Here is a 55,890-nt window from a genome sequence, read left to right as displayed (position 1 = left end):
GCGGACCGGGAGCTGCGAGCCGAGACCCTGCGTGCCGCCGACGAGCTGGCCGCTCTCGACGTCGCGCGGTGGCGGCCCGAGGTCGCGGACCTGCTCATGGCCCGCAACCGCCCGGACCCGGACGGCCCGCCGGGGGTCCCGGCGCGCTGTGTCGCGCTTGCTTCCCGGGCGGCCTCCGCCCTCCTCGTCGTCGACCTCGGCCTGGACGACGACGGTGGGGCGCTCTCCGTGGACGAGGCGAGCCGTCGCCGGGCGGCGCTGGTCCCCCTGGAGCGGTCCGCGCGCCGGGCGCTGGTCGCCGCGTGCTCGAGCGAGGCCTGGCCCGCCGACTGAGGCGCGGCCGCCCGACCTACGTCTATTTGGGGATTGCCAGCCGCCCCCGAGAGCCTCACCGTGGGAGGAGGCGCACGCCGGTCCGGCAAGAAGGACGGGGGAGGCGGGTCGTGCCACGAGTCGTTCGACGAACCACCCGGTCAGTGGTGACCGGGGCACTGCTCACCCTCGGCGCGGTCGCGGCGACGAGCACGGGTCCGACCTCGGCCCGGGCCGTCGAGGAGGCGCCGAGCACGCAGGACCCACCCAACGTGGTCGTCGTGCTCGTCGACGACGGGCGGCTCGACGACCTGGCCGCAATGCCGCGGACGCAGGCAGGTATCGGGGACGCCGGCGCGACGTTCTCGCGCTTCTACGCGCCGTTCCCGCTCTGCTGCCCGGCTCGCGCCACGCTCCTCACCGGCCAGTACGCGCACAACCACGGCGTGCTGAGCAACAAGGCGCCGACCGGCGGCTTCAGCACGTTCGACGACGACCCGACCCTCGCGACCTGGCTCACCCCCACCCACCGCACCGGGTTCATCGGCAAATACCTGAACGGCAACCCACCGCACTACCGCCCCCCGGGGTGGGACGAGTGGATGGCGCCGCGACAGGTGCACAGCTTCACCAACCCGCGCTGGTTCCTCCACCAGGGCGTTTCCGGGACCAACCTCGACCTCCCGGGCTACCAGACCGACACCATGGCTGCGCTCGCGGCCGACTTCATCGCCCGCAACGCTCCCGGGAGCGAGCCCTTCTTCCTGCTCACCGCGCTCGTCGCCCCACACGACGGGCTGCCGCGCGACCCCGACGACGTGGTGGGCTTCCCGAGCCCCTACGTCAAGCCGGACTACCGGGACCGCTACGCGCACGCCACCAACACCGACCCCTCGTTCGACGAGGCCGACGTCTCGGACAAGCCCATCCGACCACCGCCGCTGACGCCGCAGCAGATCCTCGGCATCACCGAGCACCTCCAGCAACGGCTCGAGGCCAGCCTCTCCGTCGACGACGCGGTGGCGACGGTGCTGACGGCACTGGCGGACTCGGGTGAGCTCGACCAGACCTACGTCGTCTTCACGTCCGACAACGGCCTGATGCTCGGGGAGCACCGGATCCCGGGTGGCAAGACGGCGCCGTACGAGGTCGCCAACCACGTCCCGTTCCTGGTGCGGGGACCCGGGATCAACCCGGGCACCGTCGTGCCCGACGTGGCGGCTCAGGTGGACCTCGTGCCCACGGTGCTGGCCGCCGCGGGACTGCCGGTGCCCGCGAGCGTCGACGGCATCGACCTGCGGCCGCTGATCGACGCTCCGGGGTCCTCGACCCGAGCCGGGGTGCTGCTCGAGGCGACTGCCGTGAAGTCCCAGACCGTCCCGCCCCCGTGGCTCTACCAGGGCGTCGTCGACGGCCGGTGGAAGTACGTCGACCGGACCAAGGCGACGTCGCCGGACGAGCTCTACGACCTCGAGACGGATCCCTACGAGCTGACCAACGTGTGGTCCAGTCCCGAGACCGCGGAGGTCCGCGACCGGCTCGCGTCGCTCCTCGCGTCCTACCGGACGTGCGCCGGCAGCTCCTGCCGTTGACGACGCCCGGCCCGTGGTCGGTCAGCGGGTCGCGGGGGCCCAGGGGTTAGCCTCGACCCGACATGGACGAGGACCTGCCCAGGACGCTGCTGATCACGCTCACCGGCAAGGACCGGCCCGGCGTGACCTCCACCGTCTTCAGGACCCTGCAGGGCGCCGGGGTCGAGGTCCTCGACGTCGAGCAGATCGTCCTCCGGGGACGCCTGATCCTCGGGGTCCTCGTGACCGCCCCCCGCGACTCGACGAAGCTCGGCGCGGCGGTGCAGGAGACCGCTGCGTCCCTCGACATGGCCGTGGAGGTGGAGCGCGGCGTCGGGGACAACAAGCCACGGCAGCAGGGCCGCTCCCACGTCACCGTCCTGGGCACCCCGCTCAAGGCGTCCCACATGGCTGCCGTGGCGGGGCGGATCGCCGACTGCGGCGCCAACATCGACCGGATCGAGCGGATGGCCCGCTACCCGGTGACAGCGATCGACCTCCACGTCTCCGGCGCCGATCCTGAGCGGCTGCGCACCCTGCTCGCCACGGAAGCGGCTGCCCAGGAGATCGACATCGCCGTACAGCCCGCCAACCTGCTGCGCCGGTCGATGCGCCTCGTCGTGCTCGACGTGGACTCCACCCTGGTCCAGGGCGAGGTGATCGAGATGCTCGCGGAGCGTGCCGGCCAGGCGCGAGAGGTCGCCAGGGTCACCGAGTCGGCGATGGCCGGCGAGGTCGACTTCGAGGAGTCGCTGCGCGAACGCGTCGCCCTCCTCAAGGGGCTGCCGGCGTCGGCCCTCGACGATGTCTACGACGCCCTCGTCCTGGCCCCGGGCGCCCGCACGATGGTGCGTACCCTGCGACGTCTCGGCTACCGCTTCGCGCTGGTCTCCGGCGGGTTCAGCCAGATCACCGACCGGCTCGCCGAGAGCCTGGGCGTCCACTACGCCCGCGCCAACGAGCTGGAGGTCGTCGACGGCCGCCTCACGGGCCGGATCGTGGGCGACGTGGTCGACCGGGCCGGCAAGGCGGTCGCGCTGCGCGAGTTCGCCGAGGCGGTCGGCGTCCCGGTGGAGACGGTGATCGCCATCGGCGACGGCGCCAACGACCTCGACATGCTCAACGCCGCCGGTCTCGGCATCGCCTACAACGCCAAGCCGGTGGTCCGCGAGGCAGCCGACACGTCGGTGAACGTCCCCTACCTCGACGCGATCATGTACCTGCTCGGCATCTCCCGCGAGGAGATCGAGGCCGCCGACGCCGAGGCCGGGATCGTCACACCCTCACCGCCGCTGCCGGACGCCCGTCAGGAGCGGTAGGCCACCAGCCGCGCGGACCCGGGCGCGACGTCGGCCCAGGCGCCGTCGTAGGCGAAGACCGCCGCGGCGCCCGGCGGGAAGCCGGCGGCGAGCAGCGCCGCGCCGGCGTCCGGGTCGCCCCTGCCGTCGTCGAGGGTCTGCGCCAGCGAGGCCATGGTGGGGTTGTGGCCGACCACCACCACGGTCGAGGTCTGGGCGGGCAGCTCGCCGAGCAGGTCGAGCGCGGTCTCCGGCTCGGCGGTGTAGAGGCTGCGCGATGTCTCGGCGCCGAGCTCCCACCCGGCGCCGGCCGCGAGTGCCTCCCACGTCTGGACCGCTCGCACGGCTGCGGAGACGAGGGCGTGGTCGGGGACCAGACCCTCGGCGGCCAGCTCGGCCCCTCGCTCGCGGGCAGCGGCGTCCCCCTCCTCGGTCAGGGTCCGCTCGGCATCGGTCCGGCCCGACTGCTCGGCCCTGGCGTGGCGGACGAGGACCAGGTGACGCGGCTGCTGCACCCGCCCACTGTCCCAGCCGCTAGCCTCCCTGTCATGCCGAGCGGACCCCTCATGATCATCGGTGGCGCCGAGGACAAGCTCCGCGGCCGCGGCATCCTGCGCGAGTTCGTCCGGGCCAGTGGCGGCCCGGACGCCCGGATCGCCGTGATCCCCACGGCCTCCTCGCTCGGCGACGAGGTGGTCGAGGTCTACGACGCCGTGTTCCGCACGCTGGGAGCGGCCGAGGTGGTCCCCGTGAGGCCGGAGTCCCGCGACGAGGCCGGTGACCCCGAGCTCGTCGACCGGGTCGCGGACGCCACCGGGATCTTCATGACGGGCGGCAACCAGCTCAAGCTCTCCGCCGTGATCTGCGGCACGCCTGTGGGCGACGCGATCGTCCAGGCGCACCGGCGGGGCGTCGTGGTCGCCGGCACCTCGGCCGGTGCGAGCATCCAGTCCTCCCACATGGTGGCCTTCGGCGGACCCGGCGCGACGCCCAAGCAGCGGATGACCCAGGTCGCCGCCGGTCTCGGCCTGCTCGGGTCGGCCGTGGTCGACCAGCACTTCGAGCAGCGGAACCGCTACGGGCGGCTGCTCATGATCGTGGCCCAGTCCCCGCAGCTGCTGGGCATCGGTGTCGACGAGGACACGGCCGCGGTCGTGACCGAGGAGGAGGGTCGGCAGGTCATGCGGGTCCTCGGCAAGGGCGCCGTGACCGTCCTCGACCCCTCGCGCATCGTCACCAACGCCTACGAGGCGAAGCGGTCGAGCGCGCTGCTCGCGAGCGGGGTGGTGATGCACGTGCTGCCGGCGGGGGCCGTGTTCGACCTCGACGACCGCTCCCTCGTGCCCCGCGAGCCTGCCGTCGACGCCGAGGACGCCGCCGAGCTCGCCGCCGCCCAGCTCGACATGCGGCGGATGGCCCGGGACATCGCCGCCGCCGACGCCTCTCCCGCCACGCTGCGCCGCCGCCTTGCCCGGACGCGCCAGCAGAACGCCCACCACCAGGACGGAGACTCCCGATGAGCGAACGCCCGACTCCCGACCTCACGATCCTCGAGACGCGGGTCTACCGGGGGGCGAACGTCTGGTCGTACGAGAAGGCGATCCACCTGGTGGTCGACCTGGGTGTCCTGGAGAGGTTCCCCACCAACACGCTGCCCGACTTCACCGACCACCTGGTGCAGATGCTCCCCGGCCTGCGCGAGCACTCCTGCTCACGGGGTCGGCGCGGCGGCTTCGTCGAGCGGCTCCACGAGGGGACCTGGCTCGGGCACGTGGCCGAGCACTGTGCCCTGGCCCTGCAGCAGGTCGTGGGCCATGACATCCGGCGCGGCAAGACCCGCTCCGTGAAGGGTCGCGAGGGCGTCTACAACGTCATCTACGGGTACGTCGACGAGCAGGTCGGCCTCGCCGCCGGGCGCCTCGCCGTCCGGCTGGTCAACCACCTCGTGGAGGGCGACCCGGAGTTCGACTGGGACACCGAGCTCGAATCGTTCATCAAGCGTGCCGAGCGCACCGCGTTCGGGCCCTCCACCCAGGCGATCGTCGACGAGGCGGTCTCGCGCGACATCCCGTGGCTCCGGCTCAACCAGCACTCGCTGGTCCAGCTGGGACAGGGCGTGCACGCCAAGCGCATCCGGGCCACGATGACCTCGGCGACCTCGTCGATCGCGGTCGACGTGGCCTCCGACAAGGACCTGACCACCAAGCTGCTCGGTGCCGCCGGCCTCCCCGTCCCCCGGCAGGAGACGGTGACCTCGGCCGACCGGGCCGTGGCCGCGGCGGCCCGTGTCGGCTACCCCGTCGTGGTGAAGCCGCTGGACGGCAACCACGGGCGCGGGGTGTGCCTCGACCTGACCGACGAGGCCGCCGTCCGCGAGGCGTTCCCGGTCGCACACGCGCAGTCGCGCCGGGGCTACGTCATCGTCGAGTCGTTCATCACCGGCAAGGACTACCGCTGCCTCATCATCGACGGCCGGATGGTCGCGATCGCCGAGCGTGTGCCGGCCCACGTCGTGGGCGACGGGACGTCGACCGTGGAGCAGCTCGTCGACCTGACGAACGCCGACCCGCGACGGGGCGTGGGCCACGAGAAGGTCCTCACCCGGATCAAGCTCGACGCGGCGGCCGAGGAGGTGCTGGCCTCGCAGGGTCACAAGCTCGACTCGGTCCCCGACGAGGGGGAGATGGTCAAGCTCGCCCTCACCGGCAACATGTCGACCGGTGGCATCTCCATCGACCGCACCTTCGAGGCCCACCCGGAGAACGTCGAGATCGCCGAGGAGGCGGCCCGCATGATCGGGCTCGACATCGCCGGCATCGACTTCATCTGCCCCGACATCACCGAACCCGTCCGCGAGACCGGCGGCGCGATCTGCGAGGTCAACGCCGCCCCCGGGTTCCGGATGCACACGCACCCGACGATCGGGGAGCCCCAGTTCATCGCGAAGCCGGTCGTCGACATGCTCTTCCCGCCCGGGGCGCCCTCCCGGATCCCGATCGTGGCCGTCACCGGCACCAACGGCAAGACCACGACCTCGCGGATGATCTCCCACATCTTCAAGGGCATGGGCCGCAAGGTCGGCATGACCTCCACCGACGGCGTGGTCATCGACGAGCGGCTGGTCATCCGGGCCGACGCCTCCGGCCCACGCTCGGCCCGGATGGTCCTGCAGAACCCGCGGGTCGACTTCGCGGTCTTCGAGGTCGCGCGGGGCGGCATCCTGCGCGAGGGCATCGGCTACGAGCGCAACGACGTGGCCGTGGTGCTCAACGTGCAGCCCGACCACCTCGGGATGCGCGGGATCGACACGGTGGAGCAGCTGGCCGACGTCAAGGCGGTCATCGTCGAGGCGGTGCCGCGCACCGGCGCGGCCGTGCTCAACGCCGACGACCCGCTGGTGCGGGAGATGCGCCGCCGGTGCAGCGGTGAGGTGGTCTGGTTCTCGATGGAGGAGCCGGGCAGCGAGGCGCGTGACCTGATCGACGCCCACTGCCGTCGCGGGGGCAAGGCCCTCGTGCTCAACCCCTCCGACCGCGGCGAGATGATCGTCGTCAAGCACGGACGTCGCGAGATGCAGCTGGCCTGGACCCACCTGCTCCCGGCGACCTTCGGGGGCCGCGCCCGCATGAACGTGCAGAACACTCTCGCCGCGGCCGCGGCGGCCTTCGCGGCCGGGGCGCCGTTGCACGACATCCGACAGGGGCTGCGCAGCTTCTCCACCAACTACTACCTCTCCCCCGGTCGCCTCAACGAGGTCGAGGTCAACGGCGTCAACGTCATCGTCGACTACTGCCACAACGCGCCGGGGATGCGGATGCTGGGCGACTTCGTCGACCGCGTCGGCGACTCCCTCTCCTCCAGCCACGACCTGGCCCGTCCCTCCCGGATCGGCATCGTCTCCACGGCAGGAGACCGCCGTGACGAGGACATGCGCGAGCTCGGCGAGGTCGCGGCCCAGCACTTCGACGTGGTGATCGTGCGCGAGGACGAGGCGCTGCGCGGGCGGGAGCGCGGCGAGGTCGCCGAGCTGGTCCGCGAGGGAGTGGAGCGGGCAGTGGCCGCCGGCGCCCGCTGCAAGCAGGTCGAGGTCGTCCTCGAGGAGATCGACGCGATCCGGCACGCGATGAACCGTGCCAACAAGGGCGACCTGCTGGTGGTCTGCGTCGACAAGCACGGTGAGGTCATGAGCGAGCTGGAGAACTGGTCCAACCAGGCCTACGCGGGTGCCGGCGCCGGCGCGGAGTACCCCGCCGGCGACCCCGACTACGCGCCCCCCGCCGACGGCTGAGTCCCGAGGACCTCCGCGACGAACTCCCGGACGACGGGGTGTGCGGGGTCGATGAGGTGCCCGCCGGGCACCACCTCGCGCCGTGCGCCGGGCAGGCCTGCCACGAGCCGTGCGTTCACGGCGTGCAGCTCCCGGGCGGAGTCGGCACCCGAGACCACGAGCGCAGGGACGCGCACCGACGCCAGCTGCTCGTCGGTGGGCTGGAAGGGGTCGGCGCTGAGGTCCAGCCCGTGACCGCGGAGCTCCGCCAGGAGGGCGGGGCTGCCCGCGGTGAACAAGTCGCGCGCCTCCTGCGGCAACCCGCGCCACAGCTGGGGGCCCAGCGCGTGGTCGAACATCGCCCGGGCGGCGTCGGACGGGTCGCGGTCGGCCGCAGCCAGCACCGCCCGGCGTACGCCGACGGCCCAGGTCCGAGCGCCGTCGTCCACCGCGAGGACCGCCGGCTCGAGCAGCACGAGTGCGCGCACGAGCTCGGGGTGCTCGATCGCCAGCGCGAGTGCGATCAGCCCTCCCGTGCTGCGGCCGATCACCACGGCCGGTGAGTCCGCCAGGGCAGTCAGCAGGGCCGCCGCGTCGGCGACCTGGTCGGCCAGGTCACAGGGGGGCGGCGCCGGGGTGATCTCGCTGCGCAGGTAGCCGCGGCGGTCGTAGAGGATGACCCGCCCGAGCCGGCCGAGCTCCTGGGCGGCCTCGGACCAGAACACCGCGGCACTGGGGCTCCCGTGGATGCCCAGGATCGGGTCCCCGGTCCCGTGCTCCTCGTGGTGCAGGGCCCAGCCCTCGCCACCGACGACGGCCATCGGGCCAGCCTACGCCCGGGACGGGTCGCGGTGCCCGGCCCGCGCGACCGCGCGTATGCCGCATATGCGGGATGCCCGTCCCCGCGCCGGGCGAGACCCTCGGATGACTGGCGCGCGGGATGCAGCGCGTTCCGCCGTCCGCGCAGCCGCAGCGAGAGGGGGGTCCTCGTGGCAAGTGCCGCCAGCCTGCTCACGGCGGTCATCGTCGTGATCGCCACCCTGGTCCTGGCGCCGCCGGCCCAGACGGCGAGGAAGCGTGTGGTCGGCTGCACGCACGCCTACTGGAAGCACCACCGGGACGCGTGGCAGCAGATCGCACCGCAGCACTCCTTCGGCGCCGTCTTCGACGGCGCCGGGGGCCGCGTCGCGCGCCTGACCATGCTGGAGGCGCTGCGGGCTCGCGGTGGCCGGGGAGTCGAGGGCGCCGAGCGCACGCTGGCCCGGGCAGCGGCGGCCGCCTGGCTCAACGCGGCGCACGACGACGTGGACTACCCGTGGAGCCACACCGGGTTCGGGGAGGGTGGCAGGCCGGGCCTGGTCAACGCCGTGAACGTGGCCTTCACCAACGGCGACCGGGCGACGATGCTGGCCCTCGCCGGGTGGCTCGACCACGACAGCAACCGCACGGAGTGCCCCCTCGACTGACTCCCGGGGCCGTTGGGCCCGGTGCGGTCAGTCCCCCGCCAGGCCCCGCGCCAGCCCCAGCCCGAGCCCGTCGACGGAACGGTCGTCGTCGGCGAGGACGACCACCGCGACGCCGTCCTGCGGCTGCACCCCGACGAACGACCGGTAGCCGGCGGTGCCGCCGTTGTGCCAGAGAAGCGCGCCCCCGCGCCCGTGCAGGCGGAGCCAGCCCAGGCACTGGTCGATGCGGCGGCCGGGCACCCGCACCTGGTGGGTGAGCCGGATCGCTGCACCCAGCCGTCCCGGAGGCGGGTCGAGCTGCGAGGCCGCGAACCGCTGGAGGTCGGCGAGGGTCGACCACAGCGCTCCCGCTCCGGCGAGGGCGTCGAACCGCCAGGCGACCGGGTGAGGTCTCCCCCGGCGCCGCCGGCCGACCGGGCCGCCGGGCGCGCACCCGGTGCTCGTCATCCCGAGCGGCCCGGTGACCCGGGTGCGGAGCAGCGTGTCGAGGTCCGCGCCGGCCCAGGCGGTCAGGGCGTGCCCCAGCAGCCCCACCCCGAGGTTGGAGTAGCGCGGGCGCGACGAGGGCGTGGCGCGGGTGCTCGCCAGCGCCCGGAGCAGCGCGTGGTGGTCGATGTCGGCGTAGGGATCGGGGTGGCGCCGCAGGGCGCGTGACCAGAGGTCCCGGGGGATCCGCGGCAGCCCCGAGGTGTGCGTCGCCAGCTGCTCGAGCGTCGCCAAGGTGACGGGCCCGGTCAGGTCGGGCAGCAGCTGACCGACCGGCTGGTCCAGCCGGAGTGAGCCGTCCTCGACGTACGTCGCGAGGAGCAGGCTGGTGAAGACCTTGGTCACCGAGCCGATCTGGAACGCGTCGTCGGGGTCGCCCGACCAGGTCACGGGCGCGCCGGCCACCACTCCCCCGGCCGCCAGTCGGTGCCGGCGATGCTTCTCGCGCGCGACCAGGACCTCGGGGGTGTCAGCCACGAGCGCGGCGGACCTTCTCGGCCAGCACCTCCGGGGTGTCGGACGTGCCGCCCTGGGCCGCGATCCAGTCGTAGACGGCCTCCCGCTCCGCGTGGCACATCAGGCCCACGACGTCGCCTGCCTCCGCCTGCGCCACGAGGGCAGCCAGCGCCTCGACCTCGGTCGCATGGGCGGGGACGTCGGCGACGCCCACGCGCTCGGCGCCCGCGCGCAGCAGCGCCTCGAGCTCCTCGGTCGTGCGCCCGCGCAGGTAGTGCTGCTTGTGGCCGATCGCCACGATGTCGCTGCCCATCGCGCCGATCTCTCCCAGCCGCTCGATCAGCTCGTCCTGGCGGTCGCCGACCGCCCCCAGCCCGAGCAGCAGCCGCGAGCCCGGGCGGCGTACGCCGGCCATGACCTCGAGCAGCGCCTCCAGCCCGGCCTCGTTGTGGGCGAGGTCGACCACGACGGTCACCGCACCGAGGGAGAAGACGTTCATGCGGCCGGGGTTGTGCTCGGCATCGGTGCGGAAGCTGCGCAGCCCGGCGACGACCTGGTCGCGCGGGATGCCGACGCCGAGGGCGGCCGACGCTGCTGCCAGGGCGTTCTCGACGTTGAAGCGTGACAGGCCCGCGAGGGTCATGGGGACGTCGGCGAGCTCGACGAGCGGGTCGGGGTCGGCGCCCGGCTCGAGCACGGCGATCCAGCCGTCGATCACCGTCGTGGCTCGGCCGCCGGCGGCCAGCGTCTCGCGGATCGCCGGCGCGTCCGGGTCACGCGAGAAGACCCACGGTCGGGCCCGGATCGACGACCGCATGCCGAGCACCCGGGGGTCCTCGGCGTTGAGGACGGCCCATCCGTCCCTGCGGGTGATCCTCGGGACCACGCCCTTGACCTCCGCCAGCTGGTCGAGCGTGTCGATGCCGTGGAGGCCGAGGTGGTCGGCGGAGACGTTGGTGACGACCGAGACGTCGTTGCGCGACACCCCGATGCCCCGGAGCAGGATGCCGCCGCGGGCGGTCTCGGTGACCGCGAGCTGGACCTCCGGATGGGCGAGCACTCGCCCGGCCCCGCTGGGGCCCGAGTAGTCCCCCGCCTCCACGAGCTCGCCGTCGACGTAGATGCCGTCGGTGCTGGACCAGCCGACCACCCGGCCGTCCGTCCGGGCGATGTGGGCCACGAGCCGGCTCGTCGTGGTCTTGCCGTTGGTGCCGGTCACGGCGACCACCGGGACCTGCGGGGTGATCGTGCGTGGCCCCTCGCCCAGGGCCACGCCGGCGACGGCCTCGGCCGCCCGGGCCACGGCCGCGTCGATGTCGTCGTCGGTGACCCGGTCCAGCACCGCGGCGACCGCCCGCCCCATCTCCTGCGCGCGCTCGCGGTGGCGCCACGGGTAGGCGACGACGAGCCGGTGGGGGTCGCTGGTGGGCCGCACCCGGACCGCCAGCCGCGTCGTACCGCTTTCGACGGCGATGGTGCGCACCAGGCGGGCGACCGCCCGCGCCGCGAACCGCTGGCGGAAGCCGGTGTCCGGCTCACCCGGACGCGACTGCGCCAGGCCGATCCGGCGGGCGAAGCGCGCGGCGACCTCGGTCGGCACCGACGCGAGCCCGGTGATGTCGAGCGTCAGCTTGACGGCCGCCCGGGGGAAGTACAGGTTCGGTCCCTCGAGGACGCGGAGCTCGACGAGTGAGGTCACGACCCGACGCTATCGGCTCCGCGGGGTCAGGCCCCCATCGCGTGGAAGCCGCCGTCGACGTGGACGATCTCGCCGGTGGTCGCGGGGAAGAAGTCCGACAGCAGCGCGCAGACCGCCCGCGCTGTGGGCAGGTGGTCGGTCTCGTCCCACCCCAGGGGAGCCCGGTCCTTCCACAACGACTCGAGGCCCTCGAAGCCGGGGATCGCCTTCGCCGCGAGCGTCTTGAGCGGCCCGGCTGAGACGAGGTTGCAGCGGATGCCCTCCGGCCCCAGGTCACGGGCGAGGTAGCGCGAGGTCGACTCGAGCCCGGCCTTCGCCACACCCATCCAGTCGTAGGCGGGCCAGGCCTGGGTGGCGTCGAAGGTCATGCCGACGATCGAGCCGCCGCCGCTCATCAGCGGCCGGCAGGCGACCGCCAGCGCCTTGAGGGAGTACGCCGAGACCTGGACGGCCTGGGCCACGTCGGGCCACGGCCCGTCGAGGAACTTGCCGCCGAGCAGCGTCTCCGGGTTGCCGTAGGCGATCGAGTGGACCACTCCGTCGAGTCCGTCGACGTGCTCCCGCACGGCCGCCTCGAGCCCGGCGAGGTGGTCGTCGTCGGTGACGTCCAGCTCGAGCACCGGCGGTTCGACGGGCAGTCGCTTGGCGATGCGGCGGGTGATGCCGAGGGCACGCCCGAAGTTGGAGATGAGGACCGTCGCCCCCTGCTCCTGGGCGACCCGCGCCACCGCGAAGCCGATCGAGGTGTCCATGGTCACGCCCGCGACCAGGATCTTCTTGCCGTCGAGGATTCCCATCAGTTCAGTGCCCCATTCCGAGTCCGCCGTCGACCGGGATCACGGCTCCGGTCACGTAGCCGCCACCTTCGCCGGTCAGCCACAGCACCGCTGACGCGACCTCCTCCGGGGTGCCGTAGCGCCCCAGCGGGACCTGTCCCTTGATGGTCTCCTTCTGCTCCTCGGTCAGCACCGCGGTCATGTCGGTGTCGACGAACCCGGGCGCGACGACGTTGGCGGTGATCGAGCGGGAACCGAGCTCCCGGCTCAGGGAGCGCGCCATGCCGACCAGCCCCGCCTTGGACGCCGCGTAGTTGACCTGGCCGGCCGAGCCCAGCAGACCCACGACCGAGGAGATGAACACGATCCGGCCGCGCCGCTGCCGCAGCATCCCCTTCGCCGCTCGCTTGGCCAGCCGGAAGGAGGCGGTGAGGTTGGTGTCGATCACGCGCGCCCAGTCGTCCTCGCTCATCCGGAGGAGCAGCGTGTCGGCGGTGACTCCCGCGTTGGCGACCAGCACCTCCACCGGGCCGTGCGCCTCCTCGACCTCGCCGTAGGCCGCGTCGACCGCGGCGGCGTCGGTGATGTCGCAGGTGAGGTCGAGCGCGCCCTCGGGCGCCCCTCCGCTGCGACTGGTCACGGCGACCCGGTCGCCGTTCGCGAGGAACGCCTCGGCGATGGCGCGGCCGATGCCGCGGTTGCCGCCGGTGACGAGGACCGATCTGGGTTCGCTCTGGCTCACGGTCCTAGACGCTAGTGATTACCGGGGGGTATCCCGAACCAGGCGTCGCCGGGCGTCGGGGCGCGTGGCTCAGTCGTCCTCGAGCCGGAAGCCGACCTTCATGCCGACCTGGAAGTGCTCCACCTGGCCGTCCTTGACCTGGCCGCGCACCTGGGTGACCTCGAACCAGTCGAGGTGGCGCAGGGTGCGGCCGGCGCGGTCGATGCCGTTGCGGATCGCCTGGTCCACCCCCTCGGGAGACGTGCCGACGATCTCGGTGACGCGATAGGTGCGGTTCGACATGGTGGCTCCTCCGGCTCCCGCGGCTCTCTGGGGTTGTCGATGGTAGCGACGTACGATCGAGTGCGTGCCCCGTGACCCCGACCCCGTGCGCATCACGACGGCTGCGACCAGCCGGCAGGCCGACATCTCTGCCCGCCAGCGGCGCTACGTGGTGTCGATGGGGATCCGGACCGTGTGCTTCGTCGCGGCGATCGCCGTCGGCCCGGGCTGGCTCCGGTGGGTGCTGGTGGCGGCGGCCGTCCTGCTGCCCTACGTCGCCGTCGTCATGGCCAACGCCGCCTCCAGCCGCAGCGACGACTTCGCGCTGATGGGCGCGGGGCCCGCGCACCCGCAGCTCGACGCTCCGGACGGGTCGGGCAGGACCGGCCGGGACTCCGGTTGACGCAGCCCTCGCCGAGCGTCAGACTCCCCTCCGAACTGTGTCTCCCCCGTCGCAGTTCACCTGTGGTGCCGGCCGCCCGAGGTGGCCGGCACCACGCTCGTCCGGACCCGCGTCCCGGCTCTCGTGCGACCACCGGCCGTGCGACCATGACCCGGTGACCGAGAAGGAGCAGCCCACGTGCAGCGCCCGCGGCTGCGCCACCCCGGCGGTGTGGGCGCTGCGGTGGAACAACCCCCGCCTGCACACCCCCGAACGGCGCAAGACGTGGCTGGCCTGCGACGAGCACCGCGGGTCCTTGTCGGACTTCCTGGGCGCACGGAACTTCCTGCGTGACGTCGTGCCGGTCACCGACGTCACGGCGGGCGACGACGGCTCGGGCTAGCCGCCGATGGCCGACATCGGCCGGTCCGGCTGCAGGAACGACGGGTCGTCGATCCCGTGACCCGGACGCTTGCCCAGCATCGCCACGACCCACCGCTGCGCGATCTCCTCGTCGGTGGCGTCCGATCGCAGCGCGGTGCGCAGGTCGGACTCCTGGCGGGCGAAGAGGCAGTTGCGGACCTGACCGTCGGCCGTGAGCCGTACGCGGTCGCAGTCGCCGCAGAACGGGCGCGTCACCGAGGCGATGATGCCCACCGTCGCGGGACCGCCGTCGACCTCGAACAGCTCGGCCGGAGCGCTTCCGCGCGGCTCGACCGCGGGGGTGAGCGCGAAGCGTGCCTGCAGCATCTCGAGGATCTCCTCGGCCGTGACCATCTGCGCGCGGCTCCAGTCGTGCTGGGCGTCCAGCGGCATCTGCTCGATGAACCGCAGGTGGTAGCCGTGGTCGATGGCCCACGCGAGCAGCTCGGGCGCCTGGTCGTCGTTGATCCCACGGAGCAGCACCGCGTTGATCTTGACGGGCGTCAGCCCCGCGTCGCGGGCGGCCTCGAGCCCGGCGAGCACGTCGGTCAGGCGGTCCCGTCGGGTGATCGTGTTGAAGCTGTCGTCGCGGATCGTGTCGAGGCTGACGTTGACGCGGTCGAGTCCCGCAGCGGCGAGCGCCGGGGCGGTGTGCCTGAGGCCGAGGGCGTTGGTGGTCAGGCTGATCCCGAGTCCGGCGTCGAGCTCCCGCGTCCGTCGGACGATGTCGACCAGGCCGCGGCGTACGAGCGGCTCGCCGCCGGTGAAGCGGACATCCCGGATGCCGAGGCGCTCGACGCCGATCCGGATCAACCGGACCACCTCGTCGTCGGTGAGCACGTCCTCGCCCGGCAGCCAGTCGAGCCCTTCCGCCGGCATGCAGTAGGAGCAGCGCAGGTTGCACCGGTCGGTCAACGACACGCGGAGGTCGGTCGCGACACGGCCGTAGCGGTCAGCCAGCGGGATCTGTCTCACCCCGCCGAGTCTAGGGTGCCGACACCGCCGACCGAAGAGCTGCGGCCCGCCGGATAGCCTCGCGGCGTGCGGTCATGGCGCTTCCTGGTGAGTCGGCGGTGGGTGGGGTTCGCCCTCGTCGTGGCCCTCCTCGCCGCAGGTGCCTGGTGGCTCGGCGAGTGGCAGTTCTCGCGTTTGGAGGAGCGGCAGCTGCGCAACGACGTCATCCAGCGCAACGAGGCCGCGCCGCCTGCCCCCGTCGCCGAGGTCGTGCCTGCCGACGGCGAGCTGGACGCCGAGGACGAGTGGCGGACCGTGACCGCGACCGGTACCTACGCCGCTGAGGAGACCGTCATCGTCCGCTACCGGACCCGGGACGGGGCGTCCGGTGTCGAGGTGGTCGTGCCCCTGGTGCTCGACGACGGCACTGCGGTCCTCGTGGACCGTGGCTGGCTCGCGACCGACAACCGCGCAGCCACTCCCGACATCGCACCGCGGCCCCCCGCCGGCGAGGTCTCGATCACGGGCTGGGCGCGCCGCGACTCCTCCGGTGAGAGCACCGTCGTGTCCGACCGGTCCACCCGGGCCATCTCGAGCGAGGCGATCGGGGAGGCGCTGGATCGCGACGTCCTCGACGGTTTCGTGGCACTCCGCACCGAGGACCCGGCACCCGACGAGGACCTGGCCCGCACCGAGCTGCCGGAGCTCGACGACGGCCCGCACTTCTTCTACGGCCTGCAGTGGTGGTTCTTCGGGCTCCTCGCCCTCTTCGGCTTCGGCTACCTGGCGTGGGACGAGCGCCGAGGTCCCCGGACACGCCGCTCACAGCGCGCGGAGCATGCCCCCGTCGACCGGGAGCATCACGCCGCTCACGAATGAGGCCGCCGGCGAGAGCAGGAACGCCGCCGTGCGCCCGAACTCCTCCGGCTCGCCGTAGCGGCCCAGGGGGATGCCGGCGATCGAGGCCTCGCGGGCCGCGTCGGGGTCGCCCGTGGCCGCATCGAGCTCCGCGACACGCTCGGTGCCGATGCGGCCCGGCAGCAGCCCGTTGACCCGGATCCCCCGCGGTCCGAGCTCGTCGGCCAGCGTCTTGGCGACCATCGCCAGTCCGGGGCGCAGCCCGTTGGAGACGGCCATGTTCGGCAGCGGGGCCCGCACGCTCGACGACAGCACCAGCGCCAGCGAACCCCCGTGCAGCAGCTCCTGACCGACCTCCCGCGCGATCCGCACCGCCCCGAGGAACACCGACGAGAACGCGGAGGTCCACTCGTCGTCCGTGACCCCGGTGACCGGTCCCACGGGCGGGCCACCGACCGACACGAGCGCGCCGTCGACGCGACCCCAGGTGTCCCGCGCGGCGGAGATGAGGCGTCGCGGTGTGTCCGGATCGGCGTTGTCGGCGACCAGGCTCACGGCGTTCTCCTCGCCGAGCTCGGCGACGGCCGCAGTCAGGGTCTCGTCGGTGCGTCCGGAGATCACCACCCGCGCCCCCTCGGCGACCAGGGCGTCGGCTGTCGCCCGGCCGAGCCCGCGGGCGGCGCCCGTGAGGATGAACACGCGGTCCGAGAGATCGAGGTCCATGGGCGAGGACTCTAGGCGACCGGGGCGTCCTCGAAGAACTGCGTCCGGTGCAGGTCCGCGTAGAGACCCGGCTGCGCCAACAGCTCGGCGTGCGTGCCCGACTGCACGATCCGGCCACCGTCGAGCACCAGGATCCGGTCGGCGTTGCGCACCGTGGAGAGGCGATGGGCGATCACCAGCGACGTGCGGCCTGCCAGCGCGGCGTCGAGGGCCTCCTTGACGGCGGCCTCGGACTCGGAGTCGAGGTGGGCAGTGGCCTCGTCGAGCACGACGATCGACGGCGCCTTGAGCAGGAGCCGGGCGATGGCCAGGCGTTGCCGCTCGCCGCCGGAGAGCCGGTATCCGCGGTCCCCCACCACCGTGTCGAGCCCGTCGGGAAGGGCGCCCACGAGGTCGGCGATCTGCGCCGCACGCAGGGCCTGCCAGAGGTCGTCCTCGGTGGCGCCGGGGCGGGCGTACTGCAGGTTGGCACGGATGGTGTCGTGGAACATGTGCGCGTCCTGGGTGACGTACCCGACGACCGCCTCCAGCGACTCCAGGGTCACCTCGCGCACGTCGCGGTCACCGACGCGCACGGTCCCGGAGGTGGCGTCGTAGAGCCGGGCGACGAGGTGGGTCACGGTGGTCTTGCCGGCGCCCGAGGGCCCGACGAGGGCCACCATCTCCCCCGGCGCGGCGCGGAAGCTGATGTCGTGGAGCACCTGGCCGGAGTCGCGGGACTCGGCGCGCGCCACCGCCTCCAGGGACGCCAGCGAGACGTCGTCGGCACGGGGGTAGCTGAAGCCGACGTGGTCGAACTCCAACGACGACGCGCTGGCCGGCAGCGGTGTCGCGTCGGACGCCTCGGCGACCATCGCCGGCAGGTCGAGCACCTCGAAGACCCGCTCGAAGCTGACCAGCGCGGTCATCACGTCGATCCGCACGTTGGAGAGGCTCTGCAGCGGTCCGAGCAACCGGACCAGCAGCGTGCCCAGGGCCAGCAGCGTCCCCACGGTCAGGTCACCGTCGATGACCAGGTGGCCGCCGACGCCGTAGACCACCGCGAGGGCCAGCGCGGGAACCGTCAGCACGGCCGCCACGAAAATCCGGGTCAGCAGCGCGATCCGCACGCCCACGTCGCGCACCTGGCCGGCCTTGTCGGCGAAGAGCGCGTCCTCGGTCTCGCGTCGGCCGAAGAGCTTGAGCAGCATCGCGCCGCCCACGTTGAACCGCTCGGTCATGGCGTTGCCCATGTCGGCGTTGCCGTCCATCTGCTCGCGCGTCAGCGCGGCCAGCCGGCCGCTCACCCAGCGCGAGGTGACGAACAGCAACGGGAAGAGCAGCAGGCACAGCAGCGTCACCTGCCAGCTGAGGGCCAGCATGGCGATGCCCACGACCAGCACCGAGATCGCGCTCGAGACGGTGTTGGACAGGGTCGAGGTGAACGCGCGCTGCGCCCCGACGACGTCGTTGTTGAGCCGGGAGACGAGGGCGCCGGTCTGCGTCCGGGTGAAGAACGCCAGCGACTGCCGCTGCACGTGACCGAAGACGCGCGTCCGCAGATCGAAGATGAGGCCCTCGCCGATGCGGGAGGAGAGCAGCCCTCCGACGATCGAGAGCCCGGCACCGACCAGGGCCGTCGCGGCCATCGCCAGCGCCAGCAGGGTGACCAGCCGGGGGTTCCCGCCGAGGATGCCGTCGTCGACGATCCGCTGGACCAGCAGCGGCGTGACCACGACCAGCATCGAGTCGAGCACCGTGATCGCCAGGAACCCGGCGATCATCGGCCGGTGGGGCACGGCGAAGCCGAGCACCCGGCGTACGGTGCCGGGCTCGATCCGCGCCTTGGCCGCCTCCCGGTCCGTGCGCATGTGGCGCCAGGCCGGACCCATGCCCGTCGACAGGGACATGTCCCGCTCCTCCCGCGCGCCTGCTAGCCGCCCGCGAGCCTGGCCAGCTCGCGGAAGCGGCGTACCTGTGCCTCGCGTTCGAACCGTCGCTGCTCGTCGAGGCTGCGACCGCCCGCCGCCAGCAGCAGCGCCTTGGTCTCGGAGACGACGCCGGCCATCGGCGCCGCCAGGGCGCTGGCGAGGTCCGTCACCGTCGCGTCGAGCTCGTCGCCCGGCACGGCCAGCAGTGCCAGCCCGAGGTCGACCGCCTCGGCGGCCGGTACCAGTCGGCCGGTGACGCAGATCTCCAGCGCCCTGGAGTAGCCAACCAGCTCGACCAGCGGCTTTGTTCCCGTGAGGTCGGGCACCAGCCCCAGCGTCGACTCGAGCATGCCGAACGTCGCGTCCTGGGCGACCACGCGGAGGTCACAGGCCAGGGCGAGCTGGAACCCGGCGCCGACGGCGTGACCCCGCACTGCCGCGACGGAGACGAAGCGGGGGTCTCGCAGGAACGTGAACCCGCGCTGGTACTGCTCGATCGTCTCGGCGATCCGGTGGTCCGGCTGCGCCAGGAGGTCGGCGACGGTCTCCTGCCCGTCCCCGCCGCCGGCGGTGAGCATCGCGCGGTCCAGGCCCGAGGAGAACGAGCGACCCTCGCCCCGGACCACCACCACGCGGACGTCGTCGGGGATCTCCTCCCCCAGGGTCGCCAGTGCGCGCCACATCGCCGGGGTCTGCGCGTTGCGCACCTGGGGCCGGTCGAGGGTGATCGTGGCCGTGCTCCCGTCGACCTGGTAGCGCAGTCCGGCCTCCGCGAGCTGTTCGGGTGTCATGGGCGGCATCCTCCCAGCGGCCGCGTCAGGCGAGGGAGACCAGGTCGGCGTAGTCCGCGGACCAGAGGTCCTCGTCGCCGTCGGGCAGGATCAGCACCCGATCCGGCTCCAGCGCCTGGACTGCGCCCTCGTCGTGGGTGACGAGGACGATGGCGCCCTCGTAGGAGCGGATCGCTGCCAGGACCTCCTCACGGGATGCTGGGTCGAGGTTGTTGGTCGGCTCGTCGAGCAGCAGGACGTTGGCCGAGGAGACCACGAGGATGGCGAGGGCCAGCCGGGTCTTCTCCCCGCCGGAGAGCACCTTGGCCGGCTTGTTGGCGTCGTCGCCGGAGAAGAGGAACGACCCGAGCACGGAGCGTGCCTGGGTGTCGGTCAGCTCCGGCGCGGAGGTCCTCAGGTTCTCCAGCACGGTGCGGTCCACGTCGAGCGTCTCGTGCTCCTGGGCGTAGTAGCCGAGCCTCAACCCGTGCCCGGGCCGCACCTCCCCCGTGTCGGGTGCGTCGACCCCGGCGAGGATGCGCAGGAGCGTGGTCTTCCCGGCGCCGTTCAGGCCGAGGATGACCACCCGGCTGCCCCGATCGATCGCGAGGTCGACGTCGGTGAAGACCTCGAGCGACCCGTAGGACTTCGACAGCTCTGCGGCGGTCAGCGGGGTCTTCCCGCACGGGGCCGGTGCCGGGAAGCCGATCCGGGCCACCCTGTCGGCGCGACGCTCCCCCTCGATGCCGGCCATCAGCTTGTCGGCGCGCTTGAGCATCGACTGGGCCGCCTGCGCCTTGGTGGCCTTGGCCCGCATCTTGTTGGCTTGGTCGGTGAGCGCCTTGGCCTTGTTCTCGGCGTTGGCACGCTCGCGCCGGCGCCGCTTCTCGTCGGTCTCCCGCTGCTGGAGGTAGGCGCGCCACCCCATGTTGTAGACGTCGATCTCCGCCCGGTTGGCGTCGAGGTGGAGGACGCGCGTGACGGTGGCCTCGAGCAGGGCGGTGTCGTGGCTGATGACCACGAGTCCTCCCTTGTGGGCGGCGAGGAACTCGCGCAGCCAGACGACGGAGTCGGCGTCGAGGTGGTTGGTCGGCTCGTCGAGCAGCAGGGTCTCGGCTCCGGAGAAGAGGATCCGGGCCAGCTCTACGCGGCGCCGCTGGCCACCGGACAGCGTGCAGAGCGGCTGCTGCAGCAGTCGGTCCTCGATCCCGAGGCTGTGCGCGATCTGGGTGGCCTCCGACTCGGCGGCGTAACCACCCCCGGCGTGCAGCTCGGTGTCGGCACGCGTGTAGCGCCGCATGGCCCGCTCGCGCACCGCGGGGTCGTCGCTGCCCATCTCGGTCTCCGCCTCCCGTAGCCGGCGCACGACGTCGTCGAGCCCCCGGGCGGAGAGGATCCGGTTGAGGGCGAGGACGTCGGGGTCGCCGGTGCGCGGGTCCTGTGGCAGGTAGCCGACCTCGCCGGTGCGCAGCACCTGCCCGGAGGCGGGGAGGGCGTCGCCGGCCAGGATCTTGGTGAGGGTGGTCTTGCCGGCGCCGTTGCGCCCGACCAGCCCGACCTTGTCGCCGGCGGCCACGCGGAAGTCGACGTTCGCCATCAGGAGTCGCGCCCCGGCACGGACTTCGAGGTGCTGGGCGGTGATCATGAGGCTGGCTAGTCTAGGGCGGCGGATCGGGCCGGCAGCGGCCGGACCGCCGATGCCGGAAGGGGCCGCGATGCGCTTCAACCCGAGGGCCCGGCTCGACACCGGCCGGATGCGTGACACCGGCGGCCGCGGCGGCAGTCGCGGCGGCGGTGGCGGCGCCGTCCGCATCCCCGTCCCCACCGGTGCCAAGGCCGGCGGCGGCGCCGTCGGGCTGCTCGTGATCCTGCTCCTCGTCGTCCTCACCCAATGTGTCGGTGGCAGCCGTGGTGGGCTCCCGCTCCCGGACGACCGGCTCGACCTGTCGCGGGTGTCCGGCGCCGACAGCAACCGCTACGCGAACTGCCGGACCGGCGCCGACGCCAACACCGACCGTGACTGCGCCCGGGTCGCCGTGGAGAACTCGCTGACCGACTACTGGAGCGAGCAGCTGCCGGCGTCCGTCGAGTTCCGGCCCGAGGGTGTGATGCAGACCTTCACCGGCTCGGTGAGCACCGGCTGCGGCCAGGCCACCTCCCAGGTGGGGCCCTTCTACTGCCCCGTGGACGAGGGCATCTACCTCGACACCACGTTCTTCCGCGAGGTGCTGGAGCGACAGCTCGGCGGTCCCGGCGGCGATTTCGTCGAGTACTACGTGCTCGCCCACGAGTACGGCCACCACGTGCAGAACCTCCTGGGCACGATGGGCCGGGTGCGGACCCAGCAGGGGCCCACGAGCGACGCCGTCCGGCTCGAGCTGCAGGCGGACTGCTACGCCGGCATGTGGACGCGTAGCGCGACCACCACGGAGGACGCGCGCGGCGAGCCGCTCATCGTCGACCTCACCCAGGCAGACATCGACCAGGCCATCGCCGCGGCCAAGGCGGTCGGTGACGACCGGATCCAGGACCGCACCACCGGTCGGGTCAACCCCGCCGAGTGGACCCACGGCTCCGCGGAGCAGCGCCAGCGCTGGTTCGCGGTCGGTTTCCAGGAGGGGTCGCTGGAGGCCTGTGACACGTTCAGCGCCGCGCAGCTCTGACGTCTGCGCTGCTGCCGTGCTGCGCGCGTGTGGGCCGGGGTGCCACGGCCAGGCTGCGAGCGTGAGTGAGCGCTGGCCAGGCTCTTTCCGTCGGCCGGTGGCGTGGCGTCGCGAGAGGGACCCACCCCGTGCGTGCTCACCGGCGGCGAGGCACCACCGACGCCGACAGCCGGCCGAACGCCTCGACCTGCTCCTTGGTGCCGGCGACGATGAGCTCGTCACCCTCCTTCACCACCGTGTCGGCCGTGGCGTAGCTGAAGTCGCCGTCGCGTCGCTTGATCCCGACGACGGTGACGCCGAACTGGTCGCGGACGCCGTAGCCCGCCAGGGTGCGCCCGACGAGCGGGGTCGGGGCCGGCGTCCGGGCGAAGGCGTAGCCGTGGTCGAGCTCGACGTACTCGGTCATCCCGCCGCGGAGCAGGTGGGCCACCCGCCGCCCCATGTCGTGCTCGGGCCGGACGACGTGGTCGGCGCCGATCTGGGCCAGGATCCGGGCGTGGGCCGAGCTGATCGCCTTGGCCCAGACGGTGCGGACGCCGAGTCCCACGGCGACGGAGGTCGCCAGGATGCTGGACTCGAGGTCGGTGCCGACGCCGACGACCACGGTGTCGAAGTCCGCGACGCCCAGCTCGCGCATCGCGTCCTCGTCGGTGACGTCGGCCTCCACGACGTGGGTCAGGCGACCGGCCAGCGACTGCACGGCGCGTGCATCGGCGTCGACGCCCAGCACCTCGACGCCCTCGCCCATGAGCTCGAGGGCGAGGGACCGCCCGAAGCGGCCGAGCCCCAGCACGGCGACGGCGCTGCTCTCTCTCCTAGCCAATGATCGGACGTCCTTCCGGGAGTCGGTGCAGGTGGCCGCGCTCACGCATCGCGAGCGCGGAGACCAGGGTGATCGGCCCGAGCCGACCGAGGAACATGAGACCGACGAGGACCAGCTGCGCGCTGGTCGGGAGGGCGGCGGTGATGCCGGTGGACAGGCCGACGGTGCCGAAGGCGGAGGCCGCCTCGAACAGCACCGGCCCGGTCTCGAGGTCGGTCAGCACCAGCAGGACGAACGTGGCCCCGACGACAGCCGCGACGCCGAGCAGGGCCACCGCCAGCGCCTGCCGCACGGCACGGTCCCCGATGCGGCGCTGGAACGCCTCCACGTCGCGCTCGCCGCGCACCTCGGCGTAGATGGCGAAGAAGAGCAGGACGAAGGTCGTCACCTTGATGCCACCGGCGGTGCCAGCGGAACCGCCGCCGATGAACATCAGCACGACCGTGCCGAGCAGGGTGCCCTCCTCCATCGCCGCCACGTCGAGGCTGTTGAAGCCCGCGGTGCGGGGCATCACGCCGTGGAAGAACCCGGCCAGGAAGCGCGCAGAGGGCTCCAGCCCCCCGAGCGTGCCCGGGTTGTCCCACTCGTTCGCCGTCACCAGGACCGCTCCGGCGAGGAAGAGCCCCGTCGTGGCGATCAGGGTGATCCTCGTGTGGATGCTCCACGGCCCCCGACGACGACGGGCGAGCTCGAGCCAGACCGGGAAGCCCAGCCCACCCGCGATGACGGCCCCCGCGATGGGCAGGCAGATCCACGGGTCGGAGGCGAAGCGGACCAGGCTGTCCGGGTAGAGCGCGAAGCCGGCGTTGTTGAACGCCGACACGGCGTGGAAGCCGCCGAGGTACCCGGCGCGGCCCCAGGGCAGGTCGTAGGCGAGCGCGAACCGCAGGGTGAGGGCAGCGGCGGTGACCAGCTCGAAGGCCACGCTGATGAGGACGACGCCCTTGACGACCGTGCCGACCTCCCCAAGGCCCAGGCTCTTGGTCTCCGTCGCCGCCGTCATCCGGGAGCGCAGGCCGAGCCGCCGCCACACGAGGAGGCCCAGCAGGGTGGCGAAGGTCATGATGCCGAAGCCGCCCACCTGGATGAGGGCGAGGATGACCACCTCGCCGAAGTCCGACCAGTAGGACGCGGTGTCGACCACCACCAGCCCGGTGACGCACACGGCGCTGGTCGAGGTGAACAGGGCCGCGGTGAGCGGCGCAGACCGGCCGTCGGCGCTGGCGACCGGGAGCATCAGCAGCAGGGTGCCCAGGACGATGACCAGGGCGAAGGCGAGGACCACGGCCTGGGCGGGATTGCGGAGCCAGGTCGACCGCGGCGGCCGCCCGCCGGCCGCGGACTCGTGCACGCGCCGAGAGTAGCCCCTGCCGACGGCTCAGGAGGCGAGCAGTGCCTCGATCTGGGGGTACTGCCGCTGCAGCGTGCGCAGGTGGGGCGCCACCGCCGGGTGCCGGAACTTGCTGGCTAGCGCCCCCTCGCCGGCCGCCACGCGCTCGAGGGCCCACTCGGCACGGCTCAGCGCGGAGTAGACGGCGGCGACCTGGGCACCCAGCCTCACCTGCTCCGGGCTCGCCAGGCCCTCCGGCAACCCCATGCCGTAGGCGTCGAGCAGCGGCTCGAAGTCCTCGCGGGCCGCCAGCGAGTAGAGGCCCAGGTCGGCGCCGACCGGGCCCACACCCAGGGTCGCCCAGTCGATGGCGACGACGTGGTCGCCCGCGCGTCCCGGCAGGTTGGTGGGGGTGGCGTCACCGTGCTGGGCGACCTGGGGCAGCTCCGCGACCCGGTCGAGCAGCGTCGTACGGCGCTGCCAGAGGTGGTCGGCCACGTCGGCCACGGCGGTGCGGGCCAGCGTCGGCCAACCCCCACGGCGCTCGACCTGGGCGAGGCGGTCCGCCAGCTGGTTGCGGGCGAGGAACCGTGGGCGGGCGGTCAGGCTGCCGGTGAAGCGGCCCAGTGACATGGCGACGAAGAGGCCGCTGTTGGCGTCGTCCTCGACCCACTCGCGGGTGATGGTGATGCCGTCGTCGTCCTCCTCGACGGCGGCGACCACGGAGCGGAGTCCGCTGGTGGCCGAGACCAGGCCGGTCTCGAGGACGTCGGCCTCGCGGCGCCAGTAGGCGAAGTGCGCCGGCTCCGAGAAGGCGCCCGGGTCGTGCGGGGCCGGGCGGGCGAGCCGCTTGACGACCACGGGCTGGTCGCCGAGGGCCGCCCGCCAGACACCCACGGTCGACGGCCCGGTCCCGCCGGGCAGCGGATGCCAGTCCGGCTCCGGCTCCCACATGACGGCGACGCTAGCCGACGTCGCGCCTCGCGAAGCCGAACCAGCCCGCGACACCCATGAGCGCCGCCGCCGCCAGCACGGCCGCGAAGGCCACGGCGTCGAACTCGGCGACCGGCTGGAGGGCGAGGTGCTCGAACGGCGAGACGTCGCGGAGCCAGTCCGGGAACCGCAGGACCTCTCCGAGCAGCAGCACCACGGCCACGAAGGCGAGACCGAGCCATCCGGCGGTCGCGAGCCGGGGCCGGATGCCGTAGAGCAGGCGGGTGAGACCCGCCAGGGCCAGCACCGCGGGCAACCACGCCGACGTCTGCCAGGTGAAGCGCCACGGCGCGCCTGCGTCCCCCGTGACCAGGCCGTAGCCCACACCCATCCCGAGACCGCCCGCGGCCACCACGAGGACCGAGCCGACCACGGTGACCGCCACGTGGCTGAGCAGCCAGCGGATGCGGGAGACGCCCGTCGCCAGCAGCGGCTCGAGCCGGCCAGACTCCTCCTCGGCGCGGGCCCGCAGCACCGAGGCGATCGCGAAGGCGCTGGAGATCATCGCGATCATCACCATCGCGATGGCCTGGAACCCCGCGACGAGGTCCACTCCCCCGGCAGCGAACATCTCCCGGGCCGCCTCGTTGTCCCCGACCAGGTCGCCCGCGCCGTCACCGATCGATCCGTAGGACAGGCCCACGAAGGCCATGCCCAGCATCCAGCCGACGACGCTGCCGCGCTGCAGCCGCCACGCGAGGCCGAGCGGGGTGCCGAGGGCAGGGGTCGCCCGGTCCGGGCCGGGGCGGGCCGCGAGCACGCCGGAACCGATGTCGCGGCGCTCGAAGACGGCGTACGCCGCGAGCAGCACGAGCACCGCCAGCGCGACGAGCAGCAGCGCCGGCCACCAGCGGAGTCCCGAGAAGGCGTACATGCGCTGGTACCAGCCGATCGGGCTGAGCCACGACAACGTCTCGTTGCCGACGTCGCCGACGGCCCGGAGGGCGTAGGACCCGGCCAGGACCGCCCCGGTGATGCCGTACACGGAGCGGGTCGACGCCGTCAGCTGGGCGGCCAGCAGCGAGACCCCGGCGAACGCCATCCCGAAGAGCCCGACCCCCACGCCGAGCGCCACGGAGTCGGCCACCGCGAGCGGGACGGAGATCAGGCTCACGGCGATGAGGCCGCCGAACAGGAGGTTCGCGATCCCGGCCACGGCGAGGGCGGCCGTGAGGGGTGCGCGGCGGCCGATCGCCCCCGAGCGCAGCAGCTCGTCGCGGCCGCTCTCCTCCTCGGCACGGGTGTGGCGCCCGATGATGAACATGGTCATCAGGCCGGCGACGACGGCGCCGAACGCCGTGGCCTGCCACGTCACCTGGCCGCCGATGGTGTTGAGGGCCCGCGCCGGTCCCGCCATGGCGATGAACGCCGGGTTCGACTCCATGGCGAGGGCAGCCCGGTCGAACTCGGCCTGCGTGGCGTAGAGCCCCTCGATGCTGACGGCCTGGCTCCAGTAGAGGAGCATCCCGCCCAGCGGCCACCACACCAGCAGCCACCGGTCACGTCGCAGGAACGACCGCAGCAGGATCCCGACCCCGGTCACCGACCCGCCGCCTCGCTGTCCTGCTCCGGCTCCGCCTCGATCCGGTCGCCGTAGTGCCGCATGAACAGCTCCTCCAGGGTCGGGGGCTGGCTGGTCAGCGACACCACTCCGGCCGCCTGCAGCGTGTCGAGGACCGGGTCGAGCGAGGTGGTGTCGACCTGGAGCCGGACCCGGGTCCCGTCCACCTCGACGTCGTGGACGCCGGGCAGCGAGGCCAGCCCGTCGGGCGGACGGCGCAGCTCGGCGGCGATCGAGGTGCGGGTGAGGTGGCGCAGCTCGGCGAGCGTCCCGGACTCGACGCAGTGCCCGTTGCGGATGATGCTCACCCGGTCGCAGAGGGCCTCGACCTCGGCCAGGATGTGGCTGCTCAGCAGCACCGCGTGACCCTGCTCGCGGAACGTGCCGACGTACTCCCGGAACACCGCGTCCTTGAGCGGGTCGAGCCCGGAGGTGGGCTCGTCGAGGAGCAGCAGCTCGACGTCGGAGGCCAGCGCGGCCACCAGGGCGACCTTCTGCCGGTTGCCCTTGGAGTAGCTGCGACCCTTCTTGGTGGGGTCGAGGTCGAAGCGCTCGATGAGCTCGTCACGGCGACGCCCGTCGAGGCCTCCCCGCATCCGGCCCAGCAGGTCGATCGCCTGACCGCCGGTGAGGTTGGGCCACAGGCTGACGTCGCCAGGCACGTAGGCGAGCCGCCGGTGCAGCTCCGCCGCGTCCCGCCAGGGATCGCCGCCGAAGAGGCGCACCGAGCCGGCGTCCTTCCGGAGCAGCCCGAGCAGGACCCGGATCGTCGTGGACTTCCCCGCCCCGTTGGGGCCGAGGAACCCGTGCACCTCTCCCGCCACGACCCGCAGGTCGAGACGGTCGAGCGCCAGGGTCGGGCCGAAGCTCTTGCTGAGTCCCTCGATCTCGATGGGAGCCGTCACGCCTCCACCCTACGAGCGCGGGCGCCCCCGCTCGACTAGCGTCGCCGCGTGACCACGACACTCCTCCCCACCACGAGCCGCGACCTGCGACGCCGCGCCCTGCGCCACCAACGCGAGGGACGCGTCCCCGGCCTCTACGCAGGGGTGCACCGCAGGGGTGAGCTGCTGTGGGGCGACGGGGTCGGGGTGAAGGACGTGGAGACGCCGGTACCACCGGGTGCTGACGACCAGTTCCTGGTCGCCTCCAACACCAAGACCTTCACGGCCGTCATGGTGATGCAGCTGCGCGACGAGGGGCGGCTCGACCTCGACGACCGCATCGGAGCGCACCTGCCCGAGGTCCGGCAGCCGGTGACGGTGCGCCAGGGGCTGGCCCACCTGTCGGGCCTGCAGCGCGAGCCGGTGGGTGAGGTCTGGGAGACCCTGGCCGAACCCGACGTCGAGGAGCTGCTGGCGGGGTTCGCCGAGGCGGAGCAGATCGGCCGGCCCCACGACCGGTGGCACTACTCCAACATCGTCTACGCCGTGCTCGGCCAGCTCGTGGCCCGGCTGGACGGCCGCACCTGGGCGGGCAGCCTGCAGGCGCGGTTGCTGGATCCGCTGGAGCTGCGGCGTACGTCGCCGGGGTTCGACGGCGGGCCACGGGCGACGGGCTACTACGTCGCGCCCTACGACGACGTGCCGCGTCCCGAGCCGGTGATCGGGTCCTCGGCCCTCGACCCGTGCGGCGGGCTGGCGAGCACGGCCGACGACCTCGTGCGGTGGTCGTCCTTCGTGGCCGACCCCGACCCGGGCGTGCTGTCCCCCGACACCCTCGAGGAGATGTGCCAGCCGCAGGCGATGCGGGACCTCGAGGGGTGGACCGCGGCCATGGGTCTCGGCTTCTTCCTGCACCGCTCCCCCGGCGGGCGGACCTGGGTCGGTCACACCGGCGGCATGCCCGGCCACATCACCGGGGTCTTCACCCACCGCGAGTCCGGGACCGGCGCCGTGGTGCTGATGAACTCGACCTCGGCGCCGGATCCCGCGGGCTTCGCGATCGCCCTCGGGGAGCACGTGGTCGAGCACGACCCGGCCGAGCCCGAGCCGTGGCGCCCAGGCACCGTGGTCCCGGAGGAGCTGGCCGGGCTGCGTGGCGTGTGGTTCAGCGAGGGGGCGCCCTTCATCTTCTCGGTGGTCGAGGGACACCTCGAGGCCCGAGAGCCCGGCCAGCCGAGCGAGCAGCCGTCGTCGGTGTTCGAGCAGGTGGACGACGACGTCTACCGGACCGTCCGCGGCCGCGAGCGCGGCGAGCTGCTGCGGGTCACCCGCGACGACGACGGCGTCCCGGTGCGCCTCCACTGGGCCACCTACCTGGCCACCCGCGAACCCCTCGCCTTCGGGGAGCAACCCACCACCCGCTGACCCGTCACTCCGGCTGGTTCGCACAACGCCGAGCCGTCACTCCGGCTCGTTCACCACCCGCCGACCCGTCACTCCCGCCGGTTCGGACCCGGGTGACCCGTCAGCCGGACGGCGCGTTGTGGACGTCGACCTCGATCGCCGCGGCGTCCACCACTGCCCGGTCCAGCACGGCGCGGCGGGGGTCCGGGACGGCGAGCCACCGCTCGACGACGACCAACGAGTCCAGCCGGTCATCGGCCAGGACTTCCGCGACAGCGGCACGGTCACCGCCGGTCACGACCGGACCGGCGCGGAGGATGCGGGCGGCGTGATCAGCCGCCGCCGCGTACGCCGCGCGCGCCTGGTTGTCGCGGCGGCGGGCGAACCGCTGCTGGCTCTGGCCCCCTGCCTTGGTGCGCCCCTGGACGTGCCGCTGGCCGATCTTGTGCTCGGCGAGGTCGGTGCCGGCCAGCCGGGCCACGGCGAAGCCGCCCTTGCGCACGAGCAGCACCCCCCAGACCGCGGGTGGCCGGGCCGCCACCGAGAACTCCGCGGGGTCGGCGGCCCCGGCGTACGCGAGGTCGAACGGCAGCCGGGCAGTGAAGACCGACCCGTCGGGGGCGGTGCCGTGCAGCCGGTCGTCGGCGCGGAGGTCGACACCGCCGTGGCGGTCCGCGAAGTTCCCGACCCACCGCTCCCACCGGCCCGGGGCCACCAGTACGAGCGCCACGTCAGTCCCTGTCCATGGCGCGACTCTACGTCCACGCGTCCCCCAGGACGGGGCGCGACCGGCGCATCATGAACCCGATGGAACCCGGGAGGCAGCTGCCGCGTGTCAGTGCTGTGGACAGCGACGAGATGGCCGCGCTGGCACGGCTCTACGAGCGTGTCTGCCCGCGGCTGGTCTCCGCGCTGACCGCGATCGGCGGCAACCGCGCCGATGCCGAGGAGGTCGCGCAAGAGGCGTTCGTGACCATGGTCGAGAGGTGGCCGCAGGTGAGTCAGTACGACGACCCGGAGGGTTGGCTCCGCACGGTCGCCGTCCGCCGCTTGGTCAGTCGGTTCCGGCGCCGGGAAGTCGCGCGCCGAGGTCTGCAGCGGCTCCGGGCGGCCCCGCCCACCCAATCGGCCGGCCCGGTTGCTGACGGCATCGACCTGGACCGGGCACTCGCACGGCTCCCCATCTCCCAGCGGGCGGCGGTCGTGCTCCACCACGGGCTCGATCTGCCGGTGTCGGAGGTGGCGGCCCTGCTCGATGTCCCCGTCGGGACGGTCAAGTCGCGGCTGCAGCGCGCCCGGCTCGCCCTCGCCGACCTCCTCGGAGACGCCGGGACAACCACGAGGACGACATGACGGACTTCGACGAGGCGCTTCGGCGCCGCATGGAGAGCGACGCCCAAGCCCCCGTGCCGCCGTTCGGTGACGTCGTGGCCCGGGTCCGCCGGCGGCGCACCGCGCGTCGTGCCGGCGTGGGGGTGGCCGCCGCCCTCGCAGCCGCAGTTGCTGCCGTCGCCCTGGTGGTGTTCGACACGCCTTCGCAGCGGGCTGTCGACCCTGCCGCACCTCCAGCGACCGTTCCCTCCGACCAGGAGCCTGGCCGCTCGGACATCCGCGACGAGGCGCCCCCCTGGGACGGCGAGGGCGGCCTGCCCGTGTTCCTGCAGCTCGACAGCAAGCAGGTCCGCCTGGACCCGTGGACGTACTGCCGTCCCGACATCTGCGCCGACGGGATGCCCCAGCCGCCGTACGTCGACGCAGGCGATCGCGACGTCGTGGCGTTCGCCGTGCCGCGTACCGGCTGGTCGTTCACCGCCACTGTGGTGCCCCTCACCGACGCCCGGTGCGGACGCCGGATCACCATGCCCGTCGAGCGGACCGGTCGCCACACGTTCGCCGTGCCGCGGATCGGCCCTCCCGACACCTACCGCGTCGACCTGTTCGGAAGAGGGCCCGAGGGCGGCTCCTCAACGAGCTTCAGATGGACCACCGACGAACCGGGACTGATGCCGGAGCCGACGGCCATGGTGAGTGGTGTGTACGGCGGGATCGAGCTCAGCATCCGCGGCCTTCCGGACGTCGACCGCGCCACGGCAACCGTCACCGCCATGGCCGAGGGCGGGACCCGCAGCTTCGGTCCGCTCACACCCGAGGCCGCGGGCTGCCGCCCGCCGGGCGACCTCTTCTTCGACGTCGACAACCCACCCGGGGAGCTGCAGCGGAAACGTCCGCCGGTGACCTACGAGGTGGAGCTGGTTCTGGACGGCAGGACGTACCGCGGGATCTCGCGGTGGCCCACCGACGAGATGAGGGGTGAGGCGCCGTTCTCCCTGGTGACCTTCCAGCCACCGCTGCCCACGTGGGGTGGGTGAGCCCTCAGCCGGTCAGTACCGCGGAGTTCCCCGCCCACCGCTCCACCGAGAGGTGGCACGAGGACCGCCGGCAGGGCCGGAACGCCAGAGGCTCAGGCCTGGTAGAGGACCCGGAAGCGCTCCAGCACGACCGGCATGTCGGAGGTGAACCCCCGGTCGTGGGCGGCGTGCTCGGTGAAGAACCGCTGGTGGACCTCCCGCCAGTGGCGCAAGGTCTTGTCACCCTCCCCCTCGAGCCGCGCGTGCTCCTCGTCGACCTCGTCGAAGGGAACCACCGTCACGTCGGTGGTCTCGATCAGCGCGTGCGGGTGGCCGGCGCCGTCGAGCACGATGCTGAGGGTGCCCGCCTGCGGCAGCTCCTCGTCATCGGCCTCGTAGTCCCACAGGGCCGACGCCGTTGCCGTCTTCTCCCCGGCGAGCACCAGGCTCAGCAGCTCGTCGGCCTGCTCCGGCGTCGCCCCGAACGACCACGCCGGCGGCGGCACGACCTCGAGCGTGGTCGGGCCGAAGTACGTCGGGGCGGCGTTCAACTTCGCGTGGAACCGCGCGAGGTTCCAGAACGCGTCGACGTCGGTCGGCGGCGTGGGGTCGGTGGCCATGGCGGTCACGCTACGCCAACGTGCGTCGTCTCCGTCCGCAGGCAGCCGCGGCAGCGAGGGGGTCTGGGAGACGGTCGGCGAGCCCCTTCAGGTGGTCGGCCGCGAGCCCGGCGTGGCCGGCGGCGTGCCGGTGTCGGCGATCAGCTCGCGGGCCTCGGCGAGGGTCAGGTCGTTGTTGTAGATTGCCGCGCCCGGCTGCTGGAGGTGGCCGTCGTCCAGCCCCCCGAGGTCCAGGGGGGCGAACCCCAGGTCGCGCACGAGCTCGGCGACCACGGCCTTCGCCTCCTCGTCGTCGCCGACGAGGGGGATGACCCGTCGATCTGCCTCAGCCCGGGACCGGTCGCCCTGCGCGGCGAGGTGCCCGGACCAGATGGTGTTGAACGCCTTGACGACCCGTGCGCCCGGCACGCGGTCGGCGACCCACCGCGCGTGGGTGCGGCCGTCCAGGTCGATCTCGCCGTCGCGGTCGGGGTAGTAGTTCGAGGCCGACACGAGGATGCGGCCGTCCAGGGCGTCGGCGGGGAGATCGCGCACGGCGGCGAAGGGCACGGCCTCGATGACGAGGTCGGCGGCCGCTGCCTCCGCGACGGAGCCGGCCTCGAGCCGTTCCACACCGTCGACCCGCTCGCGCAGGCTGTCGGGCCCGCGACTGTTGGCGAGCGTCGCGGTGTGCCCCGCGGCCGTGACGAGCCGCGACAGCGTCCCGCCGATGTTGCCCGACCCGATGATCCCGATGTGCATGGCCGCACAACCGCCGGCCAGCGCCACCCATTCCCGTCGGCCGCCGGCTGGGCGGCCGGGTGGCCGCCAGCCAGAGTCATCCCCTGAGCTCGCGGCCCCCGTCACGGGGCACGGCTGAGCCGGTCCCCCAGCGGCTCAGACGTTGAAGCCCAGCGCGCGCAGCTGCTCGCGACCGTCGTCGGTGATCTTGTCGGGGCCCCACGGCGGCATCCAGACCCAGTTGATGAGGACGTCGCTGACCAGACCCTCCAGGGCGGACCGGGTCTGGTCCTGGATGACGTCGGTGAGCGGGCAGGCTGCCGAGGTCAGCGTCATGTCGAGGACGCAGTTGTGGTCCTCGTCGAGGTGGACGCCGTAGACCAGGCCGAGGTCGACGACGTTGATGCCGAGCTCGGGGTCGACGACGTCCTTCATCGCCTCGGTGACGTCGTCCTCGGTCACGGTCGTGGTGCCGCCTCCGGCGGCCGCCTCGGGGACGTCGGGCAGGTCGTCGTGAGCGGGGTTGGTGGTCATGCCTTCTCCTCCAGGACTTGGCTCGTCGCGTCCTTCCAGGCCATCCAGGCCAGCAGGGCGCACTTCACGCGGGCGGGGAACTTGGCGACGCCGGCGAAGGCGACGCCGTCCTCCAGCACCTCCTCGTCGGGCTCGACCTGACCCTTGCCCTGCATCAGGGCCAGGAACTCCTCGTGCACCTGCATCGCGTCCTCGACGCTCCGGCCGATCACCAGGTCGGTCATCACCGAGGCGGCGGCCTGTGAGATCGAGCAGCCGATGGCGTCGTAGGAGACGTCCTCGACGGTGCCGTCGCTGAGGTGCACCCGCAGCGTCACCTCGTCGCCGCACGTGGGGTTGACGTGGTGGACCTCCGCCTCGAAGGGCTCACGGAGCCCCTTGTGGTGGGGGTTCTTGTAGTGGTCGAGGATGATCTCCTGGTACAGCGAGTCGAGCTCTGCGCTCATGGGCTCATCCCACCTCGAAGTAGTCGCGGGTGTACAGCAGGCCGTCGACGAGCGCGTCGATCTCGCCGGGTGTGGTGTAGAGGTAGGACGACATCCGGGTCGAGCTCTGCACCCCGAACCGCGCGTGCGCCGGCTTGGCGCAGTGGTGCCCCGCCCGGACGGCCACACCGCGGGTGTCGAGCACCGTCGCCACGTCGTGCGGGTGGATCCCGTCGAGCTCGAAGCTGATCGCTCCCCCGCGCTCCGCGGCGTCGCGCGGCCCCAGCACGGTCAGCCCCGGGACCGTCTCCAGCCCCGCCAGGGCGTAGCCGGTGATCGCCTGCTCATGGGCGTGGATGGCCTCCATCCCCACGTGGCCGAGGTAGTCGAGGGCGGCGCCCAGGCCCACGGCCTCGACGATCGGCGGGGTCCCGGCCTCGAACTTGTGCGGGAGGCCGGCGTACGTCGAGCGCGCCATCGTGACGGTCTCGATCATCTCGCCGCCACCCAGGAAGGGCGGCAGCGCATCGAGCACCTCGCGACGACCCCAGAGCACACCGATGCCCGTCGGTCCGACGGCCTTGTGCCCGGTGAAGACCAGCAGGTCGGCGCCGCACTGGGTCACGTCGACCGGCAGCTGCGGCACGGCCTGGGAGGCGTCGACCACCACCAGGGCCCCGACCTCGTGGGCGCGCCGGGCGATCTCGGCGACGGGGTTGATCGTGCCGAGCATGTTGGACACCCAGGTCAGGGCGACCACCTTGGTGCGCTCGGTGATGAGGTCGTCGATGTCCGAGAGGTCGAGCCGGCCCTCGTCGGTGAGGCCGAACCACCGCAGCGTCGCGCCGGTCCGCTGCGTGAGCAGCTGCCACGGCACGATGTTGGAGTGGTGCTCCATCTCGGTGATGACGACCTCGTCGCCCTCGCCGACCTGGTGCTCACCCCGCCACGCCAGTGTGTTGGCGACCAGGTTGAGCGCCTCGGAGGCGTTCTTGGTGAAGACCACCTCGTCGCGCGACGGCGCCGCGATGAAGCCGGCCACCACGTCGCGCGCGTGCTCGAACGCCGCGGTCGACTCCGCGCCGAGCTGGTGCATGGCGCGGGCGATGTTGGCGTTGTGCCGCTCGAGGTGGTCGACCATGGTGTCGATCACCACCTGCGGCTTCTGCGAGGTGTTGGCGCTGTCGAGGTAGACCAGCGGCTGCCCGTTCGCGAGCGTGCGCGACAGGATCGGGAAGTCCTTGCGCAGGACCTCTAGATCGGAGAGCAGTCCGGGGACGGTCATCAGCTTCCTTTCAGCGCCGGTGGTGTCGTGGCTCGGGCCCGAGGGCCCTCGCGCCTCAACCTCCGACGGCAGCCTTCTGGTACTTGTCGTAGCCCTCGGCCTCGAGCTGGTCGGCCAGCTCCGGTCCGCCCTCGTCGGCGATCCGGCCGGCGACGAAGACGTGCACGAAGTCGGGCTTGATGTAGCGCAGGATGCGCGTGTAGTGCGTGATCAGCAGGACGGCCTTGTCCCCGTCCTCGGCGAAGCGGTTGACGCCCTCCGAGACGACCTTGAGCGCGTCGATGTCGAGGCCGGAGTCGGTCTCGTCGAGCACCGCGACCTTGGGGTCGAGCAGCTCGAGCTGGGCGATCTCGTGGCGCTTTTTCTCACCGCCGGAGAAGCCCTCGTTGACGTTGCGCTGCGAGAACGTCGGGTCGAGCCCCGCCGCCTCCATCGCGGTGTTGACGTCCTTGACCCAGTGACGCAGCTTGGGCGCCTCGCCGTCGATCGCGGTCTTGGCGGTCCGCAGGAAGTTGGCGACCGAGACGCCCGGGACCTCCACGGGGTACTGCATCGCGAGGAACAGCCCGGCGCGGGCGCGCTCGTCGACGCTCATCTCCAGCACGTCCTCGCCGTCGAGGGTGACGCTGCCGGAGGTGATGTCGTACTTCGGGTGGCCGGCGATCGAGTAGGCCAGCGTCGACTTGCCGGACCCGTTGGGGCCCATGATCGCGTGGACCTCACCGGACCGGATGGTCAGGGTGACGCCCCTGAGGATCTCCTTGGGGCCGTCCTCGGTCTCGACGCTGACGTGCAGGTCCTTGATCTCAAGTGTGCTCACTGGGGGGTCACTCCGTTCAGGGTGGTCTCGGTGTCGACGTACACGTCCGTGCCGCGTACCTCGACGGGGAAGATGGCGACCGGCTCGGTCGCGGGCAGGTGGGTGGGCTTGCCGGTGCGCAGGTCGAAGCACGACCCGTGCAGCCAGCACTCGACGGTCCCGTCGGCGACCTCGCCCTCGCTCAGCGCGACGGCCGCGTGCGAGCAGGTGTTCTCGATGGCGAACACCTCGTCGCCGTCACGGGCCACGGCCACGTCGTATCGGCCGAGGGTGACCGCCAGCGCGGCCTCCTCGGTCACGTCGGCGAGTGCGCAGGCCTTCTCGAACGCCATCAGAGCTCCTTGCCGGAGACGTTCTTGGCGAGCTCGGCCTCGACGATCGCGTAGAGCTTCTCCTCGATGGCGGGTACGCCGACCTTGCGGATCAGGTCGTTGAAGAAGCCGTGCACGACCAGTCGGCGCGCCTCCTTCTCCTCGATGCCGCGGGACCGGAGGTAGAACAGCTGCTCGTCGTCGAAGCGACCGGTGGCCGAGGCGTGCCCCGCACCATCGATCTCGCCGGTCTCGATCTCCAGGTTGGGGATGGAGTCGGCCTGGCAGCCGTCGGTGAGGACGAGGTTGCGGTTCTCCTCGTAGGTGTCGATGCCCTCGGCGACCTTGCGGATCAGCACGTTGCCGACCCACACGGTGTGCGCCCGCTCCCCCTGCAGGGCCCCCTTGTAGCTGACGTGGCTGCGGGTTTTGGGGGCCGTGTGGTCGGCGAAGAGCCGGTGCTCGATGTGCTGGCCGGCGTCGGCGAAGTAGAGGCCGAGCAGCTCGGCGTCTCCACCGGGGCCGGCGTACTCGACGTTGGCGTGCATCCGGACCAGGTCGCCGCCGAAGGACAGGGCGGCATGCTTGACGCGCGCGTCACGGCCGACCCGGATGGAGTCGCGCCCGAGGTGGACGGCGTCGTCGTCCCAGTCCTGCACCGTCACCATCGTGAGGTCGGCGCCGTCGCCGACGACGACCGAGGTGATGGCGGAGTAGCGCGCCGAGCCGGTGTGCTCGAGCACGACCGTCGCGCGGGCGTGGGTGCCGACGCGGACCACCAGGCGGTCCCACACGAGAGCGTCGGCGTCGTCGCCGTGGAGCCGGACCAGGACCGGCTCGTCGGAGTCGAAGTCGGCCGGCACGTCGATGACCCGGCACCCGGCGGACCGGGCGACGGAGAGCGCCGCGGGCAGCTCGTTGGGAGGCAGCTCGCCGAGCTCACGCGCCTCGGCGTCCGAGACCGTGCGGACGGTCACCCCCTCGGGCATGCTCGTCTCCCACGACAGCGTCGCGGAGGACGCCTCACCGTCGAGGATCCCGCGCAGCCGCTTGAGCGGCGTGAAGCGCCAGGTCTCCTCCCGCCCGGTCGGCACCGGGTGGTCGGCGAGGTCGTAGGACGCCGGGGGGTTGAGGTGGCTCTCGACGCGCTCGACCTCGAGCGTGTCTCGAACTGAGTCAGTCAGTGTCACTACTTCTCTTTCCGGGTCGTTCGGGGGTTTCTGAGCCCTCATGCCAGCTCAGCCGTGCGACGACGAGCCGCCAGGCGAGGAGGAGGGCGCGGCCTTCTGTGCCATGGGCGAGCGAAGCGAGCCGGGGAGCCGGTTGGCTGCGGCGAAGCCGCTAGCCAACCGCTCCCTCCATCTGCAGCTCGATGAGGCGGTTCAGCTCGAGGGCGTACTCCATGGGCAGCTCCTTGGCGATCGGCTCGACGAAGCCGCGCACGATCATCGCCATCGCCTCGTCCTCGGCCATCCCGCGCGACATCAGGTAGAACAGCTGGTCCTCCGAGACCTTCGAGACCGACGCCTCGTGGCCCATGGACACGTCGTCCTCACGGATGTCGACGTAGGGGTAGGTGTCAGACCGGCTGATCTGGTCGACCAGGAGTGCGTCGCAGAGCACGTTGGACTTGGACCCGTGGGCGCCCTCGTTGACCTGGACCAGGCCGCGGTAGGAGGTGCGGCCGCCACCCCGGGCCACGGACTTGCTCAGGATCGAGCTCGAGGTGTGGGGCGCCGCGTGCACCATCTTGGCGCCGGCGTCCTGGTGCTGGCCCTCGCCCGCGAAGGCGATCGACAGCGTCTCGCCCTTGGCGTGCTCACCCATCAGGTAGACGGCGGGGTACTTCATGGTGACCTTGGAGCCGATGTTGCCGTCGACCCACTCCATGGTGGCGCCGGCCTCGCAGGTCGCCCGCTTGGTCACCAGGTTGTAGACGTTGTTCGACCAGTTCTGGATGGTGGTGTAGCGGCACCGGCCGCCCTTCTTGACCACGATCTCCACGACCGCCGAGTGCAGCGAGTCCGAGGAGTAGATCGGGGCGGTGCAGCCCTCGACGTAGTGCACGTAGGCGTCCTCGTCGACGATGATCAGCGTCCGCTCGAACTGGCCCATGTTCTCGGTGTTGATGCGGAAGTAGGCCTGCAGCGGGATGTCGACGTGGACACCGGGCGGGACGTAGATGAACGAACCGCCCGACCACACGGCCGTGTTGAGCGCGGCGAACTTGTTGTCACCGACCGGGATCACGGTCCCGAAGTACTCCTGGAACAGCTCCGGGTGCTCCTTGAGGGCCGTGTCGGTGTCGAGGAAGAGGACGCCCTGCTCCTCGAGGTCCTCGCGGATCTGGTGGTAGACGACCTCCGACTCGTACTGCGCGGCCACGCCCGCGACGAGGCGCTGCTTCTCGGCCTCGGGGATGCCGAGCTTGTCGTAGGTGTTCTTGATGTCCTCGGGCAGGTCCTCCCAGCTGGTGGCCTGCTTCTCGGTGGAGCGGACGAAGTACTTGATGTTGTCGAAGTCGATGGTCGACAGGTCCGAGCCCCACGTGGGCAGCGGCTTGCGGTCGAAGAGCTTGAGGCCCTTCAGGCGGAGGTCGAGCATCCACTGCGGCTCCGACTTCTTGCCGGAGATGTCGCGGACGACGTGCTCGTTGAGCCCCCGGACAGCGGCGGCGCCGGCGTCGTCGCGGTCGGCCCACCCGAACTCGTAGCGGTCACGCAGACCCTTGAGCTCCGGGTTGAGTTCTTCGATGGAGGTCACTTCTGCTCCCTGTCGTCGGAGGTTCCGGTCCGGGTCGGGACCGGGATGCAGGTGGTGCAGACGCCGTCGCCGTGGGCGATCGTCGCCAGCCGCTGGACGTGGGTGCCGAGCACGCGGCCGATGGCCTCGGTCTCCGCCTCGCACAGCTGCGGGAACTCGTGGGCCACGTGGGACACCGGGCAGTGCTGCTGGCACAGCTGCTCCCCGGCGGCGTGCCCGCCCACGAGCGGCAGCCCGCGGACCCGCGCGGCGTAGCCCTCGTCGGTGAGCACCCGGGCCAGCGCCGCAGCGGGCGAGAGGTCGGGCTGCTCGGCGACCAGGCGTTCGTAGTCGCGCTCGATGAACGCCACGCGGCGGCGGGCGAACTCCAGCACCGCATCGTCGCCCTGGGTCTCGGCGAGGAACCGCAGCGCCTCGACGGCCAGGTCGTCGTAGTGCTGGTCGAACGCGTCGCGGCCGGCGTCGGTGAGCGCGAACACCTTCGCGGGCCGACCCCGGCGGCGGCTGCCGTAGACCCGCTGGTCACGGGCCTCGAGCGTGCCGTCCTCGACCAGGTGGTCGAGATGACGGCGGACAGCTGCCGCCGTCAGGTCCAGCCGCTCGGCGAGCACGGCGGCGGTGGCAGGACCGTGCTCGAGGATCGCGCGGGCCACGCGCTCCCTCGTCGTCCGGTCGCCACCACTGAATTCCACAACGCCAGTGTGCCGTTAATGGTTTCTCCGCTTCAAGTAAGGCCACCCTTAGGCCCCGCGCAGGGCCCCGGCGCCGCTCCGGCGCCGGGGCGCCGAGGGTGCCGCCACTAGTCTCACGGCATGCCGGGATCGATCCTCGGGACCGAGGTACGCCGCGTCGAGGACCCTGACCTGCTCCGGGGTCGCGGGACGTTCGTCGACAACCTCGCCCAGCAGCGCGACGACGTCCTGCACGCGGTCTTCGTGCGCAGCCCCTTCCCCCGCGCACGGATCGCCGGCATCGACCCGGGAGAGGCGGCCGCCGCACCCGGGGTCGTGGCGGTGCTGACCGCGGCGGACCTGCCCCAGGAGCCCGTCCCGGCGTTCGCGACCGCCAACGGCCAGGTGGTGCGGCACGCCCTCGCCCGCGACGAGGTCCAGTACGCCGGGGACCCGGTGGCCCTGGTCGTGGCCGAGACCCGCGCGCAGGCCGTCGACGCTGCCGAGCTGGTCGACGTCGACCACGAGCCGCTCCCCGCCGTCGTCGACCCGGAGCGGGCCGCGGACGAGTCGGCGCCGCAGCTCTACGACGCGCTCCCCCGCAACATCGCCATCCGCCGGCTCGGGGAGGGAGACCCGCTCGAGGACGCCGAGGTCGTCGTCCGGGGCCGCTTCGAGAACAACCGGCTGGCCACGGCCCCCATCGAGGCCAACGCCGTCCTGGTCGACCCCACCCCCGACGAGGCGGGGCACCGGCTCACCCTGTGGCTCTCGACGCAGCACCCGCACCTCGCGAAGCGGCTCCTCACCGAGTGGACGGGGCTCCCGCGGGGCACGGTCCGCGTGGTGGCCCCCCACGTGGGAGGTGCCTTCGGCGGCAAGGCGGGCCTCTCCCCCGACCATGCCGCGGTCGTCGCCGCGGCCATCGCCCTCGGACGGCCGGTGGCGTGGACGGAGACCCGCAGCGAGGCGATGCTCTCGATGCAGGGCCGCGGCCAGGTGCAGTACGTCGAGCTGGGGCTGACCCGCGAGGGGCGGATCACCGGGCTGCGTGCCCGGGTCGTCGGCGACTGCGGCGCGTACGCCGGGTTCGGCGGGTCCTTCGCCTCCGGGTCCACCCGCACCATGGCGCAGGGGCCCTACGTCATCCCGCGGCTCCGCTACGACGGGCTCTCGGTCGTGACCAACACCCCACCCGTGGGTGCCTTCCGCGGCGCGGGCCGGCCCGAGGCAGCCGCGTTGCTGGAGCGCGTGCTCGACCTGGCCGCCGACGAGCTGGGGCTGGCGCCGGAGGAGATCCGGCGCCGCAACTTCGTGACGCCCGACGCGTTCCCCTGGCGCACGCACGCGGGCGCGACGTACGACTCCGGCGACTACGACCTGCCGTTGCGCGAGGCGCTGCGGCTCGCCGACGTCGACGGCCTGCGCGCGGAGCAGGCCCGGCGGCGGGACGCCGGGGACGTCCGCCAGCTCGGGATCGGGATCGCGTCCTACGTCGAGATCACGGGGTTCGGCGGGCGCGAGCACGGCTTCGTGGAGGTGCACGACGACGGCTCAGCGACCGTCCGCGCCGGCACGGCCGCCCACGGGCAGGGTCACGCGACCGCGTTCTCGATGATCGTGGCCGACCGGCTCGGCATCGACCTCGACCGGATCCGCTACGAGCAGGCCGACACCGCCGTGGTGCCCAGTGGCGGCGGCACCGGCGGCGCCCGCTCGCTGCAGATGGGAGGCGAAGCCGTGTCGCGGGCCGCCGCGGAGCTGCTCGACCGGGCGCGCACGCTGGCGGCCGAGCTGCTGGAGGCGTCGGCGGACGACGTCGAGCTGGGTGAGCAGGGCTTCGCGGTCCGCGGCGTCCCGGGCGTGACGCTGGGCTGGGTCGACCTGGCGCGGCGCGCGGCCGAGCACGGCGAGCCGCTCGCGGTCACGACGGACTTCCGGCAGGAGCACTCCACCTTCCCCTTCGGCACCCACGTCGCGGTCGTCGAGGTCGACACCGAGACGGGGCACGTGACCCCGGTCCGGCACGTCGCCGTCGACGACTGCGGCCGGGTGGTCAACCCACTCCTGGTCCGCGGCCAGCAGCACGGCGGTGCCGTGCAGGGCATCAGCCAGGCGCTGTGGGAGCAGTTCGTCCACGACGACGAGGGCACGCCGCTGACCGCGACGTTCGCCGACTACGCGCTTCCCACGACGGCCGACACCACGGCGATCGAGGCCCACAGCACCGAGACGCCCACGCCCCACAACACACTGGGTGCGAAGGGGATCGGCGAGGCTGCCACCATCGGCGCCACCCCGGCCGTCCAGAACGCCGTCGTCGACGCCCTGTCCCACCTCGGTGTGCGCCACGTCGACATCCCCTGCACCCCGGCCCGGGTCCACGCCGCCATCCGCGCGGCGGCCGCCGGGGACGCGGAGCCGTGGCGAGAGCCGCCCGCCGTCTTCGCCGACGAGACGCTCGACGACGCCGAGCCACCCGCGGACGTCGAGGTGTGACATGCGTTCCTAGACTCTCCCCGTGTCCGCCGCCCCGCCCGCCGTCGAGATCGACGGCCTGGTCATGCGGTACGGCGACACCACGGCGGTCGACGGCCTCTCGCTCGTGGTCGCGCCGGGCACCATCACCGCCGTCCTGGGGCCGAACGGTGCCGGGAAGACCACCACCCTGGAGACCTGCGAGGGCTACCGCCGTCCGCAGGAGGGCACGGTCCGGGTGCTGGGGCTCGACCCCCGACGCGACCGCCGCCGGCTGCTCCCCCGCATCGGGGTGATGCTGCAGCAGGGTGGCGCCTGGTCCGGGGTGCGGGCACGCGAGATGCTCGACCACATCGCCCGGCTGCACGCCCATCCCCTGGACACCGACCTGCTGAGCGAGCGGCTCGGGCTCGACGACTGCGGCCGCACCCCCTACCGACGGCTCTCCGGCGGGCAGCAGCAGCGGCTCGGGCTCGCGATGGCCCTGGTGGGGCGGCCGGAGCTCGTGTTCGTGGACGAACCGACAGCGGGGATGGACCCCCAGGCTCGGCGTACGACCTGGGAGCTGCTGGGTGAGCTGCGCGACGACGGTGTCACCGTGGTGCTGACGACCCACTACATGGAGGAGGCCGAGCGGCTCTCCGACCTGGTCCACATCGTCGACCGCGGGCGGCTGGTCGCCAGCGGGTCCCCGCTCCAGCTGACCCGGGGCGGCACGGTGGCCACCATCCGGCTGGTCGTGACCGAGCCGTTCCCTCCCGGCGCACCCCTGTCCCTCCGGGCCCGGCTCGGCGAGGGGACCGAGGTCACCCAGCTCGACGAGGTCAGCCTGCTCGTGACCGGCCCGGCCGACGCGACCACGCTGGCGAAGGTGTCGGCGTGGTGCGAGGAGCACGGCGTGCTGCCGGAGACCCTGAGCCTGGGGCAGCGCAGCCTCGAGGACGTCTTCCTCAAGCTCACCGGGCGGGAGCTCACCTCGTGACCGGCTTCACCCCCGCACCGGGGGCGGCGCCGCTGTCGCGCATGGTCCGGGCCCAGGCGTCCATGGAGACCCGGCTCCTGCTGCGCAACGGCGAGCAGCTCCTGCTCGCCGTGGTCATCCCGGTCATCGTGCTCGTCGGCGGCGTCGTGGGCGCCGAGCGGCTGGGGCTCGACCTCGGGGGGCGCCGGCCGGTCGACGTCCTGACCCCGGGTGTCATCGCGCTCGCCGTCATGTCCACTGCCTTCACCTCGCTCGCCATCGCCACCGGCTTCGAGCGGCGCTACGGCGTCATCAAGCGTCTCGGCGCCTCACCGCTCCCCCGCTCGGGACTGCTCCTCGGCAAGGTGGGCGCCCTGGTCGTCGTGGAGGTCGCCCAGGTCGTCGTCGTCGCCTCGGTCGGCCTCGCCCTCGGCTGGGAGCCCCGCCTCGCCGGCGCCGTCCCGGCCGCCCTGCTGGCCGTCCTCGCCGGCACCTTCGCGTTCGCCGCCCTCGGCCTGCTCGTCGCCGGCGTGCTGCGGGCCGAGGCCACGCTCGCGGCGGCCAACCTGGTCTACCTGCTGCTGCTGACCGGCGGCGCGGTCGTGCTCCCACCCGCGTCGTACGGCGCGCTCGGCGTGGTGGCCCGCTGGCTGCCGTCCGGGGCGCTCGGCGACTCGATGCGCGCCGCCTTCCTCGGTGGGACGTTCCCCGTGGTCCCGCTGCTCGTCCTGCTCGGGTGGGGAGCGCTCGCGACCGTCCTGACCGTGAGGACCTTCCGATGGGAGTGAGGCTCGACCTGTCGCGGCAGGTCCGGCGGCTCGGCTGGGCGTCGTTGGCAGCCAACATCGGCATCGTGCTGACCGGTGGAGCGGTGCGGCTGACGGCCTCCGGGCTGGGGTGCCCGACGTGGCCGCGCTGCACCGAGGAGTCCTTCACCCCGCGCGGTGCCCTCGACTACCACTCGGCCATCGAGTTCGGGAACCGGTTGCTGACCTTCGTGCTCGCCGCCGTCGCGGTCCTGACCTTCGTCTCGGCCTGGCAGACCGGCCGGCGCGACCTGCGGCTGCTGGCGCTGGTGATGGCCCTCGGCATCCCCGCCCAGGCGGTGATCGGCGGGTTCGTCGTGCTGGCCGACCTCAACCCGTGGCTGGTGTCGTTCCACCTGCTGTGCTCGCTGGCGATCATCGGGGTCGCGGTGCTGTTCCTCTGGCGGCTCGACCGGCCGGACCCGGAACCGGCGTCGGGGCGGGTGGTGACCCTCGCGTGGCTGGTCCTCGCCGCCGGCTGGGCCGTGCTGTACGTCGGAACGGTCGTGACCGGTTCGGGGCCCCACGCCGGCGACCGCGACGTGCCCCGCAACGGCCTGGACCCGCTCCAGCTCAGCCAGGTCCACGCCGACCTGGTGTTCCTGTTCGTGGGTCTGACCATCGGTCTCGCGCTGGTGGCCCCCGCCTCGGCCCGACGTGCGGTGCTGGTCCTGCTCGGGCTCGAGCTCGCCCAGGGCCTGGTCGGCTTCGTCCAGTACTTCACCGACCTGCCGGTGCTCCTCGTCGGCATCCACCTGCTGGGGGCGGCGCTGATCTCCGCGGCGATGACGTGGGCCCTGCTCGCCACCCGCGAGCCGCCCACCGCGGTCGCGGCACCGCCTCAGCGGGTGAGCAGCGGGTCGAGCGCGACCGAGACGAAGAGCAGCGAGAGGTAGAGGTTGGAGGAGTGGAACAGCCGCATCGGCTGGATCCGGGCCAGGTCCTCGGTGCCGCGGCTGCGCCCCCACATCCGGTGGGCCTCCACGAGGAACACCGCGCCGAGCACCGCGGCGGCCGCGGGGTAGAACCAGCCGGTGTCGGCGACCGGCCACAGGAGCAGCGAGGTGGCGACCATCGCCCAGCTGTAGAGCACGACCTGGCGCCCGACGCGCTCGGCCCGGGCGACGACCGGCAGCATCGGGACGTCGACGTTGGCGTAGTCCTCGCGGTAGCGCAGGGCGAGCGCCCAGGTGTGGGGCGGGGTCCAGAAGAAGACGACCAGGAACAGGACGACCGGCGGCCAGGCGAGGGACCCGGTGACCGCGGTCCAACCGATCAGGGCGGGGAAGCACCCGGCGAGCCCACCCCAGACGATGTTCTGGGTCGTCCGGCGCTTGAGGAGCACGGTGTAGACGCCGAGGTAGAACACCTCGGCGAGCAGTGCCAGGCCCGCCGAGAGCCAGTTGACCCACGTGGCCAGCACCACGGTCGCCAGCACGCCGAGCACGACCCCGAAGACCGTGGCCGCGACCGGCGACACGATGTGGCGCGGCAGCGCACGGCGACGGGTACGGCGCATCTGCTCGTCGATGTCACGGTCGTAGACGCAGTTGAGGGCCGACGCCGACCCGGAGGACAGGGTCCCGCCCACCACGGTGGCCACGACCAGGCCGAGCTCGGGAACCCCGCGGGCTGCGAAGAACATCACCGGGACGGTGGTCAGCAGCAGCAGCTCGATGACGCGCGGCTTCATCAGGCCCACGTACGCCGCCACCACGTCGCGCGCGCCGGCACGTGCCGGTCCCGGCTGCGTGAGCGCAGGGACCGAATGGCCGACGTATGTCACAGGGATCCTCGGGTACGGGAGCGTGGATGCGCCTCGCAGTCTAACTGGCGACCTGAGTAGTCTCGGTGCTGGCGTGCCATGCGCAGATCGACGTGAGAGGACCCCTGTGACCGACCTTCCCGCCCGACTCGAATGGAACGAACTCGACCAGCGAGCCGTGGACACGGTCCGGGTGCTGGCGATGGACGCCGTGCAGAAGGTGGGCAACGGCCACCCCGGCACGGCGATGAGCCTGGCGCCCGTGGCGTACCTGCTGTTCCAGAAGGTGATGCGGCACGACCCCGCCGACCCCGACTGGATCGGCCGCGACCGGTTCGTGCTCTCCGCCGGACACACGTCGCTGACGCTCTACATCCAGCTCTACCTGGCCGGCTTCGGGTTGGAGCTCGACGACATCAAGGCGCTGCGCACCTGGGGGTCCAAGACCCCCGGTCACCCCGAGTACGGCCACACCGCCGGCGTCGAGACCACGACGGGGCCCCTCGGCCAGGGTGTGGGCAACGCCGTGGGGATGGCGATGGCCGCGCGCCGCGAGCGCGGCCTGCTCGACCCCGACGCTGCCGAGGGAGAGTCGCCCTTCGACCACTTCGTCTACGCCATCGCCAGCGACGGCGACATCATGGAGGGTGTCAGCGCCGAGGCGTCCTCCATCGCCGGCCACCAGCAGCTCGGCAACCTCGTCGTGATCTACGACGACAACGAGATCTCCATCGAGGACGACACCTCCGTCGCCATCAGCGAGGACGTCTCCGCCCGCTACCGGGCCTACGGCTGGCACGTCCAGAACGTCGACTGGACCAACGGGAGCAACGGCTACGAGGAGGACGTCAACGCCCTCTACAAGGCCCTGCGCGAGGCCCGCAAGGTCACCGACAAGCCGTCGTTCATCAACCTGCGGACCGTCATCGCCTGGCCGGCGCCCAACGCCCGCAACACCGGGGCGGCCCACGGCTCGGCACTCGGCGAGGACGAGGTCGCGGCCACCAAGGAGATCCTCGGGTTCGACCCCGCGCGGACCTTCGAGGTCGCCGACGAGGTCCTCGCCCACACCCGTGAGGCCATCGAGCGCGGCAAGCAGGCCGGTTCGGCGTGGGACGAGCAGTACGACGCCTGGGCCAAGGCCAACCCCGACGCCGCGACGCTCCTGCACCGCATGCGCAAGCGCGAGCTCCCGGAGGGCTGGGACGCCGACCTGCCGTCGTTCGAGGCTGACGAGAAGGGCGTGGCGACCCGGAAGGCGTCCGGCGCCGTGATCAACGCCCTCGCCCCCCACCTGCCCGAGCTCTGGGGTGGCTCCGCCGACCTCGCGGAGTCCAACAACAGCACCATCGCGGGTGCGCCGTCCTTCTTCCCGGCCGAGCACTCCACCGACATGTTCACGGGTGACCGCTACGGCCGGGTGCTCCACTTCGGCGTGCGCGAGCACGCGATGGGCGCGATCCTCAACGGGATCACGCTGCACGGCCTGACACGCGTCTTCGGGGCCACGTTCCTGCAGTTCTCCGACTACATGCGCCCGGCGGTGCGGCTCGCCGCCCTCATGAAGATCCCGACGATCTACATCTGGACCCACGACTCCATCGGGCTCGGCGAGGACGGCCCCACGCACCAGCCGGTCGAGCACCTGGCCGCGCTGCGGGCGATCCCGGGCCTGGCCGTCGTGCGCCCCGCCGACGCCAACGAGACCAGCGCCGCGTGGCGTGAGGTGATCCGGCGTACCGACGGCCCGGCTGCGCTGTGCCTGACCCGGCAGAACGTGCCGACCTTCCCCCGCGGCACCGACGGGTTCGCTCCCACCGACGACGTCGCCCGGGGCGGCTACGTGCTGCTCGACGCCGAGGGCGGTGAGCCCGACGTGGTGCTCATCGCGACCGGCTCGGAGGTGCAGCTCGCCGTCGAGGCACGACGCACGCTCGCCGAGCGCGGCGTGTCGGCGCGAGTCGTGTCGATGCCGTGCCGCGAGTGGTTCGACGAGCAGGACCAGTCCTACCGGGACCGGGTCATCCCCCCGATCACCAAGGCCCGCGTGTCGGTGGAGGCCGGCGTCGCCCTCGGCTGGCGCGAGCTCGTCGGCGACCACGGCCGGATCGTGTCGATCGAGGACTACGGCGCCAGCGCCGCCTACCAGCGCATCTTCGACGAGTACGGCGTCACGGCGGAGGCGGTCGTGGCGGCGGCCGAGGACAGCATCGCGGCGGTGTCCGGCTGACAACAGCGGTCCACCGCCGCCGAAACGTGACATCGAGAGGGAGGAACAGACAGTGTTCGAACGACTGCAGCAGCTGACGGAGGCAGGGGTCTCGATCTGGCTCGACGACCTCTCCCGCGAGCGGCTCGAGACCGGCAACCTGGCCGACCTGGTCAAGAACTGGTCGGTCGTGGGGGTGACCAGCAACCCGGCGATCTTCCAGAAGGCACTGGGGGACGGGGAGCGCTATGACGCCCAGGTGCGCGAGCTGGCCGCCGCCGGCGCCGACGTCGACAGCGCGGCCCGGCAGATCACGACCGACGACGTCCGGAACGCCTGCCAGGTCCTGCGGCCGGTCTTCGACGCCACCAACGGTGTGGACGGCCGGGTCTCCATCGAGGTCGGGCCCGGGCTCGCCTACGACACGGCCGGGACGGTCAAGGAGGCCGCCGAGCTCTGGCGGGAGGTCGGCGAGCCCAACCTCTTCATCAAGATCCCGGGCACGCCCGAGGGGTGGCCGGCCATCACCGAGACGATCGCCGCCGGCATCAGCGTCAACGTCACCCTGATCTTCGGGCTCGACCAGTACCGCCACGTCATGGACGCCTACCTCGACGGGCTCGAGCAGGCGGCCGACAACGGCCACGACCTGTCCCAGATCCACTCGGTGGCGTCGTTCTTCGTCTCCCGCGTGGACACCGAGATCGACAAGCGGCTCGAGGGCACGACCTCCGGCCCGGGTACCGACCCCGACCTGCGCGGCAAGGCGGGTGTCGCCAACGCGCGGCTGGCCTTCAAGGCCTACGAGGAGTTCTTCGCCGGCAACCGCTGGCTCACCCTCGCCGGCAAGGGCGCCAACACCCAGCGTCCGCTGTGGGCCAGCACCGGCGTCAAGAACCCCGACTACAAGGACACGCTCTACGTCGACGAGCTGGTGGTGGCCAACACCGTCAACACGATGCCTCAGGAGACCCTCGAGGCGGTCGCCGACCACGGTGAGATCCGCGGCGACCGGGTGCGGCCGTTCTACGACGAGGCCACTGCCCACATGGACGCCCTGGCCGAGGCCGGCATCGACTACGACGACGTGATCGCCACCCTCATCGAGGAGGGTGTCGACAAGTTCGTCACCGCCTGGGACAGCATGCTCGAGACGTTGGAGGAGTCGCTGGAAGCGGCCCGGGCATGACCGCTGGGCCGGTCGACCCGACGACGACGGCGGCCTGGTCGCAGCTCGCAGACCACGCGAAGAGCCTGACCCCCGACCTGCGCGGGTGGTTCGACGCCGATCCCGACCGGGTCGAGCGGCTCACCCTCACGGCTGCCGACCTCCACGTCGACCTGTCCAAGAACCTCGTCGACGACGACGTCGTCCGGGCGCTGGTCGACCTGGGTGAGCAGGTCGGGCTCGCGGAGCGCCGGGACGCGATGTTCCGGGGTGAGCGCATCAACGTGACCGAGGACCGCGCGGTGCTCCACACCGCGCTCCGGCTCCCCGCCGACGCGACGCTGGAGGTGGCCGGCCAGGACGTCGTCGCCGACGTCCACGAGGTCCTGCGCCGGGTCTACGACTTCGCCGAGCGCGTGCGTTCCGGTGCGTGGACGGGTGCGACGGGAGAGCGCATCCGGACGGTCGTCAACATCGGGATCGGTGGATCCGACCTCGGTCCCGTCATGGCGTACGAGGCGCTGGCACCGTACGTGCAGGACGGGCTGGAGTGCCGCTTCATCAGCAACATCGACCCCACCGACTGCGCCACCACGCTCGCCGGTCTCGACCCGGCGACCACGCTGTTCATCGTCTCCAGCAAGACCTTCGGCACCCTCGAGACCCTGACCAACGCGCGGCTCTGCAAGGCATGGCTCCTCGACGGGTTGGCCGACCAGGATCCCGACGAGGCCGTGGCCCGCCACTTCGTGGCCGTGTCGACCGCCCTCGACAAGGTGGCCGAGTTCGGGATCGACCCCGACAACGCCTTCGGGTTCTGGGACTGGGTGGGGGGCCGGTACTCCCTCGACTCCGCCATCGGCACGTCCCTCGTCGTGGCGATCGGTCCCGAGCGGTTCGCCGAGCTGCTGGCCGGGATGCACGCCATGGACGAGCACTTCCGCACGGCCGAGACGGCGCGCAACGTCCCGGCGCTGATGGGTCTGCTCAACGTCTGGTACACCAATTTCCTGGGTGCCGGGACCCACGCGGTGCTCCCCTACGCCCAGCTGCTGCACCGCTTCCCGGCCTACCTCCAGCAGCTGACGATGGAGTCCAACGGCAAGGGTGTGCGCTGGGACGGCGAGCCCGTCACCACGGCCACCGGCGAGGTGTTCTGGGGCGAGCCCGGCACCAACGGCCAGCACGCCTTCTACCAGCTCATCCACCAGGGCACCCGGCTCGTTCCGGCCGACTTCATCGCCTTCGCCGAACCGGCCCACCCCCTGCAGGACGGGGACGCCGACGTCCACGAGCTGTTCCTCGCCAACTTCTTCGCGCAGACCCGGGCCCTGGCCTTCGGCAAGACCGCGGAGGAGGTGCGAGCGGAGGGGACCGACGAGAGCCTGGTGTCCGCGCGGGTCTTCCCGGGCAACCGGCCCACCACCTCGATCATGGCGCCGGCCCTCACCCCGTCGGTGCTCGGGCAGCTGATCGCCCTCTACGAGCACATCACCTTCGTGCAGGGCGTGGTGTGGGGCATCGACAGCTTCGACCAGTGGGGCGTCGAGCTGGGCAAGCAGCTCGCCCAGCAGGTCACCCCCGCGGTCGGGGGCGACGCCGAGGCGCTCGCCGAGCAGGACACCTCGACCCGGTCGCTCATCGACTACTACCGGAGGCACCGCTCGCGATGACCCCCCGCACGTCGGCGTACGCCACGAACCCGCTCCGGCACCCCGAGGACCGGCGGCTGCCGCGGATCGCGGGGCCCTCGGGCATGGTGCTCTTCGGCGTCACCGGCGACCTGTCGCGCAAGAAGATCATGCCGGCCATCTACGACCTGGCCAACCGTGGTCTGCTGCCGCCTGGCTTCAGCCTCGTCGGCTTCGCCCGGCGCGAGTGGGCCGACCAGGACTTCGCCCAGATCGTGCACGAAGCCGTCAAGGAGCACTCGCGGACCGAGTTCCGCGAGGAGGTGTGGCGCCAGCTCTCCGAGGGATTCCGCTTCGTCCCGGGCGACTTCTCCGACGACCTCGCCTTCGACAGGCTGCGCCGCACGATCGAGGAGCTCGACGTCACACGCGGCACCGGCGGCAACCACGCGTTCTACCTCTCCATCCCGCCGCGGTTCTTCGGCGACGTCGTGCAGCAGCTGCAGGAGCACGGGCTGGCCGAGGAGCGACCCGGCACGTGGCGACGGGTCGTCGTCGAGAAGCCCTTCGGGCACGACCTCGAGTCGGCGCGCGAGCTCAACGCCAGCATCGGCGAGGTCTTCCCGAGCGGCTCGGTCTTCCGCATCGACCACTACCTCGGCAAGGAGACCGTCCAGAACATCCTCGCCATGCGGTTCGCCAACTCGATGTTCGAGCCGATCTGGAACGCCAACTACGTCGACCACGTGCAGATCACGATGGCCGAGGACATCGGCATCGGCGGACGGGCCGGCTACTACGACGGCATCGGCGCGGCCCGCGACGTGATCCAGAACCACCTGCTCCAGCTGATGGCGCTGATCGCCATGGAGGAGCCGACCGACTTCGACGCCGACGCGCTCCGGATCGAGAAGCAAAAGGTGCTCGCCGCCATCACGCTCCCGAAGCGGCTGGACCGCACCACCGCGCGAGGTCAGTACGCCGCGGGCTGGTCGGGCGGCGTGAAGGTGGCGGGCTTCCACGACGAGGAGGGCATCCCGGCGTCGTCGACCACCGAGACCTACGCCGCCATCACGCTCGGCATCGACAACCGGCGCTGGGCCGGGGTGCCGTTCTACCTGCGTCACGGCAAGCGGCTGGGGCGACGTGTCACCGAGGTGGCCGTGGTGTTCAAGCGGGCGCCCCACCTGCCGTTCCACGCCAGCGCCACCGAGGAGCTGACCCAGAACGCCCTCGTCGTACGCGTGCAGCCCGACGAGGGCCTGACGCTGCGGTTCGGGTCGAAGGTGCCGGGCACCTCGATGGAGATCCGCGACGTGACCATGGACTTCGCCTACGGCGGCACCTTCACCGAGGCGTCGCCCGAGGCCTACGAGCGGCTCATCCTCGACGTGCTGCTGGGTGACCCGCCGCTCTTCCCGCGCCACGAGGAGGTCGAGCAGTCGTGGCGCATCCTCGACCCGGTCCTCGAGCACTGGGCGCGGCAGGACGAGAAGGGCAAGCACAAGCCAGAGCCCTACGCCGCCGGCACCTGGGGTCCTTCCTCGGCCGAGGCGATGCTGGCCCGTGACGGACGAACGTGGCGGAGGCCCTGAGGATGATCGAGCTCACCGACACCGACAGCGCGGAGATCGCGGCCGAGTTCGTGCGCGCCCGTACGCGCGCCGGCAGCCCCGCCATGGGCATGGTGATGACGCTCGTGGTCGTCGTCGACGAGGACGACGCCCCCGACGCCATGGACGCCGCCCGCAAGGCCTCGCACGAGCACCCGGCACGGATCCTGGGGGTCATCCGCGGCGACGGCCGCGGCGCCGCGCGGGTCGATGCCCAGGTCGGCATCGGCCAGGGGTGGACCGGCGAGGCGGCCCTGATCCGGCTCAAGGGCGAGGTCGTGCGGCACGCGGAGTCCGTCGTGCTGCCCCTGCTGCTGCCCGACTCCCCGGTGGTCGTCTGGTGGCCGACCGACCACCCCTCCGACCCCGCCGCCGACCCGCTGGGCCGGTTGGGGCAGCGGCGGATCACCGACAGCGCCTTCGTGTCCCGCGGCAAGGTCCGCGCCCTGCAGGCCCAGTGCCAGTCCTACGCGCCGGGCAACACCGACCTCGCCTGGACCCGGATCACCCCCTGGCGGGCGCTGCTGGCGGCAGCACTCGACCAGCACCCGGTGAAGGTGAAGGCGATCCGGGTGGCGGCCGAGCGCATCAGCCCGAGCGCCGACCTGCTGCTCGCGTGGCTCTCCGACCGGCTGCGGGTGCCCGCCGAACGCGTCACCTCCCAGGGCCCCGGCATCACGGAGGTCTGCCTCGAGACGGCCGACGGGGACATCACGATCACCCGGCCCGACGGCAGGCTGGCGACGTTCACCTCCCCCAGTCGGCCCGACCGACCCGTCGCGCTCAAGCGCCGTGCCATCCCCGAGCTGCTCGCCGAGGAGCTCCGGTGGAGCGACGAGGACGACATCTACGCCGCGACCGCCAAGCGGTTGCTCGCCCTGGAGGCGGCGTCGTGATCACCCGGGTCGAGGTCTTCGAGGACGCCGACTCGTTGGCGGCCGCCGTCGCCGGCGAGCTCTTGACGCGCCTCGCGACGGCCCAGGCGCGCGGCGACGAGCCCGACGTCGTCCTCACCGGCGGCAGCATCGCCGAGCGCATCCACGGGGTCCTGGGCCGACACGCTCCTGACGCCCAGGTCGACTGGTCGCGCGTGGGCGTCTGGTGGGGCGACGAGCGCTACGTCGCCGCCGACAGCCCCGACCGGAACGCCGGTCAGGCGCGGCAGGCCTTCCTCGAGCACGTCCCGGTCGACGCCAGCCGGGTGCACGAGGCGCCGGCCGCGGACTCGGGTATGGCCCTGGCAGACGCCGCAGCGGCGTACGGCGCCGCGCTGGAGGAGTCGGGCACCGGCGTCTTCGAGGTGCTGATGCTCGGCATCGGCCCCGACGGGCACGTCGCCTCGCTGTTCCCGGGCCACGCCGCGTTGGCTGTGGAGGACCGGTCGGTGGTGGCGGTTCCCGACTCCCCCAAGCCCCCGCCCGAGCGGATCAGCCTCACCCTGCCGGCCCTCAACCGGAGCCGGGCGGTGTGGTTCGTCGCGAGCGGCGAGGGCAAGGCGGAGGCTGTCGCCCGGGCCCTGGCAGACGACGGATCGGTCGACCAGACCCCGGCCCGGGGCGTCACCGGCATGCCCGACGGGAGCAGCGAGGTGGTGTGGTTCCTCGACCGCGCCGCAGCCTCCCACCTCTAGCCGAGCCGTCACTCCAGCTGGTTCACAACCCGCCGAGCCGTCACTTCGGCTCGTTCAGTCCGCGCCGAGCCGTCACTGCAGCTCGTTCAGTCCGCGCCGAGCCGTCACTCCAGCTCGTTCCATCCGCGCCGAGCCGTCACTGCGGCAGGTAGTGACCCTGCGGCACCCACCGTCCAGACCTCCGCCGGGCATCGCTCGCCCCCTGCATCAGACGTGGCGTGGGGTCTCCACGCGGGAAGATGTCGGCGTCCACGAACACGTCGATCAGCCACCCCCGCTCCTCGTCCAACCACCCCAACCGTGCCTCGTCGGACTCGACGTCCTCGTGGAACGCCCGGCCGTTGTACTCCGCGCCGTACCGCAGGTCGTCGTTGCCGACGTCGATGCGACAGCGGACGATGCCGCCATCGTGGACCGGCAGCTGCGGATCGGGCGGCGGGAGACCGGGCGTCTCCAGCCAGTGCAGGCGGAGGACGGACTCCGGCGGCGACTCAGCCCGCCGGTCCGCGAGCGGCGCCAGGGTGCGGAGCTGGACCACACCACGCTCACCGCGGAACCGACGGACCCCGTCGAGCAGCTCCTCGTGGCGCACGCCAGCACGAAGGAGCGCGTCGAGCGCCGCGAGGGCGTGGTAACGGTTGAGCCGACGTCCGAGGTCCAGAGCGGTGCGCAGCTTGGTGGTCACGAGTACGCCGCCGATGACCATGACGTCCTCGTCGCGCATGCGCCGCTCACCGCTGGTGACGCTCGGCCGGCGTACTCGGCTCCTTGCCCGGGAGTAGATCTCCACGGGTGGCATCTCGTGCACTGCCGACGCCGGGAGGACGTCGACCATGTGGAGCCAGGCGGCAGTGCGGTCGGTGACGACCGCGAACGGAGGGACGACCGCGGCGAGGGCCTCGGCACGAAGCTCGATCGAGTCGACAGCCTGGGCGGCCACGTAGACCCCGCGGAGCACCTGGCGGACGAGACCGCGTCGGAGCAATGTCGACAGGCGTGCTCGGGAGACGCCGAGCTTCTCGGCCTGCGCCCTGGTGAACGGTCTGGTCAGCGGCAGTGGGCAACGCTCGTCGAGGAACGGCAGGTCGGGCGGCAGCCATGACACGCGTTGGGACATGGCCTCACTGTTGCCGGACTACGTCCATGCGCGGGCCGGTCGTCCACAGGGCGCTACCAGAAGCAGCAGGAGTGACGGCTCGGCGCTTCGTCAACCAGCAGGAGTGACGGCTCGGCGGGTGACGAACCAGCCGCAGTGACGGCTCGGCGGGTTGTGAACCAGCCGGAATGACGGCTCGGCGTCAGAAGATCAGGTCGCCGGACTTGCGGCGGGAGCGGAGCAGCTCGAGGGCCTCGTCGAGGATGTCGGCGGCCTCGGCGTCGGAGCGGCGCTCCTTCACGTAGGCCAGGTGCGTCTTGTAGGGCTCGATCTTCGGCGCCGGGGGCGGGTTCTCCGAGTCCACGCTCGCCGGGAGCCCGCACTTGGGGCAGTCCCACGAGTCGGGGATGGCCGCCTCGACCGAGAAGGTCACGACCGAGCGGTGGTCGTGGGAGCAGTAGTAGGCGACCGACTGCCGGGGTGCGGCCTCGCCGCGCTCGGCCTCGCCCATCGGTCCGGCGCCGACCCGGCTGCCGCGAATCGCGTTTCCACCTTGAGCCACGGGGGTCCCTCTCAGCTCTGGTAGGCCTTGAGCAGGCCAAGGGCGAGGATGCAGGCGAACCAGATCACGCCGATGCCGACGGTGATGCGGTCCAGGTTGCGCTCCGCGACCGAGGAGCCTCCCAGCGAGCTCGAGACACCGCCGCCGAACATGTCGGACAGGCCGCCGCCGCGGCCCTTGTGCAGGAGCACCAGGGCGATCATGAGCAAGCTCGTCAGGACGAGCAGGATGGTGAAGAGCAGGGTCACGGTCGAGAATCCTAACTGACGGGTCAGATGTCCGAGCGCTCCCCCGAGCACGCGTGGCGTACGTGTTGCTGGATCAGAGCAGTGGCATGTCGTAGAAGCGGCAGATGCCGCCGAACTCGTCGGCCTGCAGGCTCGCACCACCCACCAGGCAGCCGTCGACGTCGTTGCGGTCCATGATGCCGGCGACGTTGGCCGCCTTCACCGAGCCGCCGTA

The 55,890-nt window shown here is 72.4% G+C and carries 56 protein-coding genes (2 of these 56 running past the window's edge); 23 read left to right on the top strand and 33 right to left on the bottom strand.

The features are described from left to right. The 3 genes from K6T13_RS08810 to serB form a co-directional block, all read left to right on the top strand. On the top strand, window positions 1-333 hold the final stretch of the coding sequence (locus tag K6T13_RS08810) for a hypothetical protein (protein ID WP_222894227.1). It extends 381 nt beyond the left edge of the window; 333 of the gene's 714 nt are visible here — the last part of the coding sequence; its start codon lies beyond the left edge, outside the window; it ends in the stop codon at window positions 331-333. Between the two features lie 146 nt (window positions 334-479). Beyond that, window positions 480-1,904: a sulfatase family protein gene (locus K6T13_RS08805; RefSeq protein ID WP_222894226.1), complete on the top strand. Its 1,425-nt coding sequence runs from the start codon at window positions 480-482 to the stop codon at window positions 1,902-1,904. A gap of 62 nt (window positions 1,905-1,966) precedes the next feature. Next, a complete protein-coding gene (gene serB / locus K6T13_RS08800; RefSeq protein WP_222894225.1) occupies window positions 1,967-3,202 on the top strand; it encodes a phosphoserine phosphatase SerB in 1,236 nt (411 codons plus the stop codon). Here the strand turns inward: serB and K6T13_RS08795 are convergent. Next, entirely contained in the window at window positions 3,190-3,696 is a 507-nt protein-coding gene (locus tag K6T13_RS08795; protein ID WP_222894224.1) for a SixA phosphatase family protein, read from the bottom strand. The genes serB and K6T13_RS08795 overlap by 13 nt on opposite strands. Before the next feature lie 33 nt (window positions 3,697-3,729). On the opposite strand from K6T13_RS08795, the gene K6T13_RS08790 reads away from it, so the two are divergent. Continuing rightward, window positions 3,730-4,701, top strand: a complete 972-nt coding sequence (locus K6T13_RS08790; RefSeq protein WP_222894223.1) for a cyanophycinase — start codon at window positions 3,730-3,732, stop codon at window positions 4,699-4,701. Further along, complete coding sequence (gene cphA / locus K6T13_RS08785; RefSeq protein WP_222894222.1) at window positions 4,698-7,469, top strand: cyanophycin synthetase; 2,772 nt, start codon at window positions 4,698-4,700, stop codon at window positions 7,467-7,469. The genes K6T13_RS08790 and cphA overlap by 4 nt, the downstream gene beginning before the upstream one ends. Here the strand turns inward: cphA and K6T13_RS08780 are convergent. After that, window positions 7,445-8,269 (bottom strand): alpha/beta fold hydrolase, encoded by an 825-nt coding sequence (locus tag K6T13_RS08780; RefSeq protein WP_222894221.1) that lies wholly within the window; start codon window positions 8,267-8,269, stop codon window positions 7,445-7,447. The genes cphA and K6T13_RS08780 overlap by 25 nt on opposite strands. A 168-nt stretch (window positions 8,270-8,437) precedes the next feature. On the opposite strand from K6T13_RS08780, the gene K6T13_RS08775 reads away from it, so the two are divergent. Continuing rightward, window positions 8,438-8,914, top strand: a complete 477-nt coding sequence (locus K6T13_RS08775; protein WP_222894220.1) for a hypothetical protein — start codon at window positions 8,438-8,440, stop codon at window positions 8,912-8,914. Window positions 8,915-8,941: 27 nt separating this feature from the next. Here the strand turns inward: K6T13_RS08775 and K6T13_RS08770 are convergent, their stop codons facing one another. The 5 genes from K6T13_RS08770 to K6T13_RS08750 form a co-directional block, all read right to left on the bottom strand. Beyond that, on the bottom strand, window positions 8,942-9,877 hold the full coding sequence (locus K6T13_RS08770) for a serine hydrolase domain-containing protein (protein WP_222894219.1): 936 nt from the start codon (window positions 9,875-9,877) through the stop codon (window positions 8,942-8,944). Next, complete coding sequence (locus tag K6T13_RS08765) at window positions 9,870-11,555, bottom strand: Mur ligase family protein (protein ID WP_222894218.1); 1,686 nt, start codon at window positions 11,553-11,555, stop codon at window positions 9,870-9,872. The genes K6T13_RS08770 and K6T13_RS08765 overlap by 8 nt, the downstream gene beginning before the upstream one ends. 26 nt (window positions 11,556-11,581) lie before the next feature. Then, window positions 11,582-12,352: an enoyl-ACP reductase FabI gene (gene fabI / locus K6T13_RS08760; protein WP_222894217.1), complete on the bottom strand. Its 771-nt coding sequence runs from the start codon at window positions 12,350-12,352 to the stop codon at window positions 11,582-11,584. 4 nt (window positions 12,353-12,356) lie between these two features. Beyond that, window positions 12,357-13,073: a beta-ketoacyl-ACP reductase gene (locus tag K6T13_RS08755; protein WP_222894216.1), complete on the bottom strand. Its 717-nt coding sequence runs from the start codon at window positions 13,071-13,073 to the stop codon at window positions 12,357-12,359. A gap of 69 nt (window positions 13,074-13,142) precedes the next feature. Further along, window positions 13,143-13,355 carry a dodecin gene (locus tag K6T13_RS08750; RefSeq protein ID WP_222894215.1) on the bottom strand — a complete coding sequence of 71 codons (213 nt, stop codon included), beginning with the start codon at window positions 13,353-13,355 and terminating at the stop codon, window positions 13,143-13,145. 64 nt (window positions 13,356-13,419) lie between these two features. Between K6T13_RS08750 and K6T13_RS08745 the strand changes: the two genes are divergently transcribed. After that, window positions 13,420-13,737 carry a DUF3099 domain-containing protein gene (locus K6T13_RS08745; protein WP_249423684.1) on the top strand — a complete coding sequence of 106 codons (318 nt, stop codon included), beginning with the start codon at window positions 13,420-13,422 and terminating at the stop codon, window positions 13,735-13,737. A 154-nt stretch (window positions 13,738-13,891) separates the two neighbouring features. Beyond that, a complete protein-coding gene (locus K6T13_RS08740; RefSeq protein ID WP_222894214.1) occupies window positions 13,892-14,119 on the top strand; it encodes a hypothetical protein in 228 nt (75 codons plus the stop codon). Here K6T13_RS08740 and moaA read toward each other — a convergent pair. Next, window positions 14,116-15,105, bottom strand: coding sequence for a GTP 3',8-cyclase MoaA (gene moaA, locus K6T13_RS08735; RefSeq protein WP_222898220.1), 990 nt, complete (start codon window positions 15,103-15,105; stop codon window positions 14,116-14,118). The genes K6T13_RS08740 and moaA overlap by 4 nt on opposite strands. A gap of 75 nt (window positions 15,106-15,180) precedes the next feature. Here moaA and K6T13_RS08730 point away from each other — a divergent pair, with 75 nt between their 5' ends. After that, window positions 15,181-15,972: an SURF1 family cytochrome oxidase biogenesis protein gene (locus K6T13_RS08730; RefSeq protein ID WP_222894213.1), complete on the top strand. Its 792-nt coding sequence runs from the start codon at window positions 15,181-15,183 to the stop codon at window positions 15,970-15,972. Here K6T13_RS08730 and K6T13_RS08725 read toward each other — a convergent pair. Genes K6T13_RS08725 through K6T13_RS08710 form a run of 4 tightly spaced genes read right to left on the bottom strand, consistent with a single transcriptional unit; the run spans window position 15,916 to window position 20,999 of the window. After that, the gene (locus K6T13_RS08725) at window positions 15,916-16,674 is read right to left on the bottom strand and encodes an SDR family oxidoreductase (protein WP_222894212.1); all 759 of its coding nucleotides are present in this window, start codon (window positions 16,672-16,674) and stop codon (window positions 15,916-15,918) included. The genes K6T13_RS08730 and K6T13_RS08725 overlap by 57 nt on opposite strands. Before the next feature lie 11 nt (window positions 16,675-16,685). Then, window positions 16,686-18,563, bottom strand: a complete 1,878-nt coding sequence (locus K6T13_RS08720; RefSeq protein WP_222894211.1) for an ABC transporter ATP-binding protein — start codon at window positions 18,561-18,563, stop codon at window positions 16,686-16,688. Window positions 18,564-18,586: 23 nt separating this feature from the next. After that, window positions 18,587-19,375: an enoyl-CoA hydratase/isomerase family protein gene (locus K6T13_RS08715; RefSeq protein WP_222894210.1), complete on the bottom strand. Its 789-nt coding sequence runs from the start codon at window positions 19,373-19,375 to the stop codon at window positions 18,587-18,589. A 25-nt stretch (window positions 19,376-19,400) separates the two neighbouring features. Further along, the gene (locus K6T13_RS08710; protein ID WP_222894209.1) at window positions 19,401-20,999 is read right to left on the bottom strand and encodes an ABC-F family ATP-binding cassette domain-containing protein; all 1,599 of its coding nucleotides are present in this window, start codon (window positions 20,997-20,999) and stop codon (window positions 19,401-19,403) included. A 70-nt stretch (window positions 21,000-21,069) separates the two neighbouring features. Here K6T13_RS08710 and ypfJ point away from each other — a divergent pair, with 70 nt between their 5' ends. Next, window positions 21,070-22,017, top strand: coding sequence for a KPN_02809 family neutral zinc metallopeptidase (gene ypfJ / locus K6T13_RS08705; RefSeq protein ID WP_222894208.1), 948 nt, complete (start codon window positions 21,070-21,072; stop codon window positions 22,015-22,017). Window positions 22,018-22,153: 136 nt separating this feature from the next. On the opposite strand, the gene K6T13_RS08700 is transcribed toward ypfJ, so the two are convergent. From K6T13_RS08700 to K6T13_RS08680, 5 genes are read right to left on the bottom strand one after another with little or no spacing between them, the layout of a single operon-like run. Next, window positions 22,154-22,810: a potassium channel family protein gene (locus tag K6T13_RS08700; RefSeq protein ID WP_249423683.1), complete on the bottom strand. Its 657-nt coding sequence runs from the start codon at window positions 22,808-22,810 to the stop codon at window positions 22,154-22,156. A 22-nt stretch (window positions 22,811-22,832) separates the two neighbouring features. After that, window positions 22,833-24,191 carry a TrkH family potassium uptake protein gene (locus tag K6T13_RS08695; RefSeq protein ID WP_222894206.1) on the bottom strand — a complete coding sequence of 453 codons (1,359 nt, stop codon included), beginning with the start codon at window positions 24,189-24,191 and terminating at the stop codon, window positions 22,833-22,835. A 27-nt stretch (window positions 24,192-24,218) separates the two neighbouring features. Then, window positions 24,219-25,124, bottom strand: coding sequence for a phosphotransferase (locus tag K6T13_RS08690; RefSeq protein WP_222894205.1), 906 nt, complete (start codon window positions 25,122-25,124; stop codon window positions 24,219-24,221). Window positions 25,125-25,134: 10 nt separating this feature from the next. Next, window positions 25,135-26,706, bottom strand: a complete 1,572-nt coding sequence (locus K6T13_RS08685; RefSeq protein ID WP_222894204.1) for an ABC transporter permease — start codon at window positions 26,704-26,706, stop codon at window positions 25,135-25,137. Continuing rightward, window positions 26,703-27,629: an ABC transporter ATP-binding protein gene (locus K6T13_RS08680; protein ID WP_222894203.1), complete on the bottom strand. Its 927-nt coding sequence runs from the start codon at window positions 27,627-27,629 to the stop codon at window positions 26,703-26,705. Before K6T13_RS08680 ends, K6T13_RS08685 begins: the two co-directional genes overlap by 4 nt. A gap of 48 nt (window positions 27,630-27,677) precedes the next feature. Between K6T13_RS08680 and K6T13_RS08675 the strand changes: the two genes are divergently transcribed. Then, a complete protein-coding gene (locus K6T13_RS08675) occupies window positions 27,678-29,033 on the top strand; it encodes a serine hydrolase domain-containing protein (protein ID WP_249423682.1) in 1,356 nt (451 codons plus the stop codon). A 100-nt stretch (window positions 29,034-29,133) separates the two neighbouring features. On the opposite strand, the gene K6T13_RS08670 is transcribed toward K6T13_RS08675, so the two are convergent. Continuing rightward, window positions 29,134-29,742, bottom strand: coding sequence for an acVLRF1 family peptidyl-tRNA hydrolase (locus K6T13_RS08670; RefSeq protein ID WP_222894202.1), 609 nt, complete (start codon window positions 29,740-29,742; stop codon window positions 29,134-29,136). Window positions 29,743-29,819: 77 nt separating this feature from the next. On the opposite strand from K6T13_RS08670, the gene K6T13_RS08665 reads away from it, so the two are divergent. Together K6T13_RS08665 and K6T13_RS08660 are read left to right on the top strand one after the other, a co-directional pair. After that, window positions 29,820-30,365: an RNA polymerase sigma factor gene (locus K6T13_RS08665; protein WP_222894201.1), complete on the top strand. Its 546-nt coding sequence runs from the start codon at window positions 29,820-29,822 to the stop codon at window positions 30,363-30,365. After that, complete coding sequence (locus tag K6T13_RS08660) at window positions 30,362-31,381, top strand: hypothetical protein (protein WP_222894200.1); 1,020 nt, start codon at window positions 30,362-30,364, stop codon at window positions 31,379-31,381. The genes K6T13_RS08665 and K6T13_RS08660 overlap by 4 nt, the downstream gene beginning before the upstream one ends. A 92-nt stretch (window positions 31,382-31,473) precedes the next feature. Here K6T13_RS08660 and K6T13_RS08655 read toward each other — a convergent pair whose 3' ends face one another. From K6T13_RS08655 to K6T13_RS08610, 10 genes are all read right to left on the bottom strand, one after another. Further along, window positions 31,474-31,980 carry an ASCH domain-containing protein gene (locus K6T13_RS08655; protein ID WP_222894199.1) on the bottom strand — a complete coding sequence of 169 codons (507 nt, stop codon included), beginning with the start codon at window positions 31,978-31,980 and terminating at the stop codon, window positions 31,474-31,476. A gap of 87 nt (window positions 31,981-32,067) precedes the next feature. Then, complete coding sequence (locus K6T13_RS08650; RefSeq protein ID WP_222894198.1) at window positions 32,068-32,721, bottom strand: NADPH-dependent F420 reductase; 654 nt, start codon at window positions 32,719-32,721, stop codon at window positions 32,068-32,070. A gap of 135 nt (window positions 32,722-32,856) precedes the next feature. After that, complete coding sequence (locus tag K6T13_RS08645; protein ID WP_222894197.1) at window positions 32,857-33,234, bottom strand: metal-sulfur cluster assembly factor; 378 nt, start codon at window positions 33,232-33,234, stop codon at window positions 32,857-32,859. Continuing rightward, window positions 33,231-33,680 carry a Fe-S cluster assembly sulfur transfer protein SufU gene (gene sufU, locus K6T13_RS08640; protein ID WP_222894196.1) on the bottom strand — a complete coding sequence of 150 codons (450 nt, stop codon included), beginning with the start codon at window positions 33,678-33,680 and terminating at the stop codon, window positions 33,231-33,233. Before sufU ends, K6T13_RS08645 begins: the two co-directional genes overlap by 4 nt. A 4-nt stretch (window positions 33,681-33,684) precedes the next feature. Further along, window positions 33,685-34,944, bottom strand: coding sequence for a cysteine desulfurase (locus K6T13_RS08635; RefSeq protein ID WP_222894195.1), 1,260 nt, complete (start codon window positions 34,942-34,944; stop codon window positions 33,685-33,687). 55 nt (window positions 34,945-34,999) lie between these two features. Next, window positions 35,000-35,764, bottom strand: a complete 765-nt coding sequence (gene sufC, locus K6T13_RS08630) for a Fe-S cluster assembly ATPase SufC (RefSeq protein ID WP_222894194.1) — start codon at window positions 35,762-35,764, stop codon at window positions 35,000-35,002. Beyond that, complete coding sequence (locus tag K6T13_RS08625; protein WP_222894193.1) at window positions 35,761-36,096, bottom strand: non-heme iron oxygenase ferredoxin subunit; 336 nt, start codon at window positions 36,094-36,096, stop codon at window positions 35,761-35,763. Before K6T13_RS08625 ends, sufC begins: the two co-directional genes overlap by 4 nt. After that, the gene (gene sufD / locus K6T13_RS08620; protein WP_249423681.1) at window positions 36,096-37,265 is read right to left on the bottom strand and encodes a Fe-S cluster assembly protein SufD; all 1,170 of its coding nucleotides are present in this window, start codon (window positions 37,263-37,265) and stop codon (window positions 36,096-36,098) included. The genes K6T13_RS08625 and sufD overlap by 1 nt, the downstream gene beginning before the upstream one ends. A gap of 151 nt (window positions 37,266-37,416) precedes the next feature. Then, on the bottom strand, window positions 37,417-38,838 hold the full coding sequence (sufB, locus tag K6T13_RS08615; protein ID WP_222898059.1) for a Fe-S cluster assembly protein SufB: 1,422 nt from the start codon (window positions 38,836-38,838) through the stop codon (window positions 37,417-37,419). Continuing rightward, the gene (locus tag K6T13_RS08610; protein ID WP_249424015.1) at window positions 38,835-39,491 is read right to left on the bottom strand and encodes a helix-turn-helix transcriptional regulator; all 657 of its coding nucleotides are present in this window, start codon (window positions 39,489-39,491) and stop codon (window positions 38,835-38,837) included. Before K6T13_RS08610 ends, sufB begins: the two co-directional genes overlap by 4 nt. Window positions 39,492-39,650: 159 nt before the next feature. On the opposite strand from K6T13_RS08610, the gene K6T13_RS08605 reads away from it, so the two are divergent. The 4 genes from K6T13_RS08605 to K6T13_RS08590 are packed head-to-tail and all read left to right on the top strand — an operon-like array spanning window position 39,651 to window position 44,650. Continuing rightward, window positions 39,651-42,008: a xanthine dehydrogenase family protein molybdopterin-binding subunit gene (locus K6T13_RS08605; protein WP_222898057.1), complete on the top strand. Its 2,358-nt coding sequence runs from the start codon at window positions 39,651-39,653 to the stop codon at window positions 42,006-42,008. A 22-nt stretch (window positions 42,009-42,030) separates the two neighbouring features. Then, window positions 42,031-42,969, top strand: coding sequence for an ABC transporter ATP-binding protein (locus K6T13_RS08600; protein WP_249424014.1), 939 nt, complete (start codon window positions 42,031-42,033; stop codon window positions 42,967-42,969). Further along, window positions 42,966-43,736 (top strand): ABC transporter permease, encoded by a 771-nt coding sequence (locus K6T13_RS08595; RefSeq protein WP_430228206.1) that lies wholly within the window; start codon window positions 42,966-42,968, stop codon window positions 43,734-43,736. Before K6T13_RS08600 ends, K6T13_RS08595 begins: the two co-directional genes overlap by 4 nt. Beyond that, window positions 43,727-44,650 (top strand): COX15/CtaA family protein, encoded by a 924-nt coding sequence (locus tag K6T13_RS08590; protein ID WP_222898056.1) that lies wholly within the window; start codon window positions 43,727-43,729, stop codon window positions 44,648-44,650. Before K6T13_RS08595 ends, K6T13_RS08590 begins: the two co-directional genes overlap by 10 nt. Here K6T13_RS08590 and K6T13_RS08585 read toward each other — a convergent pair. After that, on the bottom strand, window positions 44,596-45,540 hold the full coding sequence (locus K6T13_RS08585) for a heme o synthase (protein ID WP_249424013.1): 945 nt from the start codon (window positions 45,538-45,540) through the stop codon (window positions 44,596-44,598). The two genes, K6T13_RS08590 and K6T13_RS08585, sit on opposite strands and share 55 nt — an antisense overlap. A 181-nt stretch (window positions 45,541-45,721) precedes the next feature. Here K6T13_RS08585 and tkt point away from each other — a divergent pair, with 181 nt between their 5' ends. From tkt to pgl, 6 genes are read left to right on the top strand one after another with little or no spacing between them, the layout of a single operon-like run. Then, on the top strand, window positions 45,722-47,749 hold the full coding sequence (gene tkt, locus K6T13_RS08580; protein WP_249424032.1) for a transketolase: 2,028 nt from the start codon (window positions 45,722-45,724) through the stop codon (window positions 47,747-47,749). A gap of 52 nt (window positions 47,750-47,801) precedes the next feature. After that, entirely contained in the window at window positions 47,802-48,917 is a 1,116-nt protein-coding gene (gene tal / locus K6T13_RS08575) for a transaldolase (protein WP_222898054.1), read from the top strand. Next, a complete protein-coding gene (pgi, locus tag K6T13_RS08570; protein ID WP_222898053.1) occupies window positions 48,914-50,569 on the top strand; it encodes a glucose-6-phosphate isomerase in 1,656 nt (551 codons plus the stop codon). The genes tal and pgi overlap by 4 nt, the downstream gene beginning before the upstream one ends. Further along, complete coding sequence (gene zwf, locus K6T13_RS08565) at window positions 50,566-52,122, top strand: glucose-6-phosphate dehydrogenase (protein ID WP_222898052.1); 1,557 nt, start codon at window positions 50,566-50,568, stop codon at window positions 52,120-52,122. The genes pgi and zwf overlap by 4 nt, the downstream gene beginning before the upstream one ends. Before the next feature lie 2 nt (window positions 52,123-52,124). Beyond that, window positions 52,125-53,036 carry a glucose-6-phosphate dehydrogenase assembly protein OpcA gene (locus K6T13_RS08560; RefSeq protein WP_222898051.1) on the top strand — a complete coding sequence of 304 codons (912 nt, stop codon included), beginning with the start codon at window positions 52,125-52,127 and terminating at the stop codon, window positions 53,034-53,036. Further along, window positions 53,033-53,770, top strand: coding sequence for a 6-phosphogluconolactonase (gene pgl, locus K6T13_RS08555; RefSeq protein WP_222898050.1), 738 nt, complete (start codon window positions 53,033-53,035; stop codon window positions 53,768-53,770). Before K6T13_RS08560 ends, pgl begins: the two co-directional genes overlap by 4 nt. Window positions 53,771-53,906: 136 nt before the next feature. Here the strand turns inward: pgl and K6T13_RS08550 are convergent, their stop codons facing one another. The 4 genes from K6T13_RS08550 to tpiA all read right to left on the bottom strand — a co-directional run. Next, entirely contained in the window at window positions 53,907-54,887 is a 981-nt protein-coding gene (locus tag K6T13_RS08550; protein WP_222898049.1) for a type IV toxin-antitoxin system AbiEi family antitoxin domain-containing protein, read from the bottom strand. A 181-nt stretch (window positions 54,888-55,068) separates the two neighbouring features. Further along, window positions 55,069-55,428: an RNA polymerase-binding protein RbpA gene (locus tag K6T13_RS08545; RefSeq protein WP_222898048.1), complete on the bottom strand. Its 360-nt coding sequence runs from the start codon at window positions 55,426-55,428 to the stop codon at window positions 55,069-55,071. Window positions 55,429-55,439: 11 nt separating this feature from the next. Continuing rightward, on the bottom strand, window positions 55,440-55,676 hold the full coding sequence (gene secG / locus K6T13_RS08540) for a preprotein translocase subunit SecG (RefSeq protein WP_222898047.1): 237 nt from the start codon (window positions 55,674-55,676) through the stop codon (window positions 55,440-55,442). Between the two features lie 73 nt (window positions 55,677-55,749). Further along, a protein-coding gene (gene tpiA / locus K6T13_RS08535) for a triose-phosphate isomerase (protein ID WP_222898046.1) crosses the window boundary here: on the bottom strand, window positions 55,750-55,890 show its 3' end. The gene runs 648 nt beyond the window's last position; the window shows 141 of its 789 coding nt (coding positions 649-789); the start codon falls outside the window, past its right edge; the stop codon is at window positions 55,750-55,752.

The organism is Nocardioides coralli (assembly GCF_019880385.1).
Taxonomy (GTDB): Bacteria; Actinomycetota; Actinomycetes; order Propionibacteriales; family Nocardioidaceae; genus Nocardioides; species Nocardioides coralli.
The sequence above is the reverse complement of the archived record's forward strand: the minus strand, read 5'-3'. Positions and strand labels throughout refer to the sequence as shown.

What these genes read in the sequence shown, in the direction of transcription:
- serB (WP_222894225.1), top strand. Translation starts at nt 1,967, where the DNA reads ATGGACGAGGACCTGCCCAGGACGCTGCTGATCACGCTCACCGGCAAG.
- K6T13_RS08790 (WP_222894223.1), top strand. Translation starts at nt 3,730, where the DNA reads ATGCCGAGCGGACCCCTCATGATCATCGGTGGCGCCGAGGACAAGCTC.
- cphA (WP_222894222.1), top strand. Translation starts at nt 4,698, where the DNA reads ATGAGCGAACGCCCGACTCCCGACCTCACGATCCTCGAGACGCGGGTC.
- K6T13_RS08780 (WP_222894221.1), bottom strand. Translation starts at nt 8,269, where the DNA reads ATGGCCGTCGTCGGTGGCGAGGGCTGGGCCCTGCACCACGAGGAGCAC.
- fabI (WP_222894217.1), bottom strand. Translation starts at nt 12,352, where the DNA reads ATGGGAATCCTCGACGGCAAGAAGATCCTGGTCGCGGGCGTGACCATG.
- K6T13_RS08750 (WP_222894215.1), bottom strand. Translation starts at nt 13,355, where the DNA reads ATGTCGAACCGCACCTATCGCGTCACCGAGATCGTCGGCACGTCTCCC.
- K6T13_RS08725 (WP_222894212.1), bottom strand. Translation starts at nt 16,674, where the DNA reads ATGGACCTCGATCTCTCGGACCGCGTGTTCATCCTCACGGGCGCCGCC.
- K6T13_RS08720 (WP_222894211.1), bottom strand. Translation starts at nt 18,563, where the DNA reads ATGTCCCTGTCGACGGGCATGGGTCCGGCCTGGCGCCACATGCGCACG.
- K6T13_RS08715 (WP_222894210.1), bottom strand. Translation starts at nt 19,375, where the DNA reads ATGACACCCGAACAGCTCGCGGAGGCCGGACTGCGCTACCAGGTCGAC.
- K6T13_RS08710 (WP_222894209.1), bottom strand. Translation starts at nt 20,999, where the DNA reads ATGATCACCGCCCAGCACCTCGAAGTCCGTGCCGGGGCGCGACTCCTG.
- ypfJ (WP_222894208.1), top strand. Translation starts at nt 21,070, where the DNA reads ATGCGCTTCAACCCGAGGGCCCGGCTCGACACCGGCCGGATGCGTGAC.
- K6T13_RS08690 (WP_222894205.1), bottom strand. Translation starts at nt 25,124, where the DNA reads ATGTGGGAGCCGGAGCCGGACTGGCATCCGCTGCCCGGCGGGACCGGG.
- K6T13_RS08665 (WP_222894201.1), top strand. Translation starts at nt 29,820, where the DNA reads ATGGAACCCGGGAGGCAGCTGCCGCGTGTCAGTGCTGTGGACAGCGAC.
- K6T13_RS08660 (WP_222894200.1), top strand. Translation starts at nt 30,362, where the DNA reads ATGACGGACTTCGACGAGGCGCTTCGGCGCCGCATGGAGAGCGACGCC.
- K6T13_RS08655 (WP_222894199.1), bottom strand. Translation starts at nt 31,980, where the DNA reads ATGGCCACCGACCCCACGCCGCCGACCGACGTCGACGCGTTCTGGAAC.
- K6T13_RS08650 (WP_222894198.1), bottom strand. Translation starts at nt 32,721, where the DNA reads ATGCACATCGGGATCATCGGGTCGGGCAACATCGGCGGGACGCTGTCG.
- K6T13_RS08645 (WP_222894197.1), bottom strand. Translation starts at nt 33,234, where the DNA reads ATGACCACCAACCCCGCTCACGACGACCTGCCCGACGTCCCCGAGGCG.
- sufU (WP_222894196.1), bottom strand. Translation starts at nt 33,680, where the DNA reads ATGAGCGCAGAGCTCGACTCGCTGTACCAGGAGATCATCCTCGACCAC.
- K6T13_RS08635 (WP_222894195.1), bottom strand. Translation starts at nt 34,944, where the DNA reads ATGACCGTCCCCGGACTGCTCTCCGATCTAGAGGTCCTGCGCAAGGAC.
- K6T13_RS08625 (WP_222894193.1), bottom strand. Translation starts at nt 36,096, where the DNA reads ATGGCGTTCGAGAAGGCCTGCGCACTCGCCGACGTGACCGAGGAGGCC.
- K6T13_RS08605 (WP_222898057.1), top strand. Translation starts at nt 39,651, where the DNA reads ATGCCGGGATCGATCCTCGGGACCGAGGTACGCCGCGTCGAGGACCCT.
- K6T13_RS08590 (WP_222898056.1), top strand. Translation starts at nt 43,727, where the DNA reads ATGGGAGTGAGGCTCGACCTGTCGCGGCAGGTCCGGCGGCTCGGCTGG.
- tkt (WP_249424032.1), top strand. Translation starts at nt 45,722, where the DNA reads ATGGACGCCGTGCAGAAGGTGGGCAACGGCCACCCCGGCACGGCGATG.
- pgi (WP_222898053.1), top strand. Translation starts at nt 48,914, where the DNA reads ATGACCGCTGGGCCGGTCGACCCGACGACGACGGCGGCCTGGTCGCAG.
- zwf (WP_222898052.1), top strand. Translation starts at nt 50,566, where the DNA reads ATGACCCCCCGCACGTCGGCGTACGCCACGAACCCGCTCCGGCACCCC.
- K6T13_RS08560 (WP_222898051.1), top strand. Translation starts at nt 52,125, where the DNA reads ATGATCGAGCTCACCGACACCGACAGCGCGGAGATCGCGGCCGAGTTC.
- K6T13_RS08550 (WP_222898049.1), bottom strand. Translation starts at nt 54,887, where the DNA reads ATGTCCCAACGCGTGTCATGGCTGCCGCCCGACCTGCCGTTCCTCGAC.